38 protein-coding genes and 1 pseudogene (1 of these 39 running past the window's edge) are annotated in these 44,824 nt (G+C 39.0%); 29 read left to right on the forward strand and 10 right to left on the reverse strand.

Features of this window, described 5'->3' with window-relative positions; all coding sequences use genetic code 11:
• The 4 genes from VTHSUH11_RS02100 to VTHSUH11_RS02115 form a co-directional block, all read left to right on the forward strand.
• Nucleotides 1-700, forward strand: partial view of an inverse autotransporter beta domain-containing protein gene (locus VTHSUH11_RS02100; protein WP_105092475.1) — the 3' portion only. 434 nt of this gene lie to the left of the window's left edge; the window shows 700 of its 1,134 coding nt (coding positions 435-1,134); its start codon lies off the left edge, out of view; it ends in the stop codon at nt 698-700.
• A gap of 43 nt (nt 701-743) precedes the next feature.
• Nucleotides 744-1,979: an inverse autotransporter beta domain-containing protein gene (locus tag VTHSUH11_RS02105; RefSeq protein ID WP_105092476.1), complete on the forward strand. Its 1,236-nt coding sequence runs from the start codon at nt 744-746 to the stop codon at nt 1,977-1,979.
• A 50-nt stretch (nt 1,980-2,029) separates the two neighbouring features.
• The gene (locus tag VTHSUH11_RS02110) at nt 2,030-3,286 is read left to right on the forward strand and encodes an inverse autotransporter beta domain-containing protein (protein ID WP_105092477.1); all 1,257 of its coding nucleotides are present in this window, start codon (nt 2,030-2,032) and stop codon (nt 3,284-3,286) included.
• An 81-nt stretch (nt 3,287-3,367) separates the two neighbouring features.
• On the forward strand, nt 3,368-4,480 hold the full coding sequence (locus VTHSUH11_RS02115) for an inverse autotransporter beta domain-containing protein (RefSeq protein ID WP_105092478.1): 1,113 nt from the start codon (nt 3,368-3,370) through the stop codon (nt 4,478-4,480).
• Between the two features lie 75 nt (nt 4,481-4,555).
• On the opposite strand, the gene VTHSUH11_RS02120 is transcribed toward VTHSUH11_RS02115, so the two are convergent.
• On the reverse strand, nt 4,556-6,925 hold the full coding sequence (locus VTHSUH11_RS02120; RefSeq protein ID WP_105092479.1) for a tetratricopeptide repeat protein: 2,370 nt from the start codon (nt 6,923-6,925) through the stop codon (nt 4,556-4,558).
• Nucleotides 6,926-7,461: 536 nt separating this feature from the next.
• On the reverse strand, nt 7,462-8,244 hold the full coding sequence (locus VTHSUH11_RS02125) for a basic amino acid ABC transporter substrate-binding protein (RefSeq protein ID WP_105092480.1): 783 nt from the start codon (nt 8,242-8,244) through the stop codon (nt 7,462-7,464).
• Nucleotides 8,245-8,373: 129 nt separating this feature from the next.
• Between VTHSUH11_RS02125 and VTHSUH11_RS02130 the strand changes: the two genes are divergently transcribed.
• On the forward strand, nt 8,374-9,555 hold the full coding sequence (locus VTHSUH11_RS02130; RefSeq protein ID WP_105092481.1) for an amidohydrolase: 1,182 nt from the start codon (nt 8,374-8,376) through the stop codon (nt 9,553-9,555).
• 52 nt (nt 9,556-9,607) lie between these two features.
• Here the strand turns inward: VTHSUH11_RS02130 and VTHSUH11_RS02135 are convergent, their stop codons facing one another.
• Entirely contained in the window at nt 9,608-9,934 is a 327-nt protein-coding gene (locus VTHSUH11_RS02135; RefSeq protein ID WP_105092482.1) for a hypothetical protein, read from the reverse strand.
• 96 nt (nt 9,935-10,030) lie between these two features.
• On the opposite strand from VTHSUH11_RS02135, the gene VTHSUH11_RS02140 reads away from it, so the two are divergent.
• From VTHSUH11_RS02140 to VTHSUH11_RS02200, 13 genes are all read left to right on the forward strand, one after another.
• Nucleotides 10,031-10,975 (forward strand): Cof-type HAD-IIB family hydrolase, encoded by a 945-nt coding sequence (locus VTHSUH11_RS02140; protein WP_105092483.1) that lies wholly within the window; start codon nt 10,031-10,033, stop codon nt 10,973-10,975.
• Between the two features lie 142 nt (nt 10,976-11,117).
• Nucleotides 11,118-11,324 carry a 4Fe-4S dicluster domain-containing protein gene (locus VTHSUH11_RS02145; protein WP_059361151.1) on the forward strand — a complete coding sequence of 69 codons (207 nt, stop codon included), beginning with the start codon at nt 11,118-11,120 and terminating at the stop codon, nt 11,322-11,324.
• A 246-nt stretch (nt 11,325-11,570) separates the two neighbouring features.
• Complete coding sequence (guaA, locus tag VTHSUH11_RS02150; protein WP_105092484.1) at nt 11,571-13,106, forward strand: glutamine-hydrolyzing GMP synthase; 1,536 nt, start codon at nt 11,571-11,573, stop codon at nt 13,104-13,106.
• A 170-nt stretch (nt 13,107-13,276) separates the two neighbouring features.
• Complete coding sequence (locus VTHSUH11_RS02155) at nt 13,277-14,110, forward strand: DNA adenine methylase (protein ID WP_105092485.1); 834 nt, start codon at nt 13,277-13,279, stop codon at nt 14,108-14,110.
• Nucleotides 14,103-15,407 (forward strand): type II restriction enzyme, encoded by a 1,305-nt coding sequence (locus VTHSUH11_RS02160; protein ID WP_105092486.1) that lies wholly within the window; start codon nt 14,103-14,105, stop codon nt 15,405-15,407. Before VTHSUH11_RS02155 ends, VTHSUH11_RS02160 begins: the two co-directional genes overlap by 8 nt.
• A 12-nt stretch (nt 15,408-15,419) precedes the next feature.
• Nucleotides 15,420-16,145, forward strand: a complete 726-nt coding sequence (locus tag VTHSUH11_RS02165; RefSeq protein ID WP_105092487.1) for a TRM11 family SAM-dependent methyltransferase — start codon at nt 15,420-15,422, stop codon at nt 16,143-16,145.
• A 21-nt stretch (nt 16,146-16,166) separates the two neighbouring features.
• Nucleotides 16,167-17,900 carry an AIPR family protein gene (locus VTHSUH11_RS02170; RefSeq protein WP_181143906.1) on the forward strand — a complete coding sequence of 578 codons (1,734 nt, stop codon included), beginning with the start codon at nt 16,167-16,169 and terminating at the stop codon, nt 17,898-17,900.
• A 307-nt stretch (nt 17,901-18,207) separates the two neighbouring features.
• Complete coding sequence (locus VTHSUH11_RS02175) at nt 18,208-18,531, forward strand: hypothetical protein (RefSeq protein WP_105092489.1); 324 nt, start codon at nt 18,208-18,210, stop codon at nt 18,529-18,531.
• 107 nt (nt 18,532-18,638) lie between these two features.
• Nucleotides 18,639-18,836 carry a hypothetical protein gene (locus VTHSUH11_RS02180; RefSeq protein WP_244899966.1) on the forward strand — a complete coding sequence of 66 codons (198 nt, stop codon included), beginning with the start codon at nt 18,639-18,641 and terminating at the stop codon, nt 18,834-18,836.
• An 18-nt stretch (nt 18,837-18,854) separates the two neighbouring features.
• The gene (locus VTHSUH11_RS02185) at nt 18,855-19,274 is read left to right on the forward strand and encodes a GNAT family N-acetyltransferase (protein WP_105092491.1); all 420 of its coding nucleotides are present in this window, start codon (nt 18,855-18,857) and stop codon (nt 19,272-19,274) included.
• Nucleotides 19,275-19,413: 139 nt separating this feature from the next.
• Nucleotides 19,414-19,902, forward strand: a complete 489-nt coding sequence (locus VTHSUH11_RS02190) for a GNAT family N-acetyltransferase (RefSeq protein WP_105092492.1) — start codon at nt 19,414-19,416, stop codon at nt 19,900-19,902.
• 455 nt (nt 19,903-20,357) lie between these two features.
• Nucleotides 20,358-20,597: a hypothetical protein gene (locus VTHSUH11_RS02195; protein WP_105092493.1), complete on the forward strand. Its 240-nt coding sequence runs from the start codon at nt 20,358-20,360 to the stop codon at nt 20,595-20,597.
• Complete coding sequence (locus tag VTHSUH11_RS02200) at nt 20,590-22,155, forward strand: RNA-directed DNA polymerase (RefSeq protein WP_105092494.1); 1,566 nt, start codon at nt 20,590-20,592, stop codon at nt 22,153-22,155. The genes VTHSUH11_RS02195 and VTHSUH11_RS02200 overlap by 8 nt, the downstream gene beginning before the upstream one ends.
• Nucleotides 22,156-22,264: 109 nt before the next feature.
• On the opposite strand, the gene VTHSUH11_RS02205 is transcribed toward VTHSUH11_RS02200, so the two are convergent.
• From VTHSUH11_RS02205 to VTHSUH11_RS02220, 4 genes are all read right to left on the reverse strand, one after another.
• A complete protein-coding gene (locus VTHSUH11_RS02205; protein ID WP_105092495.1) occupies nt 22,265-23,365 on the reverse strand; it encodes a metal ABC transporter permease in 1,101 nt (366 codons plus the stop codon).
• Entirely contained in the window at nt 23,362-24,225 is an 864-nt protein-coding gene (locus VTHSUH11_RS02210) for a metal ABC transporter permease (RefSeq protein WP_105092496.1), read from the reverse strand. Before VTHSUH11_RS02210 ends, VTHSUH11_RS02205 begins: the two co-directional genes overlap by 4 nt.
• Nucleotides 24,222-24,953, reverse strand: a complete 732-nt coding sequence (locus tag VTHSUH11_RS02215) for a metal ABC transporter ATP-binding protein (RefSeq protein WP_105092497.1) — start codon at nt 24,951-24,953, stop codon at nt 24,222-24,224. Before VTHSUH11_RS02215 ends, VTHSUH11_RS02210 begins: the two co-directional genes overlap by 4 nt.
• 105 nt (nt 24,954-25,058) lie before the next feature.
• The gene (locus VTHSUH11_RS02220) at nt 25,059-26,000 is read right to left on the reverse strand and encodes a metal ABC transporter solute-binding protein, Zn/Mn family (protein ID WP_105092498.1); all 942 of its coding nucleotides are present in this window, start codon (nt 25,998-26,000) and stop codon (nt 25,059-25,061) included.
• Between the two features lie 386 nt (nt 26,001-26,386).
• On the opposite strand from VTHSUH11_RS02220, the gene VTHSUH11_RS02225 reads away from it, so the two are divergent.
• From VTHSUH11_RS02225 to cooS, 5 genes are all read left to right on the forward strand, one after another.
• On the forward strand, nt 26,387-26,833 hold the full coding sequence (locus VTHSUH11_RS02225; protein ID WP_105092499.1) for an energy transducer TonB: 447 nt from the start codon (nt 26,387-26,389) through the stop codon (nt 26,831-26,833).
• 24 nt (nt 26,834-26,857) lie between these two features.
• Nucleotides 26,858-27,211, forward strand: a complete 354-nt coding sequence (locus VTHSUH11_RS02230; RefSeq protein WP_342352073.1) for an energy transducer TonB — start codon at nt 26,858-26,860, stop codon at nt 27,209-27,211.
• Nucleotides 27,212-27,434: 223 nt separating this feature from the next.
• Nucleotides 27,435-28,814 carry a DUF438 domain-containing protein gene (locus VTHSUH11_RS02235; protein WP_244899967.1) on the forward strand — a complete coding sequence of 460 codons (1,380 nt, stop codon included), beginning with the start codon at nt 27,435-27,437 and terminating at the stop codon, nt 28,812-28,814.
• 236 nt (nt 28,815-29,050) lie between these two features.
• Nucleotides 29,051-30,679 (forward strand): phosphoenolpyruvate carboxykinase (ATP), encoded by a 1,629-nt coding sequence (locus VTHSUH11_RS02240; protein ID WP_105092501.1) that lies wholly within the window; start codon nt 29,051-29,053, stop codon nt 30,677-30,679.
• Between the two features lie 520 nt (nt 30,680-31,199).
• Entirely contained in the window at nt 31,200-33,392 is a 2,193-nt protein-coding gene (cooS, locus tag VTHSUH11_RS02245) for an anaerobic carbon-monoxide dehydrogenase catalytic subunit (protein ID WP_105092502.1), read from the forward strand.
• 504 nt (nt 33,393-33,896) lie between these two features.
• On the opposite strand, the gene VTHSUH11_RS02250 is transcribed toward cooS, so the two are convergent.
• Nucleotides 33,897-34,682 (reverse strand): MBL fold metallo-hydrolase, encoded by a 786-nt coding sequence (locus VTHSUH11_RS02250; protein ID WP_105092503.1) that lies wholly within the window; start codon nt 34,680-34,682, stop codon nt 33,897-33,899.
• A gap of 161 nt (nt 34,683-34,843) precedes the next feature.
• Between VTHSUH11_RS02250 and VTHSUH11_RS02255 the strand changes: the two genes are divergently transcribed.
• The gene (locus VTHSUH11_RS02255) at nt 34,844-35,443 is read left to right on the forward strand and encodes a TetR/AcrR family transcriptional regulator (RefSeq protein WP_105092504.1); all 600 of its coding nucleotides are present in this window, start codon (nt 34,844-34,846) and stop codon (nt 35,441-35,443) included.
• A gap of 402 nt (nt 35,444-35,845) precedes the next feature.
• On the opposite strand, the gene VTHSUH11_RS02260 is transcribed toward VTHSUH11_RS02255, so the two are convergent.
• Complete coding sequence (locus VTHSUH11_RS02260) at nt 35,846-37,183, reverse strand: MFS transporter (protein ID WP_105092505.1); 1,338 nt, start codon at nt 37,181-37,183, stop codon at nt 35,846-35,848.
• A 333-nt stretch (nt 37,184-37,516) separates the two neighbouring features.
• Between VTHSUH11_RS02260 and VTHSUH11_RS02265 the strand changes: the two genes are divergently transcribed.
• The 5 genes from VTHSUH11_RS02265 to narI all read left to right on the forward strand — a co-directional run bounded on the left by VTHSUH11_RS02265 (nt 37,517) and on the right by narI (nt 44,563).
• A complete protein-coding gene (locus VTHSUH11_RS02265; protein ID WP_071824871.1) occupies nt 37,517-38,203 on the forward strand; it encodes a Crp/Fnr family transcriptional regulator in 687 nt (228 codons plus the stop codon).
• A gap of 73 nt (nt 38,204-38,276) precedes the next feature.
• Entirely contained in the window at nt 38,277-41,954 is a 3,678-nt protein-coding gene (locus tag VTHSUH11_RS02270; protein ID WP_105092506.1) for a nitrate reductase subunit alpha, read from the forward strand.
• The gene (narH, locus tag VTHSUH11_RS02275; RefSeq protein WP_105092507.1) at nt 41,944-43,371 is read left to right on the forward strand and encodes a nitrate reductase subunit beta; all 1,428 of its coding nucleotides are present in this window, start codon (nt 41,944-41,946) and stop codon (nt 43,369-43,371) included. The genes VTHSUH11_RS02270 and narH overlap by 11 nt, the downstream gene beginning before the upstream one ends.
• The gene (narJ, locus tag VTHSUH11_RS02280) at nt 43,371-43,895 is read left to right on the forward strand and encodes a nitrate reductase molybdenum cofactor assembly chaperone (protein WP_105092508.1); all 525 of its coding nucleotides are present in this window, start codon (nt 43,371-43,373) and stop codon (nt 43,893-43,895) included. Before narH ends, narJ begins: the two co-directional genes overlap by 1 nt.
• The gene (gene narI / locus VTHSUH11_RS02285) at nt 43,892-44,563 is read left to right on the forward strand and encodes a respiratory nitrate reductase subunit gamma (protein WP_105092509.1); all 672 of its coding nucleotides are present in this window, start codon (nt 43,892-43,894) and stop codon (nt 44,561-44,563) included. Before narJ ends, narI begins: the two co-directional genes overlap by 4 nt.
• A 129-nt stretch (nt 44,564-44,692) precedes the next feature.
• Here the strand turns inward: narI and VTHSUH11_RS09670 are convergent.
• Nucleotides 44,693-44,824: pseudogene (locus VTHSUH11_RS09670) on the reverse strand (ISL3 family transposase); the annotation flags it as partial.

Consider the following 44,824-nt stretch of genomic DNA (forward strand, 5'->3'; position numbering starts at 1 on the left):
TACTGTAGCGAATGTGGGCTTAGGGTATCGCCATCTTAGTAAGAATGAGCATGCCTATGTTGGTGTTAATGCTTTTGTTGATCGCGCCTTTTCCGAAAATGCGAATCGTGTGAGCGGAGGCCTAGAATATGTATCAGGTCTTAACGAAGTCCGTGCTAATGTATATAGAGGTTTAGGGAGTGTAAAATCGCAATCTGATATGATACATTTACCGCCATCGTACTTTACATTTGATTTGGATGGGGGGCCTGCTTACTATATGCCACATGAGTCTCAAAAGGTATTATCTGGATATGATGTAAGTTATGCTCGTACATTTAAAAATGCTCGTTGGGCCCGTGTACATGCGACGGTATATCATTGGAATGGTCTTAGTGTGCCTAATCATAGCAATGCATTATTGAAAACGCTTGAAATTGGCAACAGTCATGGATGGAAAGTAGGAACTACATTACAAGTAACGCCTCATGTATCGCTAGATGTAGGCTATACATCGGATAGCAAAGATACTAGTGGTGCCTATGGATTTGTTAAATATACATTGGGTACCTCTAAGTTTGCTTGGCATGGTGGTAAACATAGTGATGATGCTATTACAAATGCTCGCGCTAGAATGTTAGATAAGGTAGATCGTAGTCCGTTAATAATAGGCCATACATATGAAGAAGATTGGTATGTAAGACCTAATGATCACTTATAAAATTGATGATAATTTATAAAACTAAAAGGAGAGAAGTTTCGTGATGAAATATAAGTTAGTATTAACATCTATGGTTATGGGGGCCATAGTGTGTAGCACAAGTGCTGTAGTGGGAGCGGCCAATGTGGCGCCACAAGTGAGCGATACAGCAAAGCATGAGGCAGTGCAATCTAATTGGATGGATCGCACGGATATTGCTGTAGGTGTACAGACCGGAGGTCAGTCCAAATTAGATAAAGGACATTTTTTAACGGATGACCAAAATTCAATCTATAATAAGCAGTCTGATTATGGTAATTTAACAAAAGCCTATATAGAAACATTGCAGCCTATTTCTCATTATGATGAGAACAGTAAAAGTGTTCTATTTGTACAGGGGCGCATTGGTCGGGGTGGTGAGAAAATAGCTTCGAAAGAGATGCGTGGTTATCTTCTTCCTGAATTAATAATTAATCGGAATGGGCAATCTAGTTACACTAAAATAAATACGGATGAAAAATCATCAGAAACATTAGGGATTATTGGTACTGTTGGTATTGGATATCGACGTCTTAGCCGCAATGAACATGCCTTTGTAGGTGCTAATGCATTCGTTGATCGAGCTTTCACAGGCAATTACAATCGTATTAGTGGCGGCGTAGAGTATGTAAATGGGCTTAACGAAGTATATGCCAATGTGTATAAGGGGATTGGTAATAAGGACGTTGTAAGAGGAGGTGGGGGTAATCCATATCCTAAACGTTTGTATCCTAATGGTTATCCAGATTCATTCCCATATGGTGTTATTCCGTCAGAGAATTATTATACCTATAAAGGCGGCAGAGCACTGGGTGGCTATGAAATCGGTTTTGCTAGATCCTTTAAGAATGCTCGTTGGGCTCGTGCCTATGTAAATGGATATCGCTGGAAGGGGCAAGGTTTTGGCCATGAACAAAATTATAATTGGGGACGTCCAGGCCATTGGTCCGTTCCATGGTTTTCAGTGAGGGATGCAAATCACTATAAGGGCATTAAAATCGGTGCTGAATTACAGTTAACGCCACATATATCCTTAGATATTGGGTATAACAATGCAAACAATATGTCGAAAGGCATGTATGGTACTGTGAAATATACATTAGGTACATCTAAATTTGCTTTCTGGGGTGGTAGACATAGTGATAATAGAATTACTACTGCTCGCTCTAAAATGTTAGATAAGGTACGTCGTCAAGATATGATTGTAGAATCCTTTGATGATATTGAATACGATTATTTAGCACCTATCGATCATTTATAATATGGAGAAAATGTTAGTTTTATCATTGTTATGAGAGGGGACTATATATAATGTCAGGTAAATTATTATTGAAAGCTATGGTTTTAGGGACTATGACTTTCAGCATATATACAATAGGAATAGCAGCAGAGGTTCAAGATGTAAATGGACTAGATTCTGCACAACAAACAATTGCATCCGATACAGCTAGGAAAGAGGCTGTTCGGTCTAGCTGGATGGATCGTACAGATGTGGTAGTCGGCGTTGGTATGAAAGATTCGAAAGAGACGCATAGTCAGCACCATTATGTTGGTGAATCATCGAATAGACATGATGATCTAAATACTGTAACTTCGAAAAGTTTAAAATCTACTGAAATCAATAAATTGTATATTGAGACCTTGCAACCTATAACCCATTATGATGAAAATGCTAAAAGCATTGTCTTTGTACAAGGTCGTATTGGGCGCAGTGGAGAAAAAATTTCATCTTATAAATTAGATAGTTATTTGGAGCCAGCCAGACCTGCAGGGACGTTTATAACACATGATAAACAAACAGATAAGAAAGAATCATTAGGAATGAATGCTAATATTGGCATTGGCTATCGTCGTCTTAGCAAAGGTGAACATGCTTATGTTGGTGTTAATGCGTTCTATGACCATGTGTTTAAAGGTGGTTATAAGCGCGTTAGTGGCGGTGTAGAATATGTGGCAGGCCTTAATGAATTTCATGCTAATCTGTACCGAAATCTGGGGACTGATGATAGAAAATATATAGGACTCCGTGGACGTAGCGTTGTATTGGGTGATCCTACAGGATTGTATCCATATGGGATGGATTCTGATCAAAGTCTTTATAATTATGGTATAGCTGCTTATGAAAATCATTGGATGCTATTAGAAAAGGTTGCTGCTAGTGGGTTTGATGTAGGGTACTCACGGACCTTCAAAAATGCTCGCTGGGCTCGTATCCATGCGGACTATTATAATTGGCGTGGTAGAGAGGCTGTAAGAGTAGGGTATAAAAAATTAAAAAAACGTGATGCCATAAAAGGTTTTAAAGTGGGTGCAGAATTCCATATCACACCGCATCTTACTCTTGATGCGGGTTACCAAACGGCATCTCATCATTTGAGTGGTCCTTATGCGACCTTGAAATATACCATCGGTACATCCAAGTTTGCTTGGCGTGGTGGTAAACATAGTGAAAGCGCGATTACAACGGCTCGTTCCAAGATGCTTGATAAGGTACATCGTAGCGACATGGTTGTACAAGAAACTGTGGAAAATACTTATGAACAGCAGTTTGTCGATGTTGGTTTATAAGCTGTAATGCATTAAAATTACTCAGATGATGGCAATTATTATATTGCTACAATAACTATGTGAGAGAAGGGTGAAATTTACATGTATTTTAATACTAAGTTTAATATACGACTGCTACTTTGTGTAGCAGCTTGTACGATGTGTTGGACTATTGCATTAGCGGATAGTGCTGATACAAATACTGCTGTGAAAGTGAATTCTAGCAGTTATCAAGATTGGGCTGATCGAACTGATATTTCAGCGAAGTTTCAAACCAATCACAAGCCAATATATAGCATAGAGACATTACAACCTATTGGTCATTATGATAACAATTCTAAGAGTGTAGTGTTTGTACAAGGAAAAGTTAGTTCTCATGGCGGTGTAAGTCAAATTGCCAATGGATATGCGAACCATGTTACACGCGGTGCAGGCGGAATTGTATATGAATATGACTTTAATCAATCTACACAATCTATAGGCACAACTGGAAGTATAGGACTCGGCTATCGACGACTAAGTAAAGGAGAGCATAGCTATGTAGGTATTAATGCTTTTTATGATTATGCTTTCAAAGGACATTATAAGCGTACTAGTTTGGGTGTAGAATATGTAACTGGTGAGAATGAATTTTATGCTAACTTCTATAAGCCACTAGGACATACGACGTCGTCACATAGTTTAACTATACGTGACGAAATGATTCCGGCACCTTATAATATACAAGATACAGAAGTTAATGTTGGTGAAAGTCATGAAAAACGTGTTGCCTCTGGATATGATGTTGGATACGCACGAACCTTTAAAAATGCCCGTTATATACGAGCCTATATCGACCGTTATCACTGGAACCGGATGAATGGAGAGATTAGAGACATAGAATGGTCTAACCCGGATATATATAACTATAATATCGGATTCCGTGTAAATGGGGTCTATAAAAATGGTATTAAAACTGGTATCAATGTAAATGTGACACCTCACATTTCGGTAGGCATGGGCTATGAAAAACCATTTGGACATTCTGGAGAGTTTTATGTACAAACATTGTATACGCTTGGTAAATCTAAGTTTGCTCTCTTTGGTGGAAAGCATAGCGATAGTAGCATGACTACTGCTCGTTCTAAAATGCTTGATAAGATTGAACGTCAAGATATGCAGGCGCTCAATCTAAATGGGGATTTCCACGTTCATTACCCTCATGATCATTTATAATATATGTAGCCTATGTTTAGGTTATAATAAAGGAGCTAGTACGCTGTGTACTAGCTCCTTTTGGTATGTATTCTATTATTGCAAATCCTTAGGTACGCTGAGCGGTTTCCAATTATCTAACTCTGGAATGTCTAATGTATTGATAGTTCGTTGTATCCAGTAATTCAAGGACACTTCATTGCCAAAGTATTGTTCGAATAGGTAGGTGTTGCCAGGAATATCTTCTTGGTTTCCCTGTTCATCAACCGTGTGGCGCACCGATTCTTTTAAATACAGTTGAACTCTAAATGGATTCGATTGATTGCCTTTAAAAATGAAATAGGATGGACCGATGAAATCGTGGGTGCGAATATTGACTTGTTCGTACTTATTGTTTTTTAGCCCCTCTAGGGATGCTTGTATCATGGCGTTGGCGTCATCATATTCTTCTAGTAGGAACGGCTCTTGATCAACGTCGAGTACATAGTGCCAGGTCGGCTTTTCCTCATCCGTTTCCACCGTCCACGAATCTGAAAGATTTGGTAAGCGGTGGCTTTCATAAAGATTATGCCACAAACTGCGGGCATCCTCAGCACTGAGTAGTGATTTATACACCACCTCATATCCCTCCGTTGAATCGTACCCATACAAACGCACCTGATAGGTGTCGCGCGGCATGCGTTTCGACTCTAGCTTATAGATGTTGCGTAGCTTATCTGGAACGGATAGGAAATGATTGTAAAAGCTTAGTGCTACTGTATCTTGCATCGTGAGGGCCTTATCGATGGTGTCCCAATCGTACAAGGTTGTGTCCCACAGGAAACCGTTCATATCCACAGAAAATCGGGCCGCCTTATGAGGCCAAGTCGTTGGAGCCGGACGAACCGTCGTAGTAGATTCAGTAACACCATCCTTGTATTGCCAATGACCATTTATCTGCTCAAAGGCTATTAGACGTTCAGCCGCTTCATCATCTACAGGAATATCCTTAATTTCCTCATCCCGGTTTGCAATATGAGACAAGATATACTGATGAGAGCTTTCATAATACTGAACAGCTGTATCAAGGTCAGGCGTGCCCGTTACATACCCTTTTTCATAGGCATAGCCTAGGGCCACTCGTGTTAAAGCACGGGTAATATCGTAAAAGAGAACTCGGTCCTCTTCTTGTAAAGCTCGGTTTTCTTCCTCTAAGACGCGCATCAAGGATTGAACCGCAAATTTGGTGTTCTTGGTCACGCCAATACCGTGAATGCGCATGTAGCTGATATATGGCAAAGCAAACAAGAATCTATCCTTAGTGGCCGCCATATGCGTCAAATCGGCGATGAGACCCCAGTTGAGGGGGAGATTACCAATGTGAAAGATATAGCTGAATGCGGCCTGCAAGGCTGCATAGCCTGCATCGTTAAAGTTCTTTGTAGCCGCTTGTTGGTACAATTCCGTGGCCTTAACTGGATCATAGGGAATCGTAGCACGCAACATAGGCTGTTTATAAAAATGGTAGTAATAGTCTGCAAGTTCCGCGATACACTCCGGCTGGCCTAGATCGGCGCCCTTTGTAAACCAGTTGAACGCCTCTGTAAACTCGCCTTTTTCGTGATGGTCGAGGCCCGTGTAGAGCATCATCGTTGGATTACCTAATTCTGCGGCACTACGGGCAACACGGCGTGCGTTTTCATAATCGCCTTCATCGATGTAGATATTGCGCAAGTTCCCTTGGAACATGGCAAGTCCTTGCTCAAGAGCTTTCTTAAACCAGAGTTTTGCATATTCTCGTGATTTTGCTTGTAATGTTTCTTCATCTGCTGTACCACGCAAGGTAGCAATACCTTCGCGTAAACTCTTGCTTTGCAGGACTCGTTGTAACCGTTGACCAAAGGAGGCTTTATCAGGGGCCAATAGTTGCTTTGCTGGCGTAATGGTGTGATAATCGCCCCAGAAAAATACATTTCCTATAATATACTGGCAGTATGCATCATCTTTTTGGGCGTAGTCAAAAACGACACGAAATGCATCGTCAAAGGATAGTTGCATATCTCGCCTCACCGTAGGTGTAATAGAGCCTGCTATGCGTAGCGCCTGTAATGTACCGATTGGACTATTACGGCGAATGCTATCGTGAAGACATTGATAGGTGCGCATATTATCCTCAGGAAATCCAGATTCGGCCCAAGTAAAGCGAGACCCTGCATAGACCCGTGCCAATAAAGCATAGGCGTCGCCTAATTCACGCTCCTCAGGAGAAAAGGAATTTTTATATACCTCCTCAGACGTAGACTCGCCAGTACTACCTTGAACAGTAGTAGCATTACGTAACTCATATTGAGAGGGCTTTGTGACAGTTGATTGATTATTCACAATCGACTCTAATATGCGGAGACCCTCTTGAGCCGTTTGCTGATTATATGACATAAAAATCATGTGGAAGACCTTTTGTAGGCGGTCTGTGAAATATTGAGCCATAGGCCCTCCTTTCGTTTTTATACAATACACTACTATTATATACCGCGGTAGGAAATGGTAGAAGAGGAAAAGAACCGATGGGCCCAAAAATCCTCCACCGGCCGGGTCTGATTCGCCCTACGGGCTCACAGGGCCAAAGTCGGATTTTTGGGCCCATCGGTTCTATCTCTCGGTCCATAGCTGACACGCGGAATATAATAGTAGTGAAATTGATAAAATCCGTTATTGCCAACCCAACCGAGGGAAAGGAGGGCCTACGGCCCGTGCGGAGCCCGAAGTCGTTTTCAGAGGCCCTATCACCTTCAACTATCTCATTCTATGTTAATTCGGTATATAATAGTAGTGAAATTGATAAAATCCGTTATTGCCCACCCGACCGTTGGAGAGATAAAAATAATTCTTAGTGATACAGTAGATAGGCATGAAAAAGACACCTAGCAAAAACCGACTTTTGGCCCTTCCCGAAGGGAAGACCCGGCCGACGGAGGATTTTTGCTAGGTGTCTTTTGATCAGCGTCCTAAGTGTTCGCTAAGAATTATTTTTTGTTATAGTCACCAAACCATTTATCGTAAATTTTTTGGTATGTGCCGTCTTCTTTAAGTTCTTTAAGAGCTTTGTTAACAGCGTCTTGCAATTCTTTGTTGCCTTTTTTCACGCCAAGAACAGTGCCTGGGGCTTTAGTAGGTTCGCCTACGAGTTTAAGGTCTTTGTCAGCACCTTGTTTCAAGTAGTACATAGCAACTGCATTGTCGATGATAGCTGCATCGATAGTGCCAGCTTTTAGTTCCATAAAGATATTGGCATTGGAGTCCATTTCTTTTACTGTTGTGTTAGGAATAGCTTTTGCCATGTCTACAGGAACCGTACCGATTTGAACGCCTATAGTTTTGCCAGCAAGTTCATCCATGTTATGGATTGTGGAGTTGTCTTTACGGACAACTGTGATGAAACCGCCTTGGTCAAAGTATACATCGGAGAAGTCCAATGCTTTTTCACGTTCTGGTGTTGCGTTGATACCGGCTGCGATCATGTCGATGTCGCCAGATTGAACTGCTGGAATTAAAGCATCAAAGCCCATGGATTTGAATTCCATTTTAAGACCGATTTTTTTAGAAATTGCTTCGGACAAATCAACGTCGAAACCAACGTATTTATCGCCATCAGTGAATTCAAATGGTGGGAATGTAGTTTCAGAACCTACACGCAACACACCAGCCTCTTGTGTCATTTTGCTTTTTTCACTGCCACAACCAGCCAATAGACCCATAGCAGCAACGGCTACAAGAGCGATGGCTGTCAATTTTTTGAAATTAAACATAGTATCCTCCTAGACCATATTACAAACATGTACATTTATACATCTGTTTATATTGTACGGAATTTTGAATCAATAGGCAATAACATTGTATAATTAAGAGTAAATGAATTAAAAAATAGAGGAGGGCTTATGTCTCTTACCAAATTATTTGCAACTGCTTGTGAAAGCTTCGCCCAAGAGGCTTTCACCATTAACTATACATTGGCGAAGAATCCAGAGATTTCTAGCCAAGAATTTGAATCTGTAAAAACTATCGGTGCTGTTCTTGAAAAGAATGGAATTCCCGTGACCTATGAGTTTTGTAATTTGCCAACAGCTTTTAAGGCGTCTGTTGTGAAAGTAGATAATCCTAAAGGGCGTTTAGCCATATTATGTGAATACGATGCGCTCCCAGATGTGGGCCATGCGTGCGGCCATTGTGCTAGCGGATCTATGAGTGTACTAGCAGCTCTTGCATTGTATAAGATGCAGCAAGACGGCGTAGCTTTCAACATGGATATCGACATTATTGGAACCCCTGATGAGGAAGCGATGGGCTGCAAGGTAGATATGTGCAACGCTGGTGTGTTCAAGGATTACGATTTTGCCATTATGGTGCATCTTGATGGCGAAGAAACGCGGCCTAATTCACAATTCTTGGCCCTCGATTGTTTCCGTGCTACATTCCACGGTAAACCAGCCCATGCGGCTGGTGAGCCTTGGAATGGCATCAATGCGGTAAACGGCGTGCAACTCGCCATCCATGCCATGGATATGCTGCGCCAACAAGTGCGACCAGAGTCGCGCATCGGCACGTGGATCATTAACGGCGGTACCGCGTCCAACGTCATTCCTGCGACTGGCGAATTAGAGGTTACCGTGCGTCATACAGAACGGGAGTATTTGAACGGCCTATCCACGCAAATTAAAAAGATTTTTGAAGGCGCTGCCCTTTGTACTGGTACGACTGTAGACGTTGAGTTTTACGGTAATCCTTACGATGATATGAACCAAAACTATCGTGGCACACACCTCATCGAGGACGTGATGACCGACATGGGACTCGATTTTGAACCAGGTCCAGCGGATATTGGGGGCAGTTCCGATATCGGTAATGTCAGCTATCAATGTGCCGCATTCCATCCTAAATTGCGCTTGGCTGGCCCAGATAAGGTGTGCCATGCCAAAGAATTTGCGGACGCTATGCTGGAACCAACCATTGAACAAACCATTGTAGATGGCGCCAATATCATTGGGGGCACATTGTTGCGATTAGTAGAAAATCCAACTGTCTTAGAAGAAATTGTGGCTGAGTTTAATGCAACTAAATAATTCTCATCTACATATAATATTACTAAATAGTTTCTAGCTGATGGGAATAGCGCTAAATAAAATGTTTCCTGTATCTGTCTGGGGAACTGTAATATCGTAGATAGAATTCATTGCCTCTTTCAGAATTACTGATAATAGATGATAAGGGAACATTGCCATTTATAAAACTACGATTTTGGGTAAAATAAGTGCCCACCTCAATGTCGTGGTGATGGAGCGCCCATACCACGTTATTTCCAGCGATGACAGGAATGTATTTAAACTCAAGAAATTCAAATAAACTAGCTATGGTGATGCCGTCTGGTACGGTAAATTCTTCGCGATGATGATTCATATCATCCGCTGCACAAACGGCATCTCGATCGATAATTATATGCATATGATTTCACATCCTTTGAAATAGTAATTCTACAATCTTATGTGATTATCTACATTGTACATCAAGTAAAATTTATATTGTATTAAAGGAGGTTTTATGTCTTCATCTGAACCATTAGACATTAAAAACTATATAGGCCTTACTGGTGATACGCCCATTCGATTCATCGCGTCCGACGTGGATGGCACTTTAGTGAACGACGCGAAATCCGTGGATCCTGAGGTTGTCAATGCGGTTCGTGCCGCTCGTGAAAGCGGTATCCGCGTGGCCATCGCATCGGGCCGTGCGTGGCATGAGATGGACGATGTCATCGAGGCCATGCCGTGCTTGCGATACTTTGTGTGCACCAATGGCGCCTATGTCATGGATAAAGAAGAGCAAAAGGAACTCGTTCATATTTCCTTTGATAAAACGCGTGCCGTAGATTTAGTACGAAAACTAATGACCTACGGTGTGTTTGTAGAGGCTTATGTGAAAGCCGAGATTTTCGGTCAATATCCTGTTGTTGGTAATGAGACAGCGCAAGCAGAACATTTCTTTAGACCGAATATTAGACCTTTCATTTTAAAAACGCGTACCATGGTGCCCGATTTAATAGCCCATTTAGAATCGTTACCAGAGGGACCGGAGAAAATCCAAATCTTTTACGGCGATGAACGTATACGCGAACGCATCCTAGCTGATTTGCGGGATGAGTTCCAAGGTGCAGCTATAGATGGCAAAGGGCGCGAACGCTTTTACGATGTCCTTGAATCGAGTGAGGGTAATTTAGAATTTGTGTTACCTCATACGACAAAAGGCACGGCCGTAGAGGCCTTGGCGAACCATTGGGGCTATACGCCTGACGAGGTGATGACCATCGGTGACAGCGAAAATGATCTATCCATGATTCGATTTGCCAGCGCCAGCGTGGCTATGAGAAATGCACGAGATAATGTGAAAGCTGCCGCCCGTTATGAAACGACAGATAATAATCACTATGGCGTAGCTCGTGCACTATATTCGGCTATTGCGTATAACCGTGAGCTGGAAAATAAATAGAAATACTAAGTGGCTAATAGAAATACTAAGCTATTAAGGGACATACTAGTCTACTAATAGAAGTACTAAGAGGCTAATGGAAATAGTAAGCGGATAATGGATAGATACTATATCTTATGATTGATAGAGAGGTGATGTAATTATGGGCAATTTAAAATTTGATATAGACGATACCTGCGTGAAATGTGGGGCTTGTGCTGAAGACTGCCCTGTACAATGCATCACAGAAGGAACTACAAAATTTATCATTGGTAAAGGATGTATCAGTTGTGGTGATTGTTATTCGATTTGTCCCGTTGGGGCTGTGCAGATGCATAAGCTACTCAAAGATACTACAGGCCTGAAGTAATCTAAAATAGGCATGTGAAAGGGCGACCTTGAACTATCAGGATCAGAAATGTATTAGAAATCCGAACGTTAAAAAGTAATGTATAACTTTCATACGGAATATATGGAGTCCATATACTTCGTATGGTATAATGAAATGTAATGAAATTTAGCGTTTTGCTTGTTAAAACGCACCCCCAGTACAGGAATGTATGGACATTATAAATTGGTGAATATACTTTCACAAATAGATGCATACGGAGGAACTATGGAAAACAAGGAATTTGTTATTGTTGTCGATTTCGGCGGTCAATATAATCAGTTGATTGCACGCCGCGTTCGTGAAAATCATGTATACTGCGAAGTATATCCATACAACAAAGCATTAGAAAAAATTAAGGAATTGAAGCCGCAAGGTATCATCTTTACTGGTGGCCCTAACAGCGTGTACGAAGAGAATTCCCCTAAAATTGAAAAGGAAATCTTTGAACTTGGCATTCCAGTTCTTGGCATGTGCTATGGTATGCAATTTATGGCGCATACATTGGGTGGCGAAGTTAAATCTGCGGACAACCGTGAGTTTGGTAAAACACCTACTAAAGTGGACACTACATCCCCATTGTTCAAAGGCTTGGACGACGACCAAGTTGTTTGGATGTCCCACGTTGACTATGTAGCAAAAGTTCCTGAAGGGTTCGAAATCATTGCGCATACAAAAGATTGCCCTGTTGCATCTATGCAAAATAAAGAACGTAAATTATACGCTATGCAATATCATGCAGAAGTATTGCACACTGAACATGGTAAAGAAATGCTTCACAACTTCTTGTATGAAGTATGTGGTTTCACAGGCACATGGACAATGGCAAACTATGCAAAAACTGCTATTGAAGAAATCCGTAACACTGTAGGCGATGGCAAAGTATTGTTGGCATTGTCTGGCGGTGTAGATAGCTCCGTTGCGGCAGCTCTTATTTCTAAAGCTGTTGGCGACCAATTGACTTGTATCTTTGTTGACCATGGGTTAATGCGTAAAAACGAAGGCGACGAAGTTGAAGCAGCTTTCAAAGATTCCGGCATGCATTTCATTCGCGTCGATGCAGAAAAACGTTTCTTAGATAAATTGGCTGGTCTTGAAGATCCAGAAGCTAAACGTAAAGCTATCGGCGAAGAATTTATCCGCGTATTTGAAGACGAAGGTCGTAAAATCGGCTCCGTTGACTTCTTGGCGCAAGGTACAATCTACCCTGACGTTATTGAGTCCGGTACTGGCGAAGCAGAAGTTATTAAATCTCACCACAACGTAGGCGGCTTGCCTGCAGTTGTAGACTTCAAAGGCCTTATCGAACCATTGCGCAACCTCTTCAAAGACGAAGTACGTGAACTTGGTTCTGAATTAGGCTTGGCTGACTACCTCGTATGGCGTCAACCATTCCCAGGTCCTGGTCTTGCTATTCGCGTAATGGGCGAAATCACGAAAGAGAAACTCGATATCTTACGTGATGCGGACTATATCTTCCGTGATGAAATTGCAAAAGCTGGCCTTGATCGTAGCATTAACCAATACTTTGCAGTATTAACATCTACACGTACTGTAGGCGTTATGGGTGACTTCCGTACATACGATTACACATTGGCATTGCGTGGCGTAACAACAACAGACTTTATGACTGCTGACTGGGCGCGCATCCCTTACGATGTATTGGACACAATCTCCCGGCGTATCGTAAACGAAGTACAACACATTAACCGTATCGTGTACGATATTACATCTAAACCACCTGCTACAATTGAGTGGGAATAAAATATAAGTTTTTGAGGGCCGCATAAATTGTGGCCCTCTTTTCTTGAGATATAAAATATTGAATAAAATAATTACTTTGGTTGGAGAACGTATGTTTGTTAATTGACTTGATTAAAGTATTATTTTTGGTATAATAAAGTTAATGATTCTTAGTAAAGGAGGGGGGTTTGATGAATAATTTATTATTAAGTCCTTTATTGAAATGGGTAGGCGGTAAACGGCAATTGTTATCTGATATTCTTCCTATGGTTGATAATAAATGTTCTACTTATGTGGAACCATTTATTGGTGGTGGTGCTGTATTGTTTAGCATGCAACCTAAGAGAGCTATAATTAATGATTATAATCATGAGTTAATTAATGTATATAGGGTAGTTCGTGATAATCTTGATGAATTATTGGAGTTACTTTATATTCATCAGGCCAATAATTCCTCCGAGTATTACTATGAGGTTAGAGCTTGGGATCGTGACGAGTATTTAAATAAAATGACTAATATAGAAAAAGCTGCACGTATAATTTATTTAAATAAAACTTGTTATAATGGTTTGTATAGAGTTAATTCAGCGGGGCAGTTTAATTCTCCATATGGAAGATATAAGAATCCAAATATTGTTAATGAAGCCGTACTAAAGGCTGTTTCAAAGTATTTTAAAAATAATGATATAGATATTCGTAATGGGGATTATAAAGATACATTAATAAATTTAGATAAACGTTCGTTTGTATACCTAGATCCACCTTATATGCCAATTTCATCTTCATCTTCATTTACTGGTTATACTGAAGGTGGTTTTGGATATGAACATCAAGTAGAGCTAAAAGAAGAGTGTGATAAATTAACCCAAAAAGGTATTCGATTTGTTCAGTCTAATTCTGATTGTGATGAAATTAGAGAATTATATAAAGAGTATAAAATTAAAATAGTAAAGGCAAAACGAAGTATAAATAGTGTGGCTAAGAAGCGTGGAGAAATAAATGAGGTTCTAATTTATAATGTCTAATAAATCTATAACAGCTAATGATGCATGGGCTATGCTCATAGAAAAATATGATATAGTTAATAAGGTTATTAAAGATGGGCTATTTCATATTAAGGCTAGTGAGATAAAAGCCTTTAAAGAGCCGCGATTAATGGCAAAGTGGGATTGTATAGCTGCTTTGCCGACAGTTTTAAAAAAATATAATTTAAATATCCTACCAGATAGTAGAAGCTCCTATGTTCTGGGGGATTTTCTTTTATATAAGGAGATTCCAGAGTTACAAGAAGAAGTTTTTAATATGGATTATGTTGAAATCCCAGATTATGAAACGATAGATATTAATAATATTTCTTCAGAGGCCGTCGCCATAAACGTTCTAGTTATTTCTGGTATATTGGATGATTTTCTTGGTGTTGATGGAACTGTACAGACTTTTAGTGGTCGAATGGGAACTGGTGAATTTGATTTTGTAGTTGATACAGTAAGAGGTAATAAACAAAAAATTTTTGTTAAAAATGCTCAATGTGAAATCGATGGCGGATTTGAAAATGAGCATGAAGTTGTTATCATGGAAGCCAAAAATATCTTAAATGAAGAATTTCATGTTAGACAGCTATATTTTCCCTATAGATTGTGGCGCAACAAGGTTACAAAGCCTGTAAGATTGATTTTCTCGATATATTCAAATATGATTTTTCGTTTATTTGAGTATAGGTTTGTTGAGATAAATGATTATTCATCTATAGAATTAATAAAAACAAAAAATTATTCACTTCAAGATACGACAATAGATATTGAAGATTTAATAGAAGTTAGAAATAATACTAAGATTTGTTATCAAGATAATCAATATGATGATTTGAAAGTACCATTTATTCAAGCAAATTCTTTTGAACGAGTAATATCGTTATTGGAAAATATGAAAGATAACCCTATGACAAAAGAACAAATTGCTGCATTGATGGTGTTTGATGAAAGACAGTCAGACTATTATTATAATGCAGGCGCTTATTTAGGATTATTTGAAAAGAAAAGAGAAGATAAGATCAGTAAGGTGTTTTTAACGAGATTGGGTGACAATGTATTTTCGTTAAATTATAAGGAACGGCAATTAAAATTTGTTGAGTTAATCTTAAAACATCAGATTTTTGCTGATTGCTTTGACATGGTTATAAATAGTGGAGGGGACTTACCTGACATAGAAACGATAGAAAGTTTAATGCGTGAATATAATGTTTGCAATGAAGGTCAGATCAATAGACGAGCTAGTTCAGTTCAAGGCTGGATCAAATGGATTTTTAATCTTATAAATTTATAAAGGACAAAATTTATGAAATGGGAGCCTGATAATTTTCAATTGGAACATAATTCAGTGTGGTCATTTCCTGAGAGGGGGAATTGGGCTACACATGATTCAAATTATAGAGGAAATTGTTCACCATATGTTTTTAGAAATCTTCTTATTAGATATTCAAATGAATCAGATTGGATATTAGATCAATTTGTCGGCGGAGGCACTTCTCTAGTAGAAGCTAAATTACTTAATAGAAATATTATCGGTACAGATATTAATCCAGATGCACTTGAAATATGCCGTACTAAAGTAAATTTTGGTGTAGGTACAGGTAAAGTTGAAATCCGATTATCGGATGCTCGTCATCTAGATTTTATTAAGGACAATAGTATTGACTTTATATGTACACATCCACCCTATGCAAATGTCATAAAATATAGCAATGATATAAAAGCAGATATATCGCTACTTGATTATGATTGTTTTCTTAGTGCAATGGAACCAGTTGCTATTGAAGCATATCGTGTATTAAAAAAGAACAAATATTGTGCTTTTATTATAGGAGATATACGTCAAAAAAGTTTTATTCGACACTTAGGATTTGATACGTTAAAGAGATTTGAACAAGTTGGTTTTAAACTTAAAGATACTATTATCAAGGTGCAACATAACTGTCAGTCAACTCATAAATGGAAAAGAATAGCTATAGATAATAACTTTTTTTTGCTAGCGCATGAATATATATTTGTAATGAAAAAATAGATGGGAGGGAATTTTATTAATATGGATAGAAAATTTACATTTTTAAATGATTTTGAGGGTCAAAAAAAATTCAAAGAGGATTATAAAGATAATGCATTATTACTATATGCACTTCAATTAAGATTTGATATAGAAGATATTGATGCAGTAGCTGCAGATGCGTTGACTGATGGAGCAAATGATAAGAAATGTGATCTTATTTTTGTCGAAAGAGAGCTTGGGGTTGCAGTTGTAGCACAATCATATAATAAAGTTAATCCCAATATGGATGACACGGCTAAAGGCAATAAAGCAAGTGATTTAAATACTGCCGCTGCTTGGGTTTTTAAAGATGAAGTTGAAAAAGTTCCTAGTACTATTCGTGATGCGGTAATTGAGTTGCGAGAGGCCATAAAGGCGCAGGAGATATCTACTATATATTTTTGGTATGTTCATAATTTAGATGAAACTAAAAATTCTATAGTTGAAGAAGAAATGTATACAATGCAAGAGCAAGTACAAGCTGTGGTTGATACTAAATATTCTAGTGACTCTATAAGGATTAGCGCAATGGAAGTAGGTCTCAACACTATTCAAAAGTGGTATGATACTTCTACTAGAAGAATAACAATTGAGGATGAGATTGATGTTGACTGTAAAGAGGGTTTTGAAATACAAACAGATAAGTGGAGATCTTTTGTAACTGCAGTATCTGGTAAATGGTTAAGACAGTTATTTTTAGAAAAGGGAGAGGATCTTTTTTCTGGAAATCCTAGAAGTTATTTAGGTCGAGGGCGAAAAAATACTATTAATAGTGGTATTATTACGTCTGTTCAGGAAGAACCCCAAAATTTTTGGGTTTATAACAACGGTGTTACAGCACTAGTTAATGATTTTGAATATGATAAAAAATTATTGATTAAAGGGATTACAATTATTAACGGAGCACAGACTACAGGTGCGATAAGCACTCCTGAAGAAATTCAAATTAAGGATGACTTCTATATTCCTTGTAGATTCATTGTATGTAGTGACAAGACAATTATAGATTCAATTATAAATAATAATAATAAGCAGAATAAAATCTTGCCATCGGATTTGAGAAGTAATGATAAGCAACAAGAACGTCTTCGTAAAGAATTTAAAAAGTATTCTGATTTATTTTATAATGGTGGTAGGCGAGATGATAAAAAAGTACGAAATAAGGTTGTATTTGATCCTTATTTTGTGGCACAAACTCTTTTAGCGTATCATGGAGATAGTGTTACTGCGTATAATGGTAAACAACGTATTTGGGAAGATGATAAACTATACACAAGTATATTTATGGATCAACTTAGTGCTGAGCATATTATTTTCGTTTATTCGTTATCAAAAGCGATTGATACATTTAAAAATAAGTTAAGAGATAAAGGAGCTAATAGAACCGAAACAGAGAATAAACAAATTGCATTTCTATCAAAACGAGGCTCAAAAATGTTATTGATAGCAACAATTTCCAGCTGTTTAGAAGATTTAATTGGAAGAAAAATAAATGATAAATGGAAATTAAGCTTTAAGAATAATTCTGATTTTGAACAGTTAAAAGAATATTGGGAAGAAATTATTAGTATCATAATTTCTTTTAATGTTAATTTAGGGCCGGCCTTAGAAGGGGGGCTAAAAAATAAAGAACTTGTCAAGGAAAAAGTTCAAAGTGTAAAGGATATTGTTTCTTCGTTTAAGAATTCGTATTCTAAGATGTTAGAAACGATAATTAATGAAATAGAGTATTGAGATTGAAAAATGACCGTTTATTTTAAAGACGGTTATTTTTTAAAAGTAAATAGGATTACATTGCAATTTTAATATTTGTAGATAATGATATTAATTATATAGAATCCATGTACTTAATAGAATATATATTACTAAACTAGTTAAATTTAGAGTAAGTGTATTAATAAATATTACTTCTTTTTTTATAAGTTTATATTTTTTCTTTATCAATAAAGGGGAGAGAAGAAAATATGTAGATATAAATTAGTATATTGTATTATTAAATATCTAAAAAGCGATATAGTATATGTATTCGATGAGGCCTAATATGAGCGATTTAGATTTTACTATTTGCTGTACAGTTACTTTCTTCAGCAAGAAGAGGGGAACTCCACCGAATTTGGATAATGGAAAGTATTGCCCTCATCTTGTTATAAAGGGTTCTGAACAGTTGTTAGGTGTAAACTTTATTGATGGTGAAGATGTTACCTTTGATAAACAAATAGGAGCTAATGCGCTACCACTTTATGAAACTGTAGATTATTCTACTCTACAAGCCGGTACTGAGTTCTTTATCATGGAAGGCGGAAATATTGTTGGTGAAGGGATTGTAAAAGAAATCTTTCAACATAAACCATATGGGAGTAAATAACTATGGGCTATAAAAATGTATGTGTAAACTGCCGGATCTCTTTGTCGGAGGGCACAAACTACGAGTTGTTTAATACCAATAAAACCTGTCCCACATGCAAAGGTAAGATGTATTTTGTGAACGAGAAGTTCAAAGCCCCTAAAAAATCTAATGACAAAGAATGGAAGATTATCGAGTATTTGCTGTTGAGCGGCTATGACTTCCGTAATCCTTATTGTGGACAAGAGCAATGTATTTATTTTGAGTTCCCTAAGAACCTACAAGAGGCAGAGGCATTTATCCGTGAGATGCGAACGTTAAAGTAATCATTTGAAGGAGCTTTTATGTCGATTACGTATACAGAAGAACGAAATTTTAGGCCTCAGCAAGTAGCGGATTTATTTCTGTCTGTTCGTTGGGTAGTAGGTAAATATCCAGACCGTCTACACAAGGCTCTAATGAATTCATCTCGTGTGATTAGTGCTTGGGATGGTGACCGTTTAGTTGGTCTTATCCGTGTCATGGATGATAGCGAGCTGGTATGCTTCATCAATTATGTACTAGTTCATCCTGATTATCATGGCCGAGGTATTGCTGGTCATTTGCTAGAAATGGTAAAAGAGGCTTACAAGTCTTACTTGTACATTAATGTTATGATTGGTGATAGCAAGAATGTACTATTTTATGAGAAACATGGATTTAAGGTAAAAGAGAATTCCTTGCCAATGCAATATCGTAGTGTACCTAAATATATGAAAAGATAATTGATCGGATAATCTGTATAGCAAGTAGGTGGGCAAATTGTTAATAAAAGGCTACACGTACATAGAGTTACGTGTAGCCTTTGTTATATAAACGGTAGGTATATACTAAAACCGATATGTAGATACGATGGAGAAGGATATGGATATATTAATACGAAAAGCGACAACTGCTGATTTAGATTTGGTGACACATATAGAAGAAACTTGTTTTCCTCCTGCTGAGGCGGCGCCTCGTGAGGCTTTTAAGGAGCGATTAGACTATTATGCAGGTCAGTTTTTAATTGCCTTTGACGGCGATACACCTATTGGTTTTATCGATGGTTTTGTATCTGATAACGAAGTTTTAACGGATGAGATGTTCGCCGATGCTTCGCTGCATAATCCCAATGGCGTATGGCAGATGATATTTGGTCTAAATACAATGCCAGAGTGTCGCAATCGCGGTATAGGTGGCAAGTTGATTGAGGCTTTCATCGACCTTGCGAGAGCGGAAAACCGTAAGGGTGTTATTCTAACATGTAAGGAAGAAAAGATTCATTATTATGCAAAGTTTGGCTTTGTAAATGAAGGCGAGTCTGAATCCGATCACGGCGGCGCTAAATGGTACCAAATGCGAATTATATTTTAGATCAAAAGAAGCTAAAATCTTTACATGAACTGCACACCAGAAATGGTGTCCAATTCTTGGGGTGTAGTTCATTAGTTGATTTCAGCTTCTTTTTATTACATTTATTTGATTTAAAAGTATTAATTTAGAATCGATTGTTTGAAATAATTGATATCGAATAGAGGAATATTGCGTTAAAATTTTTATAGGAATAAAATATAGGTAAGAATATAATTACAGTTCTTAAGCTGAAGTTTTGTAATTTATGTGTTGCGTAGTGTTAATCTAATAAGTAGGGCAATAATTGATAAATTTTTAGAAAAGTCTAAGGAAGCAATGGTTGACGTAGTTTAAACTTACATGACGAGGAGCTTAAACCTTTATCTTATTCATATAAAATCATATATGTTCCATTATCTGTAAATAAACCTAATCAAGCGGACAAAGCTATAGAGTTTATACGTCCTGGAACTGAAATGCATGAAGATGTAGAGCATGTATTATTTAAAATGGTTGAGAAAAATAAGTATTGGCCTAAAGAAATTGTAAAAATTATGAAGGATGAGGGCTTTGATTCTTTCAATATGCATAAACATATAAAATTATGGAAAGAAAAAGATGCGAAGAATCGTAATTGCCATTATGGTGTAGATGTTTCTGGGCAGTGGTATTGGTATGACAATTGGATAGAATATTGTAGGGAAAATTATGCTTAATAAAACTATTATTACAAAAGCTTGTAATAGAGCCATAAAAAATATAATAAGTGAAGGTACTACTGATGTTGAGGTATTTAATCGGGCGTTTGAAATTGATTTATTAAAAAACAAGGATTTTAGAGATTCTATTTGTAAAGCTATTTACTCATCTATAAATAGAAATAACTTCTCTGAGCTAAAAATCCATAAATTAGGTTATGTATTGGTCCCAAAGAAAAATTTAGCCGATTATCGAAAGTGTGCATTGATAGATATATATGATGAAATAGTTTTTTTGACATTAATATTGAGCATTTCTAATGAGATAGAAAAGATGAGGATTAATAAAAGTAAGAATCGTGTTTTTTCTTATCGATTAGGGAGTTATGATGAAAAAATATTTGATAGAAAATATAGTTTTACATCGTTTAAAGAGGTTGTTTCTGACAAATCTAAGTATAAAAAAAATAAAGTAATTGTAGAATGTGATATCTCTAATTTCTATGATAGAATTAATATACATAGGATTGAATCTATTTTGAATTCTAATCAAAATATAAATAGAGATATAATCAAATTGATTAATTCTTTATTGTTGTTTTGGGCAAATAGAGATTCATATGGATTGCCAGTAGGATCTAATGCATCACGAATATTGGCAGAAGTTGCATTGATAGAAGTTGATAACTACTTAATATCGAAAGGTGTAGATTTTTGTAGATTTGTAGATGATTATAGGATTTTTGCTAAAAATGCAGCTGAAGCTCATAATAGTCTAGCTTTACTAATTCATCGTTTGAGTAAAGAAGGTCTTTTTTTAAATACCCAAAAAACAAAGATTAGGAACATCTCTGAGGTTTCAAAGAATCTAGAGTCTAATGTAGATAATAAGAAAACACTTACAAGTCCAATTATAATAAGAGGTTATGCAGGATTAGTACCTTTAAAGTTTAGGCGACTATCTGATTCAGAAATTAATAATTTTAAAGAATATAATTTAGCAGAATTATTAGAAGAAGCAAACCAAAGTGTAGTTTTAGATGAAAAGCAAGTCACAACTTTGATAAAAACAATTATTGCTCAGGAACAGTATAATTATTTAGCTCAAATGCCTAAAGTTTTAGAAAAGTATCCTCAATTTATTCCCTACTTTATAGATACGATTTTGAAATATCCTGATATTCCAACTTCTTGTATTACTCAGATTCAAGATGATTTTAAAAATTGGTTACTAAACAATGATATTCCGGAATATATTCAAGTTTATTTGATTAAGTTATATGCAGAGTCATCTGTAATAAATAAAGATATCCTTTTGAATTCTTTTAGGCGGTTACGTCGGAACTCAGGAGATTATATTGGTCGAGCGTTATTAGAAGCCATGAATGAAAAGTTGGGAAGAGGAGAAATTCTTGAAATTAGAGAATACTATAATAGAGCAGATTTATGGGAAAAACGGCAAATTTTGGAGATGATTAAGCGTGGTATTCCTAAGGACGAAAGAGAAGCATTTTTTAGAGATATTAGGATTCATGAACAAGACTTATTTATTAGGTATATAGTACAGAAAAAATAATTATATGAAACTTAAGTTTTTTGATATATTGTTTCTATGTACTCATTGAAAGTTGTCAAAATAAGAAAAATGGCAGTGCTAAATGATTTAGCACTGCTATTTTTATCATTTAAATGATTTCTTTAACCTGCTCCACACCTTTATCGGTCAGCATATAGTACCCATTTGTTACATACAGCAAGCCTTGTTTCTTAAGATGTGTTGCGGCTTGGTGTGTATAGTCTGGCTTCCAGTTCAAGTGTTCGTGAATGGTACCGATACCATTTTCGATGGCCGCCACAGGTGTGTTCATATGGGTATAGATGTGGCAGAGCATCATTGTTTCTCGATAGTGACGACGCAAGTGGCGTTGGCGACGATAGGTTGCGATATAGCCTGTCTTTGGCGTGCCAATAACGGCAATTAATAATGCGAGACCAATCGTTGTTGCGATAGCGCCTGCAATGGATACGTCTAGGGTGAAAGCGACTTCCGTACCGATGACAGCACAGATAATGCCGATGATGATACTGCTAGTGAGCATGGCTTTCACAGAGTCCGTCCATAAATAAGCGATAACCGCAGGTCCAATCATGAGGCCGATAACGAGGATAGCACCAACCGCTTGGAATGAAGCCACCACGGTTAGGGACACCATGGTCATCAGCACGTAGTGGATGAGGGCAGGCATAAAGCCGAAGAGCCCTGCTAATAGTGGATCGAAGGTAGATAGCTGCAATTCCTTGTAGAAGAGCATAACTAATACGAGGTTGATGACCGCTACCCCTAGGGAAATCCATAGCGATACAGGGCCTAAGTCGATGGAGTTGACAATCCATCTGTCGAACGGAGCGAACGCGATTTCCCCTAGAAGTGCCGTATCTACGTCAAGGTGTGCGTTGCCGCTATAGAGACTGACGAGGATGATGGCAATGGAGAATAGAAGGGGGAAGATGATACCAATGGATGCGTCTTCGTTGACGAGGCCTGTGTTATGAATCATCTCTGTAAGCCACACTGTGCCTACACCGACTACGGTTGCCCCTACTAAAAGCAAAGGAGAGTTTAAATCTTCCGTTACAAAGAAAGCAAGCACGATGCCGAGAAATACGGTATGCGTAATGGCGTCGGCCATCATGGACATGCGGCGCAGCACGAGGAATACACCAGGGATAGCGCACGCGATGGATACCGCGATGGCGATGAGTAAAATCTCTGTATGTACTGTCATGGGGCACCTCTTTTCCGGAATTGCCACAAGATGCCTCTATTAGGTGCAAATATGAGGCTCAATAGTACGATAACCGATAGAATGACGATGATGGCAGGACCTGTAGGCAGTTTTTGTACTGTTGTACTCCAAAGGGTACCGCCAATAGCAGATACCATGCCGAAACATCCTGCTAGTATACACATGGTACCTAGCTTGTTCGTCCACTGACGGGCCCCTACGGCCGGTGCAATGAGTAGGGAGCTGATTAAGATAGCACCTACTGATTGAATGCCGATGATGATGGTCATGATCAATAGTGAACGATATAAAATGAGTGTAAAGGTGACGGGAATTTGCAATGTTTTTGCGTATTCTATGTCAAAGGAAATGAGCTTTAGCTCTTTCCAAAATAAGGCTGTTAAAACGATAATGATGAGCGCTGCCGCCGATGTAATGTACACATCGCGGGCTAATATGGTGGCGGCCTGTCCAAATATAAATTTTGAAAGCCCCGCCTGACCTGCATTGTTCAGACTTTGAAGGTAGGTGAGTAGAACCATACCAAGACCAAAGAAAGCAGATAGTATAGTAGCCAGAGCGCCATCGAATTTGATTTTACTGTTTTCTACGGTAATGGTAATGAGCCACGCCGCAGTGATAGAGGACAGGGCGGCACCTATAATGAGTACCTCAATGTCTTTTATACCGGTCAGCAAGAATGCGATGACTACACCAGGCAGTGCCGCGTGGGAGAGGCCGTCACCGATGAGGCTTTCCTTGCGCAGTACAGCGAAGGTGCCTGCAATACCACTGGCAAGGCCCAAGAGAGCCGTGCCGAGCAATACCATCTGTGTCGTATAGGATTGGAGTATGGTCATACAATCCTCCCCTTGCCGTAGGTGCGCTCGATGGCTTCGTCTGTAAAGGTCTCTGCCACAGGCCCATAGGCAATAGTTTGCTTATTGACCATCGTTACCCAGTCGAAATATTGAGGTACCGTATTTAAATCGTGGTGTACGACGATAACCGTTTTGCCTCGCGCTTTCATTTCTTGTAAAAGAGAGATAATGGCGTGTTCCGTCGTTTTATCGACGCCCTTGAATGGCTCGTCCATGAGGTAAATATCTGCCTCTTGTACGAGGGCTCTTGCGAGGAATACACGCTGTTGTTGGCCCCCTGAAAGTTGACGAATTTGCCTGTTTACATAGTCGCTCATGCCCATTTTTTCAATCATGGAGAGGGCGAGTTCCTTATCCTTTTTACTTGGTCGTTTGAACCAACCTAGATGACCATAGCGGCCCATAAGTACAACGTCTAATACGGTAGTAGGAAAGTCCCAGTCTACGCTACCGCTTTGAGGGACATAGGCGATTTTCTTGTAATCCTTTTTGTCCATCGCAAGGTGGTGGTCGATATAAAACTTAACACTACCGGAGATAACTGTTAATAGGCCTAACATGGCCTTTAATAATGTAGATTTACCGGCTCCGTTAGGGCCGACGATGGCCGCTAAGGAACCGATGGGTACCTTCATATCTACGTCCCATAACACGGGTTTTGTCGTATAGGCTACGGTCATATCTTCAACTTCAACAGCCCATTCCATAGAGACCTCCTTTTATCAATAAGTGCTACTAGCTGATATTGCTAGTAGCACTTGTACTTATATGGGGCGTAATTTTTCTAGCCCCTTGTTTTGAAATACTATTTATTATTTAAGTGCTTTAGCGATGGTATCGATATTGGCTTTTACCATACCGATATATGTGCCGCCTTCAGTGCCTTCAGAACCGAGGGAGTCGGAGTATAATTCGCCACCGATGGCAACGTTCCAGCCTTTAGCCTTAGCTGCTTCTTGAACGGCTTCAATTGTTTTGTGTGGCACAGAAGATTCTACGAAGATGGCTTTAATTTTGTGATCTACGATGAATTGAACAAGTTCATTCACATCTTGTGTGCCTGCTTCTGTAGCAGTACTTACACCTTGTAAACCTTTTACTTCAAAGCCATAAGCGCGAGCAAAGTATTGGAAGGCATCGTGTGCTGTTACGAGAACGCGAGATTCTTTAGGAATAGATTCTGCTTGTGCTTTAATGTATGCATCTGTTTCATCTAATTTAGTGAGGTATGCATCATAGCGTTTTTTGAAATCCTCTTTGTGAGTTGGATCTGCTTTTGAAAGTCCTTCGTATACAGCCTTGGCTGCAAGTTTCCAATTTGCTACATCGAACCAAATATGAGGGTCTTTTGTCTTTACGCCATCTTCTTCGTCAAAGTCTAGCAATGTAGCTGGGTCAATGGCATCGGATACGCGGATAGTAGCTTTATTTTGTTTTGTTAAATTGTCGAAAATAGAACCCATTTTACCTTCTAAGTGAACACCGTTGTACACCACAACATCTGCCTTAGACATAGTTGTTACATCGCCGGCACTTGCTTGGTAGAGGTGAGGGTCTACGCCAGGACCCATGAGTCCTTGTACAGACACATGGTCACCGCCAATTTCTTTTACTAAATCCGTTAACATCGTCGTAGTGGCAACGACGTTTAATTTTTTAGAACCTTCTTGGGCCGTATCTTTGCCACAACCCACAAGTGCAAATATCATAATAACTAAAGAAAAAGCGAGTAATAGAGATTGTTTAACCTTCATAATAATCCTCCTATGATGTACATTCGTAATTTGGCTTTACCAGTATAGAAAAAAGCCGCTACTCATATAGCGGCTAAGGGAATATGGATGACTTTCTGCTAGATTACGGTCGTTTAATGCAGAAGAGCTTGTAGATGGTTTGGCCCTATGAGGGCTACAATACCAAGAACCATCATGACTTTCATTTGAATACGCTTTCTCCGTCTCATGATGAACCTCCTTATTATAATTTTTTGCCACATCAGTGAGATATGTTAATTCCGTTCATTTAAGTTATACTCAATATAACATAAATGAGAAAAATTATCAATAAAAAATATTCTTTAAATATTCATCTTTATTTAGTATTATATATAAAAAGATTAAAGCTACTAAGGAGGCTTATTATGAATAAACTTTTACGCTATACTGTTACAGCTGCACTTGTTGCATCTTTCAGCATGTTAGGCGATTATACAGCTGATGCAGCAAAATTTATAGAAGCACCAAGAGAGGTGACTATTGTTAAACCTGTAATGCCAACGATTCCTCCAAATATCGTAGTGGCAAAGGATATGCGCGTTCGCTTTTTGATTAATAAAAAAGGGAAGGTAGAGAATGTCTTTGTAGAACAATCCTCTGGCTATGCACCAGTTGATGAGGCTGTGAAAACGGCTATTAAACAATGGGAATTCACACCTGCTATTGGGGTGGATCAAAAGGCTCATGCCTCTATTATTGGTATGACTATTACGTTACCAAAGGAAAATGCTCCTGTGAAGTCGGGTAATGGCACGTTGACTGTGAATAAAACGCAAACTGAGCAAACAGATAATAGTAAAAAAGCCAATTAAAGCAATTGAGAGTGAATAAGGAGAATGATGATGAGTAGTATATTGCGGCGTGTCGCATTAATGACCCTAATCATGTCTACAACTGTAGCCGTTTCTATGGCAGCACCGTATGAAGCACCTAAAGCTGTGTCCACTCCATCTTTGGATACTAGCGTATTACAGGGTTATTCTGGTGATGTTAATAGTGTAGGTGTGAGCTTTACTATTAATACGGATGGATCGGTATCTTCTGTACAATTACTAAATACTACAGGTAATGATGGCGTAGATGCTGCTGTCTTAGAAACCGTTTTAAAATGGAAGTTTACTCCTGCTACAGATAGCAATGGCAATCCTGTAGCATCTTCTAAAACTGAATACATTGATTTTAGAAATTAATAGAAGGCACTCATACATTGTATGGGTGTCTTTTTATGTGCTAGTGAAAGTACTTAAGGGTTTAATTATATGGGGGGAAAGTATTTTGTGGCTCAATTATCTTGGAAAATGTATCCGCGGCAACTGAAAATTACTTTCAAAAAGAATATAATGAAATTATATTTAATATAGTAATAATATATTGTATATACTAATAGTCTTTGACCCGTGGAGGTATAAGCGTATGAATCCATTACAGCAAAAGCTAGACATTAATAACGAACGGTACAGAATTATTGTATCTATTAAAGAGGATTATTTAGACGGTAAATTGTCCTTGGAAGAGGGTAACCGTATTTTAAAAGAAAAGTTAGGCACTTGTACGCCTGACGAATTTGCTTATGCAGAGCAAAGTTTGAAAGGTGTCTATAAGGATGAAGAAATACTAGACAAGATGGATGATTTGTTGAATTTATTTGACGGTGTATTAGTACGTGCTGAAAATGAGTACCCAGAGAATCATCCGTTGTGGGCTTATTTAGAAGAAATTAATGCGGTTGAAAAGGTAGCTCTTGAAGCGGATGAATTGTTAAAACAAGATAAGTTTATTAAAAATCCTTGGCTTGGTGTTTTTGATTCCTTAGCAGAATGGCGTATCCATCTATCTCGTAAGCAAAATCAATTATATCCAATGTTAGAAAATCATGGGTTTGATCGTCCAACGCGGATTATGTGGACCTTTGATGATGGCGTGCGCGATTCTATCTCTTCATCCTACGCATTGCTTCGTGAAGATAAATATGAGGAGTTTTTAGCATCTGTTCCAGAAACACTGGCAAAGTTACGTGATTTGAACTCTAAGGAGTTAGAAGTTTTATTGCCAACATCCTTTAAACTATTAAGCGATGAAGAGTTTGTGCGCATGAGCAAAAATGACCATGAAATCGGTTATGCTATTATTAACGCACCAGGTTTATATGTCGTGCCAGGTATTAACGATTCCGCAGCCTCATTAAATGGAAATACTGCTGGTCATAATAGTGCAGTATCTAATGAGTTTCTAAATGATTTAGCAGGCTTATTATCTAAGTATGTAGGTCCTGTAGGTGGAGCACAAGTTGGTAAGGATACAGTCCTCGATGTGGCGACAGGCAAGTTGACCTTAGAGCAAATCAATTTGCTGTTCCGTCATCTTCCAGTAGACTTGTCTTATGTTGATGAAAATGAACTCGTTAAGTTTTACAGTGATACGCCACATCGTATATTCCCTCGCAGTGCCAATGTTATTGGTCGTGAAGTGAAGAATTGTCATCCTGCTAAGTCTGTTCATGTTGTAGAAGAAATCGTAGAGAAATTTTGTTCTGGTGAGCAAAACCAAGCTGAATTCTGGATCAATAAACCGGGATTGTTTATCTATGTTATCTACACGGCCGTGCGCGATGAAAATGGTAAATTCCGCGGTGTCTTAGAAATGATGCAAGATTGTACTCATATTCGTGAACTTGAAGGCTCTCGTACCTTGTTGACTTGGGATAAGACTGATTTTGTAGGAAATACAGATAATAATAATGGTAATGATAAATCCCTAGCTCAAGAGGCCGCAGAAGAGGTCGATGATACTTGAATAGACTTAGAGGGCTTACAATAGTTATCAATTTTTGTTATTACAAAATATGTTGCACTAATTCAAAATAAACATACAATAATTTACTTTTATTCATCTCTTTTGTGTATACAAATTTGGTTGAAAAAGGTAAAATAGAAAATAATGAAAGTATTTGCAAAAATCATATTTTCATAAATTAATATACTTTTACAAGAGAAATTACTAAGATATTTAAAGGTGAGGATCTAGATACTATGTCTACAAGACGCGTTTGGAAGCAAAGTGAAATTAAAACAAACCCATTATTTTCTAAGATGCGCAGTACTATTGAAACTGCATTTTATGGAAACAATGTAACGCCTATTACATCTGTGACACAAGCGTATCAATTTGCCACTGAAGAACCAGGTGTTATCGTCCTCGATATGCCTGTATATAAACCATGCGAGCAAGGTTTGCCAGCTGATGCAAAGGTACTAGTTACAAACGATGGTAAAACTACAGGTCGTTATGCAAAAGCTCGTCGCATTATTGGCGATGAAGGCATTGACGAAGTGGAACTTGCTAATATTGCACGTGATGCAGTCTATGATAGCCGTGGTAAAGAATGGATTTCTGCTGAAACTATCGTAGGTCTTGATAAAAAGTTCACAGCTCGTGCGCATTTGATGATTCCAAAAGACCATGCATCCATTTTGTATTCTTGGATTATGAACTTTAAGTTCTTTGATGCCGCTGTAAAAGAATTCTACAATGATAGTGTAGAAATTCCAGAAGGCGATATTTATATCTATTCTGATCCTGACTATGTGGTGCCAGGTCATCCAGGTGGGCTTGCTATTTTTGACCCAGCTCATAACTGCGCTATGATTCTTGGTATGCGCTACTTTGGGGAACATAAAAAAGGTACCCTTACATTGGCATGGTCCTTGGCAAATCGTTTCGACTATGTAGCATGCCACGGCGGTATGAAACGTTATAATCTTGAAAATGGTAAAAGCTACACTATCGGTGTATTTGGCTTGTCCGGTTCTGGTAAATCTACATTAACTCATGAAAAACATGATGGTCGTTATGATATTTCTATCTTGCATGACGATGCATATATCATCAATACTAATGACTTGAGTTCTATTGCTCTTGAACCTACATATTTCGACAAAATGCAAGACTATCCTGTGGAACATCCTGCTAATGAATTCTTGTTGACTCTACAAAATGTTGGCGTAACTATGGATGAGGATGGCCGTAAGGTTGTGTTGGCAGAAGATGTGCGTAATAATAATGGTCGCGCTATTAAATCTCAATTTTGGACAGATAATCGTGTAAACTACGTAGATCAACCAGTTAATGCCATTGTATGGCTTATGAAAGATAAAACTTTGCCACCAATCCTTAAAGTCGATGACCCTGTTTTGGCATCTACCATGGGTGCTACACTTGCGACACGTCGTTCGACAGCGGAAAAACTCGATGCTCACGTTGATCCAAATGCACTTGTTATCGAACCATATGCAAATCCATTCCGTACCTATCCATTGGTTCGTGATTATGAAAGCTACAAAAAATTGTTCTCTGAATGTGGCGTAGAATGTTACATCATGAACACAGGGTTCTTCTTGGAAAATAAAATTCCTAAAGAAGTGACTCTTGATTTGTTGGAACGCTTGGTAGAAGGCACATTGGACTTCAAACCATTTTATAAATATGAAAACCTTTCTTATGTAGAGGTTCCTGGGTTTGAACCACCATTCCAAGTTCGTGAATACCATCACCAATTGCACAAAGCTTTTGAGTTCCGCTATGACTATGTGGAAAATCTCAGAGACGGTAAAAATGAATTACCAGATGAAGTACTTGATGTATTAAAAACTTTAATGTAACACTTTACAATAACCGAAATAGCCCCTCTGGAAAAAACACGCTACTGCGCTAAAGCGGAGCCCGAAGTTTTTTCCAGAGGGGCTATTTCTTTTCTGTATCTTTTTACATTAAGGTTTTTAGTACATCGGTGTAGGAGGAAGCTACTGCGCTAAAGCGGAGCCCAACGCAGGGTGTGAGCTAACAGAGAAGCGCAGCGGCATATGGGGAGATTTATACTCTTTGTTACCTTAATTCCCAATAAAAACAGGAGTTAAAAAACAGAAGTTTGTGAAAATAAAATGAGCGAAATAATTGATGGAATATCGATATAATCTGATGCTATTTGGATATAAAAATTGAAAATATTATAAATTTTAATTGACAAATGTCCTTCGAGAAAATATACTTAAAGCAGTTTAAAACATATTTTGGAGATAGGATTTAAAGTCCGTCATTATGGTGGAATTAACCTGAAATAAATGTAGAATATGTTTTCTTATTATTGTCAGCTGGCCTACGTAGGCCCCTAGGAGGTTTAAAATGAGTAAAGACGTGGAAAATAAAAATACCCATGACCATAGCCATGGTGAACATCATCATTGCCATTGTGGCGGTCATCATCACGATCATGATCACAACCATGACCACAATCATGATCACGACCATCATCACGACCATGACCATGACCATCATCATGACCATGACCATGGTCACGATCATAGCCATGAAAAGGCTTTGCCTACAGATAAATGGGTGCCACACACTCATGAACCAGGTGTGCCTCATGAACATGGCGTAAATGATTATCTTAAGGCTGTTGCTGAGTATCGTAAAACCTGGCCTACTAAGCAAGATGTTATCGAGCAAACTCCTGACCCAGCCGTGCGTGAGATGATTCTTCGTATGGAACAAATCGGTTGCGACACTGTATTTGACCGTTTCGATAAACAACAACCTCAATGTGCGTTTGGTATTGCTGGCGTATGTTGTCGTATTTGTTTCATGGGTCCATGTAAAATTACGCCTAAGAGCCCTCGTGGCGTCTGCGGTGCCGATGCTGACCTTATCGTAGCTCGTAACATGACACGTGCTGCTGCTGGTGGTTTGACTCAACATGGTGCGCATGCTCGTGAAATTTTGATTTCTTTGAAAGCTGCCGCTAATGATCAATTGGATATTCCAATTTTGGGCGAAGAAAAAATCCGTACTGTATGTAAGGCTTTCAACATCCCTGAAGAAGGTCGTTCTTTGAAAGAAGTAGCTAATGATTTAGCAGACGTTCTATTAGAAGATTTGAGTCGTGCATTGCCTGGCGAATATAAAACAATTACAGCAATGGCTCCTGCTGAACGTCGCGAAGTTTGGAAAAACCTTGATATCTTACCTATTTCCGCGTACAATGAAGCATTTGATGCATACCATCGTACATGCGTAGGTACAGATGGCGATTGGGAAAGCAATATGAAACAATTCTTGCGTTGTGGTCTTGCTTTCACATTCACTGGCGTAGTAGCGGCAGATATCGCTACAGATGCATTGTTCGGACAAGGCGGTCGCCGTACATCCAAAGTTAACATTGGTGCCTTGAAAAAAGGTTATGTAAATATCGCTGTTCACGGTCACTTGCCAACATTAGTATCTCAAATTTGTACAATTGGTGCCTCTGAAGAGTATTTAGAAAAAGCGAAAGCTATCGGTGCCAAAGGCATCCAATTCTACGGTATTTGTTGCTCTGGTTTGTCGAGCATGTACCGTTATGAAAATGTTATTCCATTGTGTAATGCTATCGGTGCGGAACTTGTACTTGGTACTGGCGCACTCGATTGCTGGGTAGCTGACGTTCAAGACGTTTACCCTGCTATTATGGACGTAGCACGTTGCTTCAATACAAAGGTTATCACTACATCTGATGCAGCGCGTTTACCAGGTGCAGAACACATTGGTTACGATCACCATCATACTAACTTGTCTGAAACAAAAGCATTGGCTCGCAAAATCTTGGATCGCGCTCTTGAAGCTCATGAATTGCGTAAAGGCATGCCTGTATTCATTCCGCCATACGAAATCACTGCAGAGGTTGGTTTCTCTCCAGAATCCACTGTTAAACATTATGGTTCCTTCAAACCATTGGCAGAGGCTTTAAAATCTGGTAAAGTTCGTGGTATCGTTAACGTAGTAGGTTGTTCCAACCCTCGCGTTATCTACGAAAAAGCAACTGTAGATATCGTTGATACACTTATCAAAAATGGCTGTATCATCTTAACAAATGGTTGTGCGTCCTTCCCATTAATGAAACTTGGTTACTGTAATACAGATGCTATTAAGAAATGTAGCCCTGCATTACAAGAGTTCTTGGGCGATGATCAACCACCAGTATGGCATGTTGGCGAATGTGTAGATAATGCACGTTCCTCTGGTATCTTCGGTGGTATTGCGGCTGAACTTGGTCTTAACTTGCCACAATTGCCATTCGCTATGTCTAGCCCTGAATGGTCTAACGAAAAAGGTATCGATGCATCCCTTGGCTTCCGCTTGATGGGTATCAACTCTTACCATTGCGTTGAGCCACCTACACAAGGCTCTGATGCTGTTACAAAATGGCTTAAAGAAGACACTAAAGACATCTTAGGCTCTGTTATGTATGTAAATACAGATCCTGCTAAAGTTGCTGAAAAAATCTTGGCAGATATTGATGCTAAACGTGCTGCTTTAGGTTGGGCAGAAGTAAAATAATATAATATAAACAAAAGACCCTCTCCATAATCCTCCACCGCCCAGATCTGTTCCTTTGGAACAGGGGCAAAGTCGGATTCTGAAGAGGGTCTTTAACTAATAATTATTTATGAAAGAATAAAAGCGTCAGGCAGGCCTGACGCTTCATTTTTTAATCAAAAGCTCATTAACTTAATCTATTACATCATTTATAACTCTGCTATACTAATAACGGGAGTCATTGACGTGAGTTAGGTTCATCACCGAAAGGTGGTGATACTATGAGTAAATTCGAGAAGGTTTATTTAACTCTTTTTGTAATTTCCGTAGTTGTATCTATCTTAAGTTTATTCAAATAAACTTAAGAAACGCCTAACGTAATAAGTACTGGTAATACTTACACGTTAGGCACATCTTATTTCCCAAATTTTTAGATGAGCCTAACGCTCGCACACGTCAATGACTCTCTTTATGTTTATAGTATACCTCAATAACAACATAAAAACAACATAGGTATATAGTAACTTATAGTACAATAGTTTCTCCATCCTCAGGGACTGCTACATGGCTTTCGATATTGGTGCCTTTGATAAACTTGTGCACATCCTTACGGCTTGTTGCAGTATGATTAACTGTATCCATGTGAACCGCAATGATTTTAGCCTCTGGTTTGCGTACCACCATGCGTCCAATATCTTTTGTACCCATAATAATACTATCTTCAAAGCCTAAAACTTGAGCATATCCAGTGTTCATAATAATAACGTTAGGGTCGAAGCGAAGAAGGGCCTTCTCTACATCACTTGTCCAAACTGTATCGCCTACAAGGTACACAGTTGGTTCGTCTGCTGCTTCAAAAATAACGCCCATCGCATCGCCTGCTAATGGTGCGAGAACTGGATTTGCATACATTTCTACCGTGCCGTGGGAGCCACCTGTTTTTCTTAATGTAATACCATTAAACTCCAGACTTTCAAAAATGATGCGTACATCATTAAAGCCTTGAGAAGTAATAAGTTCTTTGTCCGCTGTATTTTGTACAAAAATAGGAAGTGATTTTGGAATAGCATTAATTGCCGTATCATCCCAATGATCAAGATGTGTGTGTGTAACTACCACTGCAGTTACATTGCTTAATAGATTGTCCATTGATAGAGGTAAATCAACCATAGGCATTCTTTGTTGATAGTTAAATGTTCCTTCAAAGCCAGGATAAGTATCTTTTGGTGCTAAAAATGGATCAATAAGGAATGTTGTATTTTTTATTGTTAATTTTCCTGTAGCATTTCGAATGTGAGTATATTGTGTCATAGTTATCTCCTTAATTAAATTATTGTCGATTTAATTGAATAGATTATTATTTGTAATCTCTAGAACTAGTATACCTTGTTTTGTTATACTAGTCTCAACAATAATTGACACTATGTTTATTAATAGACACATTGTATAAAAGTGTCTATATTGGAGGTTATATGATAACTCGAAAAGAAATGACACGTATGTTGTTAAAAGAAGGCTTGCTTAGTTGTTTAGCAAACAATTCTTTTGAGTCTGTAACAGTAACATCGTTGTGTAAAGCATCAGGTATAACTCGTTCTACTTTTTATTTACACTATAGTAATATCATGGAAATTGTTGATGATTTAGTGGATGATGCAATCGCTTATTTAAAGCCAGGAATGGTAGATAATAATAATTTACAAATTATAGCTAAAACCTTATCAGCTGCTTCTGATTCTATATTATTGAGAGAAGCATATGATTCTATTTTTGATAGACTACCGTTATGTCAGCGTATTATACGACATAAAAAGTATTTACCTTTATTTTTAGATGAACAAATTTCAGAATATGTATTACAACGAATTATACGGAGTGAAAAAGATCGGCAAGGGCTTGTTATGGCAGAAGCCCTTGGGACTTCATTTGACGTGGGTGTATCTGTTTTTGTATTTTTAGTGCACGGACTATATGCTGTTAATAAACAATATAAGTGGTCCCAAAGCGATGAATGGTTAGAAGCGCAGAAAGTTATCTTTGAACTCGTTTACTGTGGGTTACAAAGAAAATAAGCATATAAGGCTCACATACTTCCTTGGTGCATCTTAGGCAATACATCCTCACCTAGAAATTAGTACAGGCCTGTACTAATTTCTAGAAGCGGTATATGGATGAGGTTAAGTCCCTAGGCCGCAGACCGTTCTGTCTATTTAGAACGTATAAATTCATGGACAACCGTAATTGCTGTAATAGAAAATATAATTCACCATGTAGATAATCTAATTCACATCTAATTTTTAATGAAATAACCCCCTCAGAGAGTCCGACTTTGCTAGGCCAAGGCCTAGCCGCAGGCCGTTAAGGCGGTGGAGGACGACTGAGGGGGTATTTCATTACCCAAATTAAGGGTGAATTATATTTTCTTTAATGATGTAAATTATATTTTCTATACAGCTATAAGGTAGGACATGAATTTATACGTTCATGTTTGCCCCTTTTCTCACATAGAACCAGTAGCACACAGCTACTGTTACCAGGTTGAACACAAGTAATGCAACGAAAGCTGGGTAGATACTACCGAATGTAGTATATGTGAAACCGAAGATCTTAGGTGTAATGAAGGCACCGTATGCAGCTACGGCAGCTACGAAGCCTGTGATTAAAGAGGATAACAACGGATTGCCAAATACGTGTGGAATCATACGGAATGTTGCACCTGTTGCGAAGCCACAGCATACGAAGGTTAATACGGACATTGCAAAGAAGAATGGGAAGTTGTGCATGTTAACGCCAACTGGAATCAATGCTGTAGTAACACATAAAGTAATAAGGCTAACAAAGGTAACCTTTGTACCACTATTAATTTTATCTGCTAACCAACCGCCTACAGGGCGAAGGGCACCTGCTACAAGGGGGCCTACGAATGCAATGGATGCAAATGGAACTTCAGGGAATTCTTTACCTACTAAGAGGCCTAGTGCTGCTGCATAACCAGAGAAAGCACCGAAAGAACAAGTGTAAAGTAATGTAAGAGCCCACGTGTGTTTGTTGCCAAAGATTTGTACAAGATTTTTAGGATTTGGTTTGTCTAGAGGCAAGTTGTCCATGAATCGAGTCATCAATGCAAGGATAACAACGAGTGGTACAATCCACATGAAAGCTGCATTGGCAAGGTATACGGCATTACCTTTGATGATAGCAGGTGTTACACCAAAGACATTGCCTAATGTAGCAGAACCCATAGCGAATGGTGCTAAGAAGTAAATTACAGAAATACCAAGGTTACCAATACCGCCATTGATACCAAGGGCTGTACCTTTTTCGGATTTCGGGAAGAAGTTGCCAATGTAGGCCATGGATGACGAGAAGTTAGCGCCCGCTAAACCGATAAGGGCGGTTAAAATCATGAATGTAGTGTACGAAGTAGTTGTATCCTGTACAGCAAAGCCGAGCCATACAACAGGGACCAACAAAATGATGGTGGAAATGAATGTCCAGTTTTTACCACCCATAAGTGCGGGCATGTAAGTGTACACAAAGCGTAATGTAGCACCTACGAGGCCTGGGAAGGCAGCAAGTGTAAATAATTGGTCGGTTGTAAAATGGAATCCCGCACTATTTAATTGGGCTGCGATGGTGGACCATAGATACCATACACAAAAGGATAAAGTTAGGGCAATAGTAGATATTACCAAGTTTTGTTTGGCGATTTTTTTACCAAACTTTTCCCAAAACTCGGGATTTTCTGGTTGCCAGTTCGCAACAATCTCTTTGCGACTCGCACCTACTTGAGGCATTTTCAGTTCTGACATGAGAGCTCTCCTTTAAGTAAAACACATGTGATAAAAGGGGAAGATCTTTTTACACAAACTATACGGCACATTTTCATAAAAAATTTTCATGTGAATCATACAAAAAAAGTAGTATTATAAAAATAGAGAATGTGCCTAAAATCACAACATTATTATATAAAACAAAATATAATAATGTTGTGATGAAAAACACACTTATATAAGAATTAATCGGTTATAATGTTGGTAATATACGTAAGTATATAGTATATGTGCCTTTTGCCCATGTGTTTTGTGAAAGCAACTTTCAAAAAGGACATGGTCAAATGACACTAAAGGATGCACGGTGATAGTATGGAACAGGAGTTAATAAACCAGTTACTTGCATTGCCAGGTGAAACAATTCATCTTGAAAAAGGAGAATTTCTGTTTCACGAAGGTGATATAGCAGATCATTTTTTTATTGTTCGTAAAGGTAGACTTAGTATTAAGAAATTTGAGGCTAGTGGTCATATTTTTGCTCATCGTTTGGTGGGACCTAATAATGTGCTTGGCGAAATTCCTTTATATGAGACAAATACTCGGACTTACGTGTTTAATGCGATTGCACGTGAAAAATGCTCGGTATATTCGATTCGTTATGATGTGTTAGAACCAGCCATTGCAAAGGACCATTCCTTGGCTATTGCGATGATGAAAATCTATACACTTCACATGCGGCGACAACAGGCCAAGTATAGAGACTTGTTGTTGTATGGCAAAAAAGGTGCATTCTATTCGACTTTATTGCGTTTGGCTAATAGCTACGGTATAAAACGCGATGACGGTATCTATATCGACATTGCTTTAACAAACCAAGAATTAGCTGAATTTGCTGCCACATCTCGGGAAAGTTTAAACCGCATGCTTAGTGAGTTACGAAAATTAGGCTATGTAGCCTATGATAAACACCATCTGGTAATCTGTGACTTCGATGCATTAATCGGATTACTCGATTTGGATACGGAAACGATAGATCCTAATATCAGTAATATCGAATAATTGTGGATAATCGCCCTTGCTGTTGGCATTGCTAACGCAAGGGCTTTTTTGTAGTTTTGAAGGAGGACATGAGATGAGCTTGTTGTCTCAAAAGTTTAAGTTTCTTCGCAAGAAGAACGTATCTCCAAGCGGTCATCAAATAACTGAAGATGGCGGCCGCGAGTGGGAAAATTTTTATCGTGACCGTTGGTCTTACGATAAAGTTGTCCGCACAACGCATGGCGTAAACTGTACTGGTTCTTGTAGCTGGAATATCTACGTTAAGAATGGTGTTGTAGCGTGGGAAAATCAGGCTACTGATTACCCTGAAACACCAGATGATATGCCGGATTACGAACCACGTGGGTGCCCTCGTGGTGCCACATTCTCTTGGTATCTCTATAGCCCATTGCGCGTAAAATATCCATATGTACGCGGCGAATTGGCTGAGCTTTGGAGAGAAGCTAAAAAGCATGCTAAGAACCCAATCGAAGCTTGGAAATCTATCGTAGAAGATCCTGAAAAAGCGAAGAAATACAAATCTGCCCGTGGTATGGGTGGCTTTGTGCGCTCCACATGGGATGAAGCGACAGAAATCACTGCAGCATCTTTACTATATACAGCAAAAACATACGGCCCTGACCGCAACGCGGGCTTCTCTGTAATTCCAGCGATGTCCATGTTGTCCTATGCAGCAGGTGCTCGTTTCCTTAACTTAATGGGTGGTTCACCATTGTCCTTCTATGACTGGTATGCCGATTTGCCACCTTCTAGCCCTCAAGTTTGGGGTGAACAAACTGATACTCCTGAATCTGGTGACTGGTATAATGCTGGTTACATCATGACTTGGGGTTCCAACGTACCGTTGACTCGTACGCCTGATGCTCACTTCTTAACAGAGGTTCGTTACAAAGGTACCAAAGTAGTATCCGTATCTCCTGACTATGCGGAATCTACAACTTCTTCTGATGCTTGGCTTAATGTGAAAGCCGGCACTGATGCGGCTCTTGCTATGGCGATGGGTCACGTAATCTTAAAAGAATACTACATCGATAAAGAAACTCCATACTTCAAAGAGTATGCTAAAGAGTTTACTGATATGCCATTCCTTGTACGCGTTGAAGACATCAACGGTGCAGTACAACCAGGCCGTTTCTTAAACGCTAAGGATTTAGGTAGCAAAGAAGACGGTGCTGATTTCCAAACTGTATTAATTGATGAAACAACAAATGAAATCGTTGTTCCAAATGGTACAATGGGCGACCGTCACACAAATCCACAAAAATGGAACTTACGCCTTGAAAACCGCAATACAGGGGCTAAAATTGACCCTCGCTTATCCGTATTTGATCAACGGGAAGATGTGACTATCGTTAAATTGCCATACTTTGGTGACGAAGAGCACGAAGGCGTTATCGAACGTGCTATTCCAACGATTACAGTACAAACTGTTGATGGTCCTGTAAAAGTAACTACAGTATATGACCTTATTCTTGCTAACTATGGTATAGACCGTGGTATCGGTGGTGAAGTGGCTAAAGCTTACACTGATGACACTCCTTACACACCTACATGGCAAGAAAAAATTACAGGCGTAAAAGCAGATATTGCTATTGCCACAGCTCGTGAATTTGCAGATAATGCAGAAAAAACTAAAGGTCGTTCCATGATTATCATGGGCGGTGGTATCAATCACTGGTACCATGCGGATATCATTTACCGTACAATCTTGAACCTTATCATGTTCTGCGGTACAGAAGGTGTTAACGGTGGTGGCTGGGCTCACTACGTAGGTCAAGAAAAACTTCGTCCTGTTGAAGGCTGGGGCGGTATCATGACAGCTAACGACTGGAGTAAAGCTCCTCGTTTGCAAAATGGTACATCTTGGTTCTACTTTGCTACAGAACAATACCGTTCTGATTGCATCGACTTGGCAGACCGCGTATCTAAATTAGCTAAGCCTCGTTATCGTCACCCTGGCGATTACAATGTTTTAGCGGCTCGTTTAGGTTGGTTGCCATCGTATCCTACTTTCAATAAAGGTAGCCAAGAGTTGGTTAACGATGCTCGTGCAGCTGGTGCTGGTACAGAAGCAGAAATTAATCAATATGTGGCACAAGCATTGAAAAATAAAGAATTACAATTCTGCGTAGAAGATCCTGCGGCTAAAGAAAACCATCCACGCAACTTATTCGTATGGCGTGCGAACCTTATCGGTTCCTCTTCTAAAGGCCACGAATACTTCTTGAAACATTTATTAGGTACTAAAAATGCGGTATTAGAAGATGACGATGCACCTACACGTCCAGAAGAAATCAAATGGCGTGAAGCTGATGGGGCAGGCAAACTTGACCTCTTAATCGACATCGACTTCCGTATGGCTTCTACTGGCTTGTATTCTGATATCGTATTCCCTGCAGCTACATGGTATGAAAAAGAAGACTTGTCCTCTACAGATATGCATCCATATGTACACGTATTCCAAGCTGCTGTTGATTGCGCATGGGAAACTAAATCTGACTGGGATACATTCCGTACCCTTGCAGAAACAGTATCTCGCGTAGCAAAAGAGTCTGGCTTCACAGAATACGAAGATATCGTAGCATTACCTCTTGGTCATGACAGCCCAGGTGAAGTGGCACAACCAGAAGGTAAAGTCCTCGATTGGAGCAAAGGCGAATGTGAGCCAATTCCAGGTAAAACAATGCCTAACCTCGTACATGTAAAACGCGACTATAGCCAAATCTTCGAAAAGTTCATCGCTTTGGGACCTAATATTGAAAATAAAATGGGTGCTCATGGCTTGGCGTGGGATGTATCCGATGAATACCAAACATTGTATGCACAAAATGGTACTATCGATAATCCAGAATTTATTTCTCATGGCCGTCCAAGCATTTACGAATGTAAGGAAGCTTGTAATGTTGTATTAACATTATCTTCTTGTACAAATGGTAAATTGGCTGTTCGCTCTTGGAAAGCGATGGAAGAAAAAACAGGTCTTTCTGGTCTTGAAAAGAATGCAAAAGGCCGCGAACAAGAAAAGATTACCTTCGATGATATGGTTCGCCAACCGCGCTTTATCATTAGCTCTGTAACAAGTACTGGTAAGAACGATAAAAACCGTCGTTATTCTCCATTCACAACATCTACAGAGGATAAAGTACCATTCCGTACCGTAACAGGTCGTCAATCCTTCTATTGTGATCATGAAATGATGCGCGATTACGGTGAAGCTATGGCGTTGTACAAACCTGTATTATCTTATAAACCAGTACAAGGTGACTACAAACAAGAAGGTATTCCAGAAATTACATTGAAATACTTAACACCACATAATAAGTGGTCTACACATAGTATGTACTTCGATAGCCAACAAATGTTGACATTGTTCCGTGGTGGCCAAACTATTTGGCTCAATGAAGATGATGCAGCAGAAATCGGCGTTAAAGATAATGACTGGGTAGAAGCTTTCAACAAAAATGGTGTTGTAGCAGCTCGTGCAGTTGTATCTCCACGTATTCCTCGTGGCATTTCCTATATGCATCACTCTCAAGATCGTCACATCAACGTTCCTGGTACGCAAGTTAAGAAAGACCGTCGCGGTGGTACACATAATGCACCAACTCATATTCACTTGAAACCGACACACATGATTGGCGGTTATGGTCAATTGAGCTATGGATTTAACTATTATGGCCCAACTGGCAACCAACGTGATATGACAATTGTGGCTCGTAAATTGAAGGAGGTGGATTGGCTTGAAGATTAAAGCTCAAGTATCCATGGTCCTAAATTTGGATAAGTGCTTAGGCTGTCATACATGCTCTATCACTTGTAAAAATACATGGACGAACCGCGAAGGCGCGGAATATATGTACTTTAATAACGTGGAAACTCGCCCAGGCGTAGGCTATCCACGTAATTGGGAAGACCAAGAAAAATGGAAGGGCGGCTGGACGCTAGATAACTCTGGTAATTTAGCTCTTTCTACAGGTTCTAAAACCAATCGTTTGATGAAGTTATTCTTCCATCCTGAACAACCAGAGTTGAAGGATTATTTCGAACCTTGGACTTACGACTATGAAACATTGATTCATGGTGGTCGTAAAAATAACCAACCAGTTGCTCGTCCTCGTTCTCTTGTGACGAAACAAAAAATGGAAGTGACTTGGGGTCCTAACTGGGATGATGATTTAGCAGGTGGTCAACATGCTCGCTCTGATGTGAACTTAACTAAGATGGGCCAAGATATCGTATTTGATTACGAAGAAGTGTTCATGCGCTACTTGCCACGTCTTTGTAACCACTGCTTGAACCCTGCATGTGTAGCTGCATGTCCATCTGGCGCGATCTACAAACGCGATGAAGATGGTGTGGTTCTCGTATCTCAAGATGTATGCCGCGGTTGGAGACATTGTGTTCCATCTTGTCCATACAAAAAAATCTTCTATAATTGGGAAACTAATAAAGCTGAAAAATGTGTATTCTGTTACCCACGCTTAGAAAATGGCTTGCCTCAAATCTGTGCTGAAACTTGTGTAGGTCGTATGCGCTATGTTGGCGTTGTATTCTACGATATGGACAAAGTAGAAGCTATGGCAGCTACAAAAAATGAACAAGATATTTACGAAAATACATTAGATTTGATTTTGGATCCTCATGATCCAGAGGTTATTAAAGCGGCTCGTGCAGAAGGCATCTCCGAAGCATGGATTAAAGCAGCTCAAAAATCTCCTGTATACAAACTTGTAAAAGAGTGGGGCGTGGCATTGCCATTGCATCCTGAGTATCGTACATTGCCAATGGTTTGGTATGTGCCACCACTCAGCCCAATCTTGCAACGCGTAACATCTGATGTATACTTGCCAGATGCACATGAAATGCGCGTACCTGTACAATACCTTGCTAACTTGTTTACAGCCGGTAATACAGAAATTTTAGCTCGTACATTGCAACGTGTTCTCGACATGCGTGAATACATGCGTCGTCGTGAAACAGGTGACGGTCCTATCGATCACAATGTAGATTTAACAGAAGATCAAATGTACGGTATGTACAAATTGTTGGCATTGTCCAAATATAATGATCGCTTTGTTGTCCCATCTGATGTGAAAGTATCTCGCGAAGGTCGCCTAGAAATACAACAAAATCGCGGCTTTGCTTGCCCAACAGGGGGATGTCAATAATGAAGGATGCTCAGAAAATCGCTCTTATTGCGTCATTTCTTCTACGCTATCCTGATGAACAATGGTATAACGAACTACCTGAATGGAGAGAGGACGCCCAATCCGTTGGGCATCCTCAACTACGCCAAGGTTTATTAGAATTCTTCGACTATGTAGAGGATGCTAATAAAAAAGAATTCGAAGACCAATATGTACGTACCTTTGATTTTAGTCAAAATACAACTATGTATTTGTCGACTTATGAATTACAAGGTACTGGGGAACAAGCAGAAGAACTCGTTAAATTTAAAGCTTTCTTCCTAGAAAACGACTATGATTTGCCAAAAGAAATGCCGGATTATATTCCAGCACTTCTTGAATTATGTGCCGTTATCGATGATGAAAAAGCAAAAGAAATTTACGACTATTGTAAGCCAAAATTGGAATACATTAGAGAACGCTTCATTGAGGCTAAACTGCCTTATGCATTCTTGTTTGATATTATCTTGTCTGTTGCAAATGGATTGGAGGACGGTGCACGATGAATCTATTTCTTTGGGGCGCATTGCCTTACATCGCTTTCACCTTCTTAATCGTAGGTACCTTGGTTCGTTTCTTCTACTTTGAAAGAAACTGGACTACAAAATCGAGTGAATTTTTAGAGAAAAAACAATTGCGCATTGCCAATCCATTGTTCCACTTTGGTTTGCTATGCGTTATCGGTGGTCACGTAGTAGGTGTGTTAATCCCTAAAACTTGGACTGCTGCAATCGGTATTAATGACCATATGTACCATCAAGGTGCGTTATACATGGGTGCTGTAGCGGGTATCATCTTCATCGTAGGCTTCTTGCTCTTGATGAAACGCCGCTTCACAGTAGCTGAGTTAAAAGTTAACACATCTGGCCTTGATAAATGGTTATATTTGTTCTTAACATTAGCCATTTTCAGTGGTATGGCTGGAACATTGCTTAATGCATCTGGTTTCTTTGATTACCGCGTATCCATCGGTCCTTGGTTCCGCAGCCTATTAGCGTTTATGCCGGATCCATCCTTGATGGAAGGTGTACCATTTATGTTTAAATTCCACATGTTCGCGTGGATGGCAGTGGCAATCATCTTCCCATTCAGCCGTTTAGTACACTGCTTGAGTGCGCCACTTAACTATTTAACACGTCCGTTTATCGTATATCGTAAACGAGATCAAAAATAATTAGGATGTTGATTGATTTGTATGCTCTTCTATAATATGACAAATTAATCTGAGCCCCTTATACGAATAAAGATTAAATTTATTCGTATAAGGGGCTTTTTATTGGCTCTCTGTCAAATGTTGGGGTGTTCACCCTACGAGCCTTCTTTGGCACCAATCATATGTATGGTTGGTGCCATTCTTTTTGCTCAAAAGTAGAATACGTACTCTAAATCTACCAAAGTGGCGAAGTCCATAGCTTATTCGTTTTAATACCTTAAT

It is taken from the genome of Veillonella tobetsuensis, from assembly GCF_002959935.1.
Taxonomy (GTDB): domain Bacteria; phylum Bacillota; class Negativicutes; order Veillonellales; family Veillonellaceae; genus Veillonella; species Veillonella tobetsuensis.

Excerpts from the sequence above, each read along its gene's own strand:
- VTHSUH11_RS02105 (WP_105092476.1), top strand. The coding sequence starts at position 744 with ATGAAATATAAGTTAGTATTAACATCTATGGTTATGGGGGCCATAGTG.
- VTHSUH11_RS02110 (WP_105092477.1), top strand. The coding sequence starts at position 2,030 with ATGTCAGGTAAATTATTATTGAAAGCTATGGTTTTAGGGACTATGACT.
- VTHSUH11_RS02115 (WP_105092478.1), top strand. The coding sequence starts at position 3,368 with ATGTATTTTAATACTAAGTTTAATATACGACTGCTACTTTGTGTAGCA.
- VTHSUH11_RS02120 (WP_105092479.1), bottom strand. The coding sequence starts at position 6,925 with ATGGCTCAATATTTCACAGACCGCCTACAAAAGGTCTTCCACATGATT.
- VTHSUH11_RS02125 (WP_105092480.1), bottom strand. The coding sequence starts at position 8,244 with ATGTTTAATTTCAAAAAATTGACAGCCATCGCTCTTGTAGCCGTTGCT.
- VTHSUH11_RS02130 (WP_105092481.1), top strand. The coding sequence starts at position 8,374 with ATGTCTCTTACCAAATTATTTGCAACTGCTTGTGAAAGCTTCGCCCAA.
- VTHSUH11_RS02135 (WP_105092482.1), bottom strand. The coding sequence starts at position 9,934 with ATGCATATAATTATCGATCGAGATGCCGTTTGTGCAGCGGATGATATG.
- VTHSUH11_RS02140 (WP_105092483.1), top strand. The coding sequence starts at position 10,031 with ATGTCTTCATCTGAACCATTAGACATTAAAAACTATATAGGCCTTACT.
- VTHSUH11_RS02145 (WP_059361151.1), top strand. The coding sequence starts at position 11,118 with ATGGGCAATTTAAAATTTGATATAGACGATACCTGCGTGAAATGTGGG.
- guaA (WP_105092484.1), top strand. The coding sequence starts at position 11,571 with ATGGAAAACAAGGAATTTGTTATTGTTGTCGATTTCGGCGGTCAATAT.
- VTHSUH11_RS02155 (WP_105092485.1), top strand. The coding sequence starts at position 13,277 with ATGAATAATTTATTATTAAGTCCTTTATTGAAATGGGTAGGCGGTAAA.
- VTHSUH11_RS02160 (WP_105092486.1), top strand. The coding sequence starts at position 14,103 with ATGTCTAATAAATCTATAACAGCTAATGATGCATGGGCTATGCTCATA.
- VTHSUH11_RS02165 (WP_105092487.1), top strand. The coding sequence starts at position 15,420 with ATGAAATGGGAGCCTGATAATTTTCAATTGGAACATAATTCAGTGTGG.
- VTHSUH11_RS02170 (WP_181143906.1), top strand. The coding sequence starts at position 16,167 with ATGGATAGAAAATTTACATTTTTAAATGATTTTGAGGGTCAAAAAAAA.
- VTHSUH11_RS02175 (WP_105092489.1), top strand. The coding sequence starts at position 18,208 with ATGAGCGATTTAGATTTTACTATTTGCTGTACAGTTACTTTCTTCAGC.
- VTHSUH11_RS02180 (WP_244899966.1), top strand. The coding sequence starts at position 18,639 with ATGTATTTTGTGAACGAGAAGTTCAAAGCCCCTAAAAAATCTAATGAC.
- VTHSUH11_RS02185 (WP_105092491.1), top strand. The coding sequence starts at position 18,855 with ATGTCGATTACGTATACAGAAGAACGAAATTTTAGGCCTCAGCAAGTA.
- VTHSUH11_RS02190 (WP_105092492.1), top strand. The coding sequence starts at position 19,414 with ATGGATATATTAATACGAAAAGCGACAACTGCTGATTTAGATTTGGTG.
- VTHSUH11_RS02195 (WP_105092493.1), top strand. The coding sequence starts at position 20,358 with ATGCATGAAGATGTAGAGCATGTATTATTTAAAATGGTTGAGAAAAAT.
- VTHSUH11_RS02200 (WP_105092494.1), top strand. The coding sequence starts at position 20,590 with ATGCTTAATAAAACTATTATTACAAAAGCTTGTAATAGAGCCATAAAA.
- VTHSUH11_RS02205 (WP_105092495.1), bottom strand. The coding sequence starts at position 23,365 with ATGACAGTACATACAGAGATTTTACTCATCGCCATCGCGGTATCCATC.
- VTHSUH11_RS02210 (WP_105092496.1), bottom strand. The coding sequence starts at position 24,225 with ATGACCATACTCCAATCCTATACGACACAGATGGTATTGCTCGGCACG.
- VTHSUH11_RS02215 (WP_105092497.1), bottom strand. The coding sequence starts at position 24,953 with ATGGAATGGGCTGTTGAAGTTGAAGATATGACCGTAGCCTATACGACA.
- VTHSUH11_RS02220 (WP_105092498.1), bottom strand. The coding sequence starts at position 26,000 with ATGAAGGTTAAACAATCTCTATTACTCGCTTTTTCTTTAGTTATTATG.
- VTHSUH11_RS02225 (WP_105092499.1), top strand. The coding sequence starts at position 26,387 with ATGAATAAACTTTTACGCTATACTGTTACAGCTGCACTTGTTGCATCT.
- VTHSUH11_RS02230 (WP_342352073.1), top strand. The coding sequence starts at position 26,858 with ATGATGATGAGTAGTATATTGCGGCGTGTCGCATTAATGACCCTAATC.
- VTHSUH11_RS02235 (WP_244899967.1), top strand. The coding sequence starts at position 27,435 with ATGAATCCATTACAGCAAAAGCTAGACATTAATAACGAACGGTACAGA.
- VTHSUH11_RS02240 (WP_105092501.1), top strand. The coding sequence starts at position 29,051 with ATGTCTACAAGACGCGTTTGGAAGCAAAGTGAAATTAAAACAAACCCA.
- cooS (WP_105092502.1), top strand. The coding sequence starts at position 31,200 with ATGAGTAAAGACGTGGAAAATAAAAATACCCATGACCATAGCCATGGT.
- VTHSUH11_RS02250 (WP_105092503.1), bottom strand. The coding sequence starts at position 34,682 with ATGACACAATATACTCACATTCGAAATGCTACAGGAAAATTAACAATA.
- VTHSUH11_RS02255 (WP_105092504.1), top strand. The coding sequence starts at position 34,844 with ATGATAACTCGAAAAGAAATGACACGTATGTTGTTAAAAGAAGGCTTG.
- VTHSUH11_RS02260 (WP_105092505.1), bottom strand. The coding sequence starts at position 37,183 with ATGTCAGAACTGAAAATGCCTCAAGTAGGTGCGAGTCGCAAAGAGATT.
- VTHSUH11_RS02265 (WP_071824871.1), top strand. The coding sequence starts at position 37,517 with ATGGAACAGGAGTTAATAAACCAGTTACTTGCATTGCCAGGTGAAACA.
- VTHSUH11_RS02270 (WP_105092506.1), top strand. The coding sequence starts at position 38,277 with ATGAGCTTGTTGTCTCAAAAGTTTAAGTTTCTTCGCAAGAAGAACGTA.
- narJ (WP_105092508.1), top strand. The coding sequence starts at position 43,371 with ATGAAGGATGCTCAGAAAATCGCTCTTATTGCGTCATTTCTTCTACGC.
- narI (WP_105092509.1), top strand. The coding sequence starts at position 43,892 with ATGAATCTATTTCTTTGGGGCGCATTGCCTTACATCGCTTTCACCTTC.